The following is a 40825-nucleotide window of genomic DNA, read 5'->3' on the forward strand; positions in this document are numbered from 1 at the left end:
AGCAAAAGTCCGTTTAAACGGACTAAAATTATTGTTATTAGTCGGTTTAAACCGACTTGAGCTATTAGCCCGAAAATTTATTTTCGGGCGGATGTTCGGCTTTTGCAAGAGGTCTATTGTATCGACTGACAATGCGATTGTTACGGCTGACAATGCGATTGTATCGACTGACAATGCGATTGTATCGACTGACAATGCGATTGTTACGGCTGACAATGCGATTGTATCGACTGACAATGCGATTGTTACGGCTGACAATGCGATTGTTTTGACTGACAATGCGATTGTTAATGACTAATACTATTTCACTTTAATAATGATACAAATACGCCAGTAGGGCATGGCAATGTCCATAGGTGTCAACTTAACGTGAAACCCAAGTCATAACGTGATATTGAGTTCATTCACTTACCATCACGATCCGCATTACCCCACCCCGGCTTTGCTGACGCAAAACCTCCCCTCCCCGATGCTTTGGGGAGGGGATTGAGGGGTGGGGTAGAACGGTTGTGGGACATAGGTTTGAGCTTAAGTTGACACCAATGGGCAATGTCATGCCCCTACGAGAAATCTATATGTATCAGGATTTTCGTGAATTGGTATAATGACCAACGAACAATGAACAATGACCAATGACCAATGACTACTTAATCAAATCAATGATCGCTTTCACCAATGCATCTGGATCTACTGGTTTAGAAATATGCATTTGAAATCCTGCTGCTAGTGCTTGCTGCTGATTCATTTCGCCTGCATAAGCTGTCAGAGCGATCGCTGGTACTAATCCTCCTTGTTGAGGCGATCGCTTTCTTACTTCACGCATCAGCATATAACCGTCTGTCTTTGGCATTCCAATATCGCTAATTAAAACATCTGGTACCGACTCAGACAGCGCTTCTAATGCTTCCTGTGCTGAAGATACGGCAGTTACTTCTACACCGTAGTCTTGCAAAATAAAGCTAACTAAGTCGCGGATATCTGGTTCATCGTCCACGACCAAAATGTGAGTATCCCAAAGGAGCGAGGATTCAGGCTCACAATCTAAAGACTCATTCTCTTCACGCGTCACCTGTTCACTTCTGACTAAAAGCGGTAGCTCAACAGTGAAAGTGCTACCCAATCCTTCTCCAGGACTTTCGGCTTGAACATTTCCCCCATGCATCTCTACAACCTTACGCACGATCGCTAATCCTAAACCTAATCCACCAAATGCCCGCGTAATTGTGCTATCAGCTTGGCGAAAGTAATCGAACACATAAGGCAAAAACTCTGGGCTAATTCCCTTACCTGTATCGCTGACCTGAATTTGAGCTTGGTTACCAACTTCCATGAGTCGAATTTCTACCCGTCCGCCTGCTGGTGTAAATTTTACCGCATTGGAAAGTAGATTCCATACAACTTGTTGAAGCCGATTTGCGTCGCCCATCACTTGTCCCAAAGTGGGATCAAATATCGTTTGAATTTGAATTGACTTAGCTTGGGCTGCGAGTTGTACTGTCTCTAGTGCTGCTTCAATTACCATTACCAAGTTTACTGGACAGATATTTAAGTTTAATTTTCCTCGGAGGATGCGAGACACATCCAACAAATCTTCAATTAGCTGGGTTTGTAACTTGACGTTGCGTTCAATGGTTTCTAAGGCGTGGTTGGTAGTTTTTTCATCAAAATTACGAGTCCGCAGCAATTTCGACCACCCCAGAACGGAGTTAAGTGGGGTTCGCAGTTCATGGGAGAGAACCGCCAGAAATTCATCTTTGATTTTGTTGGCGATTTCTGCTTCTTTGCGTGCTTTCATTTCTCGTTCGAGGAGGCGATCGCGTTCTTTCTCAACTGATTTGCGATGGGTAATATCCAGTACAAAAGCAACACCATTATTTTTGGAGTCATTCAGCAAGGCTATCCCCAATACAATTGGTACTCGTTTCCCGTTGCGTTGGAGATACTCTTTCTCATAAATTCTGGAAACTCCAGTGGTTTGCACTTCCAAAAGGGCGCGATCGTCTAAATCTTTATATTCAATAGGAGTAAGTTCTCTCCAATTAATTCTACCCAAAGTGGCAAACTCATCACGGGTGTAGCCAGCTAGCTGGAGAAAGGCATCATTGGCATCAAGAATAAAGCCATCCACATTCCAAAAAGCGACCCCGATCAGGTTGGATTCAAACAAACGCCGAAATCTGGCTTCACTTTCGCGTAGTGTTTTTTCTGCCCGTTTGTGTTCGGTAATGTCACGAAAAACTGTAATTACGCCTTCAATCTTTTGGTTAGAATTCCGTAATGCTGTGAGGATGTATTCATAATAATGCACCCCATCAGCAGTAACATATTTACACTCATCCTTAATTGGCTGCCCAGTTTTGATCACAGCTTTTCGTTGATTATCTACCTGTTCTACAAGGTCTGCGGGTAAATCCAGGTCTTGCAAAGTTTTTCCGACAATATCCTGGGGCTTTAAGCCTAGTATAGTAGCTGCATCATGACTGACATACTGATAGCAACCTCTGCGATTAAAGATGTAAATGTGATCGACTGAGGCAGTGAGGATGGCATTTAAAATATTTGCCTGTTCTTGCACTTGGGTTGTGAGTTCACGAGTATTTTCTTCTGCTTGCTTGCAGACAGTAGTTTCCATACAAACGCCGATCATTCGCACCGCTTGTCCATGATCGTCATAGATAAATTTTCCCTTGGCAGAAATCCAATGTACACTTTTATCTGAGCGAACTATACGAAATTCATCGTTGTAGTCAGTTTTTTGTTTTAAAGCGTGGGCGATCCCTTGCATTACAGATTGCCTGTCTTCAGGATAAACGCACTTCTGAAACGTTTCGTAAGGGCCGTCAAAACTACCTGGAAGCACACCAAAAAGCAATTCATAGTTTTCAGACCAGATGACTTGATTAGTAACAATATTCCAATCCCACAAGCCCATCTGGGAAACCTCTAGCGCTAATCTAAGCCGTTCTTCACTCTCTCTTAGGGAGGCTTCTACCTGCTGTCGTTCTGCAATTTCTTGTTGGAGTTGCTCTAAAGTTACTGCTACATCTGTTGGCACATTCAAGGCTGTAGATGTCCCCTGTTCAAAATGCCGCTTGATATCATATTCAACAGCTTGAATATGGGGATATTCTAGTGCAAGTGCCAATTTTTTTTCTAGCTCTATTACTTGCCCCTCAAGCGCTGCTTGCCTTTGCTGATAAAATATTTCTGATTGCTCTAACTCAGCTACACGCTGCTGCAGAGTTGCTAATTCATCAGTGACTTGAAAGTTAGTTTTATCAACATTTGGCATCTTGCACACCGCTTATTACTAAACAATACCGATTTGAAGAGTAGGCATCCCCTAGCTTTAACAGCATGGATTTTTAAGCTAAAAAATGTAATCCGTCAAAAGGCGCATAAGTTTTAGCCAAAAGACATCCTTTGAGATTAAGAGCTATGTCTGACTAAAAGACACTTTGCATCCAATAATAAATTATCTCTTCAAACGCATAAAACCTGCACCAATAAATAATGCCACAACCTGTCCCCAGAAGACAACACCCGATTGGTTTACGCCAACAGGAGGAATATTTAAACTGCCGATGCCATAAAATAATTGTTGCACAAACCACCAAAATAGATAGAAAAAAGCTGGAAGTTCGATGGGAATATACAAGATTATTAGCGGTAGAATTGTGTCAATTTTAGCTTTAGGAAACTTTATAATATATGCTCCTAAAACAGCTGCGATCGCGCCATTGCCCCCAATCAATGGTACTGTCAAACTCGGTTCCGCGACAATTTGCACACAAGAAGCGATCGCGCCAGCAGCCAGATACAATCCTAGATAGCGTCTATGTCCCAGAATATTTTCGACAGTCTTACCAAAAACCCATAAAAATAACAGATTTCCCAATATTTGACTAAAACTGCCATGTAAGAATATTGCAACAAGTAGTGAAAATGTCCGCCAAATTACAATTATCCAAGCAGCATTGTTGTAAAATAATGCATTTGTAATTGCCCCACTAATTTGGGCTGGAATCACACCCCAACTATTAACAAAATCACCTAATCCACCACTAAATTCTAGTTGAAGCTCCCATAAAAATACGGCAACATTAATACCAATCAACCAGTAATTAATAATTGGCTTAGTCCGACAACGAATATTATCACTAATAGGAATCATACTAATTCGTAATTCGTAATTCGTAATTCATAATTAAGAAACACCAAATATTCCTATCTGCTCCCTGCCCCCTGCCCCCTGCCCCCTGCCCCCTGCCCCCTGCCTCCCCCTATCCCCCTTAACGTGTGGCAAGATTGAAATCAGATCGCATCGCACTTAACTAGGCAAACGAGATGCTAGGAAACACACTTGTAGGAAGATACCAGATTATTAGTAACTTGGGAGGTGGGGGTTTTGGTGAAACTTTTGTGGCAAGTGATACCCAATTACCCGGTTCACCTGCATGTGTCGTTAAGAAACTTAAACCCCAGGCAAGTGATCCCGTCACTTTGGAAACAGCTAGGCGTTTATTTGATACAGAAGCACAAGTTCTGTATAAATTAGGAACTCACGATCGCATTCCCCAACTTTTAGCTTACTTTGAGGAGAACGCCGAATTTTATCTCGTACAAGAGTTGATCGAAGGACATGACTTGAGTCTAGAATTAATCCCAGGTAAAACCTGGAGTCAAGAGCAAGTAATTTCACTTTTACAAGAACTTTTGACAATCTTAGAATTTGTCCATCAACAGAATGTAATTCACCGTGATGTTAATCCGCGAAATATCCTCAGACGCCACCCAGATGGCAAATTAATCTTAATTGATTTTGGTGCAGTTAAACAAATTACTACCCAGGTGATTCTTCCCGAAGGCTCAATTAAAGGTACTGTTGCTATAGGTACGCCTGGATATATTCCTGGAGAACAAGCTCATGGTACACCAAAATTAAGCAGTGATATCTATGCTACAGGAATAATTGCTATTCAAGCTCTGACTGGATTATCACCAGAGGAAATAGTAAAAGATGCCGATACTAATGAAATTATCTGGCATAATAAAGCCACAGTAACGCCAGAATTCGCTCAATTCTTAGATAAGATGGTGTGCTACGACTTTCGGCAACGCTATGCTTCGGCAACGGTAGCATTACAAGCGCTGAAAGAGTTAACACAACCACCCGCCCAGACAATTGCATTAACTCCTATTTATCCACCAAAAAATATAAACAAACCTCAACCGAAAAAAGGTATATTGGGTAAAATTTTACTAGCAATATTTTTAATTGGGGTTAGCGGAGTAGCATCAATATTTATTTTAAATAACATTAATTCAAATAACGCCATAGAATTATCCAAGCAAGGAAATACCCTTTTTGATTTGCAACGCTATCAAGACGCATTAGAAGTATATCAAAAAGCCGTTAATATTAGACCAGATTATGCTCAAGGCTGGAATGGTCAAGGTAAAACGCTGTCTAAACTAAAAAAATACAAAGATGCGCTAGCGGCGTATGATAGAGCAATTCAAATTCAGCCAGATTATTTTGAAGCTTGGAGTGGGCGAGGCTTTGTATTGGGAAATTTACAGCGATATCAAGAAGCGATCGCCTCTTTTGACAAAGCCTTACAATTAAATAATGAAAGCTCGGAAGTCTGGAATGCTAAGGGTGAAGCTTTCAGTAACTTAAATCAATATGACCAAGCAATTAAATCTTATGAAAAAGCGATTGAGTTGAAACCAGATAATTACGAAGCTTGGTATAAAAAAGGATTAGCCTTACAAACTTCTCAGCGATACGAAGAAGCGATCGCAGCTTATGAAAAAGTCGTGGGTTTAAAACCAGACTACGAGCCAGCCTGGTATAATTGGGGAAATTCCTTAGTCAATTTGCGACGCTACCGAGACGCATTTACAGCTTATGATAAAGCTGTGCAATATAAGCCAAATTATTATCAAGCTTGGTTTTCGAGAGGTAATGTACTGCTCAATTTACAACGTTATCCAGAAGCGATTGAATCTTTTAATCAAGTAATCAAATATAATCCCAGTAATTATCAAGCATGGTATAATTTGGGTTGGTCGCTGCATCAAACCCAACGCTATGAAGAAGCAATAAAAGCTTATAAAAAAGCAGCAACACTTAAGCAAAAAGACTATAAACTCTGGTATAATTTAGGGAATTCGCAATACATTTTGCAAAAATACGAAGATGCGATCGCGTCTTATAATAAGGCAGTTCGTTATAAACCAGACCATTCCGAAAGCTGGTATAGCAGAGGCAATGCGCTATTAAATTTGAAACAGTTTAAAGATGCGATCGCGTCTTACGATCAAGCAATAAAATACAAGCCTAATTACCAACAAGCAATAGACGGACGCAATCAAGCCCAAATTCAACTACAAGGCGAAATATCAAAGCCTAAACCTGTAATTGTGCCAGTTCTCCCATTTCCTAATGCTACTAATTCACCGCAAACCACACCCTAGTGGTCTATCAAGTCAACAATGCTTAAGTAAACCAAGTTTTAGTAATCTTTCTCTCTTTCTCTCTGTGTTGCGCCAGTTGCTACAAGTCTCTTAACCGCAAGGGCGCACTGGCTTCTCTGTGCCTCTGCGGTTCCTTATTTAATCCAAGCATTGTTAGCTTGACACAGTACTAGTACATTAACAATTCGGAATTCCGAATTGTTAACAACACTCCTTATAGCCAATAATTGGAATTTTAGTTGATTTTAAAGAATATTTTGAAATAAAAACTTATAGTACACGGCGTTAGTATAAGTTTCTTAATTATTTTATCAAAAGCTGTGAGCATCGGTAGTTTCTTGGGCAATCTAAAGATAACCTAGAATTTCTTCTTACCGAACTATGCCATTAAGGAGCTAACCCTTGATCCGAGCAAACTCCAGCCTATCAGCATCTAACAGAGAAAGTCATCCCTCACGAAATTTACTAATTCGATTTATTCTTGGCGGCACTACCCTTGTAGTCAGTATTTCTGCTTATTTTAGCTATCAAGCCGCTAGAAATATGATGCTCAAAGATTTGAGACAGAGCGCTTTTTTAGAGGTACAGAGAGGGGGTGCTGAAATTGAGGAGTGGTTACACGTTCGCCAAGTGGAGGTACAAACCCTGGCGAATACTTCAACTGTACGTTCCTTAAACTGGTCTGTGGCAGAACCTTATTTAAAGGCAGAAGTCAAGCGGATCAATGAATTTTTCTTGTTCCAAATAGCTACCCCGGATGGTTCATATTCCAATACAAAAGTTGGTCGAGCAAATAAAAATATTCAAGATCGAGACTACTTTCAAAAAGCAATTGCGGGAAAGAAGAATATTTCCGATCCCTTCATTAGCCGTTCTACAGGAATTTCTTTAATTGCGATCTCCACCCCGATTTGGTCAAATTCTACTATCAGTAGTTCACCGATAGGGACTTTCCACGGCAATGTGAGAGTCGATCACATTGCAGAGGTTGTCAACTCCCTGTACTACGGTGCGAATAGCTATGCTTTTGCCCTCAATTCCCAAGGACAAGCGATCGTCCATCCTAACTCGGCGTTAATGTCAACTTTAGAAAAACCTGCACCCAGCCTGCTGAAAATTGGCGATCGCAATTTAAATGCGATCGCGCAGCAGATGGTAAACAAACAACAGGGAATTGAGTTAATGGAAATTGACGGCACTAAAAAGTATGTAGCTTATCTGCCGTTGCAAGCCGCTAATTGGTCTGTAGCTTTAGTGATTCCCCGCGAAAATATTGAATCTCGATTGCAATTCCTCGATTTGATCGCCTTAATTGTTGGTGGATTGACAGTCACCATGATCACCGTCTTGTGGCAGGTGCAAGCATTTGAACAAGCTGAACTAAAAAAGTCTAAAACTGCGGCTGATACAGCCAACCATGCTAAAAGCGAATTTTTAGCCAACATGAGTCATGAACTGCGAACGCCCCTGAATGGCATTCTCGGTTGTGCCCAAATTTTACTGCGTTCCCCAGCTTTACCTAATCAAGAGCAATACCACGTCAATATTATTGAACAATGCGGCTCTCATTTACTGACATTAATTAATGACATTTTGGATCTCTCCAAAATTGAAGCAAAAAAGCTAGAACTGCATCCAGATGATGTGCATTTCCCCTCCTTTCTCCAAGGAATTGTCGAAATATGCCAGATTCGGGCAAAACAAAAAGGCATTTTGTTTGTCTATAAACCCGCGATCAACTTGCCTACAGGGGTTCATGTTGATGTCAAAAGATTACGTCAGGTGTTATTAAATCTGTTGGGAAATGCCATCAAATTTACAGATGAAGGTCAGGTTACTTTCAATATTGAAGTAATCGATCAACCTCCCAGCGATCAGCAAACAATGAAACATCGCCTTCGCTGTACTGTAGAAGATACGGGAATTGGTATAACTCCCGCAGAATTGAGCAAAATTTTCTTGCCATTTGAACAAGTGGGTGATAAAAAGCGCCAAGCTGAAGGCACTGGGCTGGGTTTAGCGATTACTCGGCAGTTAGTACAGATGATGGGTAGCGATATCCATGTTAAGAGTCAGATCGGTCAGGGGAGTAGCTTCTGGTTTGAGTTGGAGATTCCCGAAGCAACTGACTGGGTAAAATCTGCGATCGCAGCATCAGAGAAACAAATCATTGGCTTTGAGGGTAGCCCCTACACGATCCTGATGGTTGACGATCGCTGGGAGAATCGCACAGTAATTACAAACTTACTGCAACCACTGGGTTTTAATGTAGTTGAAGCCAGCAACGGTAAAGAAGGTTTAGAAATAGCGATCGCCCTCAAGCCAGACTTAATCATCACAGATTTGCTGATGCCAGAAATGGATGGGTTTGAATTAATTGAACATCTGCGTCACACTCCAGAAATTAAGGATGTATTGATTATCGTTTCTTCCGCTAGTGTCTTTGAAGCCGACAAACATCGCAGTCTGCAAGCTGGAGGCAACGCCTTCTTGACCAAACCTATACAGGTAGATGAATTATTGCATCAACTAGAACAATATTTAAATTTGGTATGGATTTACAAGCAATCTCAGCCGGATGGAGAAAAAGCCAAAGAAGCAACGACAGCAAATAGCCAATCTGCTCAATTAACTCCTCCTTCCCCTCAAGTCTTGCAGAAACTAGTCACCTTAGCCAGTAAAGGTAACTTCAATGCCATTCTCAAGTTGGCCGATCAGCTCGAGGAAACAGACACAACCTTCGCGCCATTTGCTAACGAAATAAGGCAACTAGCAAGGCAATTTGATGAAGATTTAATCCTCAATTTCTTGATTCAATATGCAATGGAAACAGTATGAAAACTACTATTGGAGATCAAAAAAATTCTCTCAATTACCCTCCTTCCAGGGGAATTGTTTTAGTCGTTGACGATAACCCTGCCAATTTACAAGTTTTATCCAGCTTTTTGGATCAGTCTAGCTTTGAAGTTTGGGCCGCACGCAGTGGTGAGAAAGCCCTTCAGCGATTAGAAAATGATGATTTACCTGATTTAATCTTGCTGGATGTAATGATGCCCGGTATAGATGGTTTTGAAACCTGTAAACAGCTAAAAAGCAATCCTCGTGTCCAAGATATTCCGGTCATTTTTATGACAGCCCTCTCAGGAACTGCTGATAAAATCAAAGGTTTGCAATTGGGAGCCGTAGACTACATTACCAAACCTTTTCAGCATGAAGAAGTCTTAGTACGGATCGAAAATCATCTAAAGCTGAGAAAGTTGACGAAAACCTTAATCGCTAAAAACGCCGAATTAGAACAGACTCAAACTCAACTGATTCAAACAGAAAAGGTAGCAGCTTTAGGTCAAATCACAGCAGGAATTGCTCATGAAGTTAATAATCCCATCAATTTTATAGCTGGCAACTTAAATTTTGTTGAACAGTATGTACACGAGGTAGTTAGTTTACTGTATCTCTATCAAAAACATCTGCCCGATCCACCAGAGGAAATTAAAACCGCAATTAAAAAAAGCGATCTAAACTTTTTGTTAAATGATTTATCTAAAATTATTCAATCCATGCAAGTTGGTACAGATCGCGTTACAGAAATTGTGTCATATTTAAACAATTTTTCCCGACACAGAGAAGCTGGGAAAAAACTAGCTAACTTGCATGAAGGGTTAGAAAGTACATTACTCATTCTCGGACATCGGTTTAAATATAATGCTCATCAACCAACCATCCAATTAGTCAAAGAATATGGAAGCTTGCCACTTATTGAGTGTTTTGCTGGTGAAATTAATCAGGTTTTTATGAATTTAATTTGTAATGCGATCGATGCAATTGAAGAAAAATATAAAAATAAGGATATTGAGACAATTTCTCAAAATCCTGGAGTTATTAAAATTCAAACTGAGGCGATTGGAGAGCAAGTTATTTTAAGAATTGCAGACAATGGCTCAGGTATAAACAACGCAGATAAAACAAAAATATTCGATGCTTTTTATACAACAAAATCTGTTGGTAAAGGGACAGGTCTAGGTCTATCTATTGCTTACCAAATTGTGGTGAATAATCATCACGGCAAGCTCACATACCATTCCAAGCCAGGTGAAGGCATAGAGTTTATCATTGAACTACCCATCCGATAAATGAGAATTTGCAAACCAAATAAAAGAAACATGTAGGGGCACAATATATTGTGCCCCTACTTGCATTTTAAAATTGTTAGATGTCAGTACAGTTCAGTTAAGCCCCAAATCCAATGCAAGAGACGTTGCAATTGCTAGTCTCTACATACCTAAAATCAATACCAAAATCCTTAACCCAAGCGTATTGTGTTATATGTAACCAGTCTCTGAATCAAAAAATTGTTGTGATTAGCGAATATTCACCTCTTGCAGGTAATTTACTCCTTGCAGATATTCAATGTTAGTCACTGAGTTTTTAGAGACAAATGAATTTTTTATTTTTGCAGAAGCTACCTTTTGATTGCCAGCCAGCAGGCGTTGTTTTTGAGTATACTCATTCAATTTGACTTGAGCTTGAGCATAAACTAGAGTATCGTTAGGAATATTTCGGAGAAATTTTACAGCCTGATTAAAATCACCAACAAATGCTTGTTTATAGGCTTTCTGTAAAAAGTAAGCTGCTCTGATCTGCCGCTTTCGATTGTACTCAGCCAACTTGTCTTGAACTAAAGCACCCGCACGACTTTCTTTAGGAATTTGCCGCAGATATTGTAATGCAGCAGAAAAATCTTTTGTCTCAGCACTTTCGTAAGCTTTTGCTAATAAATCTTGCGTCTGTGCTTCAATGTTGACGGATGCTTGCTGAACTAGTTTATCTGTTTTAGATTGCCAATATAAAATATTTGGAATTTTAGCAACAGCATCAAGAACATCTGACCATCGGCTATCATGGAAAGCTGTTTGAGCTATTTGGTATTGTTGTGCAGCTACTTGCCATTGCTCTTGCCATTCTTCAATAGTGGCTTGCGCTTCTGGATAAATATTGCTGTGGGAGGGAATTGATTTAACAAGTGCGATCGCTTCTTCTAAATCTCCTGCTTGATATTGTTGTGTGGCTTTAGATAAAGTTTCTGTTTCTGAGTATGCAGGCGCAGCATTAATTAAAGAATATACACCAAGTCCCATCACTAAAGAATTAGCCGCCAGTCCTACTTTCATTCCTGTTAATAACGGAGATGAATTTCCAGATGTAGGATTATCATTTTCAATCGCCGCTTCTATAGGAAATTCATCATCTGCTTCTAATATTTCTGGTGGCTGTTCCCATATTATTTGTTTGAGTACCCGCAGCACCTCACTGGCAGACTGAAAGCGGTCTTGGTAATTGTAGCGGATCATTTGGCTGAGAACAGCAGCTAGATAATCGTTAACTGGCGTGTTTTCAGAACGCCAAACAATTTCATTAGTATAAGGATCAGCTTTTAATTTTAGTGGTTCTAAGCCAGTTAAAGCCTGGATGGCAATCATACCCAAAGCATAAATATCACTGTTTGGCTGTGTTTCTCCAATAAATTGCTCTGGTGGTATATAACCCAATGAAGTAACAGGAATTCTATGAATGGGCAATTCCGCACCTATGCCAAAATCGATAGACTGGATTGAGCCAAAGTCAATCAAAACTAACTGGCGTTCGGCATCATTATTACGTCTAATCAAGTTTTCCGGTTTGATGTCGCAATGGATCACGCCTTGAGAGTGAACAAATTCCAGAATACCTAAGACATCTATCAGGAATTCTACAACTTCCATTTCACTCCACAGACACCCCCATTCTTGATCGATAGGCAATTCCGCAGCTAACGCATGTCCTTCAATCCACTCTTGGACTAAATAAAATCGCTCGTTTTCTTCAAAGCAGGCGATAAATTCAGGAATTTGGTGATGGCTTCCCAAAAGCTTGAGGGTTTGGGTTTCAGCCTGAAACAGTAACCTCAGCATCTCCAAGTAGTCAGATTCGGAACTATTAACTTTAATCTGCTTAACAACGCATTTGGGATTGTCTGGATAATCTACGTCTACAGCTATGTATGTTTGTCCAAATACCCCTGCACCCAGGCTTTGGATAATTTGGTAACGCCCTTGTAGTAATTTACCGATTATGTGGTAGGTCATGACCTGGTTACTTAGTAAGTTCTTTTATTTACTTTTTCTGCCATTCCCACCTGTTTCCGGAATACTTTAGAAATAAATGACTAAATTTTTGATACTGGAATATAAGTTTAATTTTTAAGTATTTTTGCGTAATGAAATATAATTTTTTATTAAAATTCGTATCTTTTATTTCATTGACTATTTTCGATGAAATTCAAGCAAAAATGTCTAATGTGCAACCTGAGTTACCCTTGAGTTATGAGCAAATAAGTTTAAATTTTGATTTTGGGATTGAGGACTACTTATGTTCAACTACAATCCGCTAGACTGTCTACCTTCATCCGTAGAATTACCAGATTCTGATGATACACCTGTGGATAACGAACTGCAAATATTAGTTCCTAATTTATTATTAGCTACTTTAGCCTTAATCTGGCAAAACCGTGATGATTGGTTTTTCGGCATCAACATGGGAATTTATTATACACCCAGTAACCCTGCCATTGTTCCAGATGGATTTCTCAGCTTGGGTGTAGAACGTTTTGTTGGAGAAAATGGACGTTCTAGTTATGTTCTTTGGGAAGAAGATGGAATTGTGCCAATTTTAGCTTTAGAGGTTGTTTCTCAAACTTACAACGGTGAATACGAACAAAAGAAAATAGATTATGCCAACTTAGGTATTTTGTATTATGTAATTTATGCTCCAACACGTTTGCGACGAAAGCGACAACGTTTAGAAGTTTATCGTTTAGTCGAGGGTAAATATATTTTACAACCAGGAGATAAACTCTGGATGCCTGAAATTGGTTTAGGTATTGGAATTGAAAGAGGAACCTATCAAGGAAAAACACGGGAATGGCTATATTGGTATGACGAAAATAGTAGTAGGTATTTAACGCCAGAAGAACAATTGCAAAATCTTTTAGCTAAATTACAACAGCAAAAAATTGACCCTAACACACTTTGAATATGCGTTCTAAAAACTTGCTTTTTGATGCATTCTTTTTTTACCTTGAATTTTTACCGCCTAACAACAGTAAGCACGTTTGTTTTTGAATTTTAAATTAACTATTAGCTTCTTCATCGTGTTCAACTACTTCAACCTTATCTTGTAACGGCTTCACCACCCGCGCGATCGCTTCTTGAATAAAAGCCTTAATAAACTCATCTCTGCGATTAATTTGAAACTGTCGCTGCACAACTTCTGTCATTCCACCATCACCCCAATCTTGGTCATGACGAAAATATTCGATAAAACTTTTACCAGCAATCCGCGTTAAATAAGCTGCTGTCACGCCTTGAATTGCTCTACCAATAATAAAGGTAGCAACATTGAGTTGCAAAGCTGTAGATAATAATTGAATTGCTCCTTTAACAATGCCCAAACTAGCGATCGTTTTCGCTAAAGAAAGGGCTAACTCTCGTCCCCGTTCCATATTCAATTCACAGCCGTACACTCTGCCAATTTCCACGACCATTTGAGCATTAACAGCTGCTGTTGCCAGCAAATCTACCACTGGTATCGGCGTGACTGATACTACACCAGCACCAATCCACTGAAAGCGTTCTACGATTTTGTCAGCTTGACGGCGACGCTGGCCATCGATGAGTTTTCGCGCCTCGTCTCCCAATCGCAGAGATTGCAAAAGAATATTATCTGCCACCAAATCTTCACCCTCAGCCCGTAAAACAGCAGCCGTGCGCCGCAGTAAAGGAACAATATCGGGTTCCGGCTGGAAGGTTTCGCCAGTTTCTAATTGTGCAGGTTGGGGATTAGCAGCGATCGCCACCACATCATTAGTAGCAATAAATCCCCGTACCCGTTGACGCAACCTTGCAAGGATGGATTCTTTATCTTCATCTGTATATAAATCAGTTTTGTTGAGAACTAGAAGCGATCGCTTCCCAATTTCTGCTAATCCCCGCAACGGCTCATATTCTGAGCGCCGTAAGTCATTATCTACCACAAACAGCAGTAAATCGGCTTCTGTCGCCAGTTCTCGCGCCATTTGTTCCCGTTCCGTTCCCGCCACCCCCGCTTCTAAAATTCCTGGCGTATCCGTAATTAAAATCTTGCGTTCTAATCCCTTCAACCGCAGACAATAAGTTTCTCCCACCTGGGTTGTACCCATCGGTGCATCCACTTGACCGACCATGCGTCCCATAATCGCATTAACTAGAGAAGTTTTGCCAGCACTCCCCGTACCAAATACCACTACTTGAATTTCACCCCGTGCTAAGTTCGCTTCAATCTCTCGTGATTTACTTAATAAAGCTTGGCGTGTTACTTCATCTTGAATTTGCGCTACCTGTTGGCGCACAGCCTGGAGAGTTGTAGAAGCAGCATCAGATTTGCCAGCAGGAATTTGCGCCGCAGTTACTCGCTTCGGGTTGCGGCGCGATCGCTTTTCCCCAGATTGAATCACCAATACATAATAGACAAAAGCAGCAACCAATGCTCCAATGAGGACAATCAGCAGCAACAGCAGCAAATTGCCTAGCAACGGCGAATAGGACAATTGCCAATAGAGGCGCGATAGGGAATCAATTAGCCATAGAGCTAGTCCCAAAATGACAATCAGACCAACAATCAGCGTTACTATGCGTGACAGAGGCATGGCTGGGAAATATTAGTGGATATTCAGTAGGCAGATGCTTCTGATTTTAATAGTTTCAGTATTTTTTACCAGAGTAGTCAGAAGCAGCTTTTGATTCAACCAAGAACGCTCATCTGCTTGACTAACAAAATTTTAAATCTCGTACTGCGTTTCTAGCCCGCCTCGGAATAAATTCCGAGTTTCATAGCTGAAGTCCACGCTTAGTGGACTTATATAAACATTAGACCTCTTGCATAAATCAAAAATAAAGAACCCCACCCCGCATTTGCTCACGCAAACGCTCCCCTCCCCGCTTGCGGGGAGGGGTTAGGGGTGGGGTGTGTTAGGGACTTTTGCAAGAGGTCTATTCTTTATAATCGTTGACGGTTGACGGTTATCGGTCATCAGTCAACCGTCAACAGTCATCAGGTAAATGTACAAGTTAAATGCGTAACAGCTTACTACTTCTTACTCAGCACTGTTTCGGTGAGCGTGGTAGTTTCAGTCTAACAAAAATGTGAGTAGAGAGATACTTCTAATCTTCATAGTTTCAGTATTTTTGACCAGGGTAGAAAAAGCCATTTTTGATAAACTGAGAGCGCATTTTGTATCAAATTGTGTTCCACTTGCGGCTGGATTTCTTGTTTTTGATGAAAAACCGCCTACTAAAAACATTCAACAGCGAGTTATGCCATGACTGCGACACCTAAATTAAGATACTTTAACTGGGTTCAACAAAAATTCCACCAGCTTAGTATTCGGCAAAAAATTTTTTGTGGGTACGGATTGGCTTTGGGAGTTGCAGTTTTGGGAACAACGGTGGGGTTGATAATAGGCGATCGCTACTTGCAACAAGCTAGACAACAGATGATCTTGGCAGATGAAGAGGGAAGCTTGTTAAGTAGTTTGCAAGGCGAAGTGTTGGAAATACAGATCCACCAGCAAGAAATAGTGCCTTTTTTGCAGCAGTCACAAGCGTTGCAAAAGAAAATTTCTGATTTCAAAACCGATCTGGCGCAAGCGGAAACGTTGCTTTCTCAAACACAAGAATTTAGTCAAACCAGTTCGCAAGAGGATTTACAAGCTCTGCTCACAAAGCATAACAGCACGATAACCGGATATTTTGAACAACTCAGGTTGCTGATTCGGCAAATTTTGCCATTAACTTCACAGCCAGAGGGAGCTATAAAAGCACAGCAATTAATCTCGAAATTCAGTCAAAGCCAGGATGCTTTAAAGTTTTATCAATTTGCCCATGAGTTAACTGACTTTGCCAAAACAGTTCAAGAACGCCAAGAGCAAGCTGATGTAGCCCAAGAAAAGGCTGCACTCATGCAAGCTCAGATTATTATTGGTAGTATGCTGCTGTCAGTGGCGATCGCTGCCATTCTGGCTTTCTACACAAGTAAAATCATCGCCCATCCCATTAACGCGGTGACGAAGATTGCCCAAAGAGTTACGCAAGAAGGCAATTTTGATTTGCAAGCGCCTGTCACCACAGAAGATGAAGTTGGGGCCTTAACTAGCTCCCTTAACCAGCTTATCCAACAGGTGAAGCACCTTTTAGAAGAACAACTTGCCGAAGCCCAAGTCCGACTAATTCAAAGTGAGAAAATGTCTAGTTTAGGAAGGATGCTGGCTGGTGTCGCTCACGAAATTAATAATCCGATAAATTTCATTTCTGGCAACCTCGTACACGCGAAAACCTATACTGACGACCTCTTATCGCTACTACAAACATACATTGCCGAAGTTCCTCATCCTTCCACTACTCTGCAAACTTTAACAGAAGAAATTGATTTGGAGTTTCTGGAAGTAGATTTGCCAAAACTCTTCAACTCTATGAAAGTTGGTGCTGACCGCACACGAGAAATTGTCCGAAGTTTGAAAGATTTTTCTCGTTTAGATGACAGGGAAGCGCAGTTAGTAGAGCTACATGCTTGTATAGATAGTACACTATTGATTCTGAACAATCGCCTGAAAAATGGTATTAACCTTGTTCGCAACTATGGAGAAATTCCACTGATTCCAGGCTACACAGGTTTACTTTATCAGGTATTTATGAATATTCTTAGCAATGCCATTGATGCTCTAGAACAAAAATCGGCTGAGAATCCCGAATTTATGCCTGAAATTACCATTATTACAGAATGCTGGGGGAATGATTTGGTGATAGTGCGAATTGCAGACAATGGCTCTGGTATTTCGCCAGAAAATCAGAAAAAGATATTTGATACATTTTTCACAACCAAACCACGAGGGATTGGTACTGGTTTGGGGCTAGCGATTGCACATCAGATTGTGGTAGAAAAACATCAGGGTAAAATTACTTGCCAATCTGAGTTAAATCGAGGTACAGAGTTTGTGTTGGCTCTACCCACCGCAGGTATCGCATAACCGATTTATCATCCTTAAGCTAGTAGCTTTTGAAATTTTATTCGTTCATTATAAAGCTCGCGTGTTCTAATTTTTTAGTGGACTTACGCCAGTTTTGGCAAGCTTTTTCAGAACAAAGAGAGAAAACTTATGGGACTTTTCGATCAAATTCTTGGTGCCGTTGCTAATCCCAATCAACAGGGCAGCTTAGGTCAATTGGGAAGTATTGTTAACACTGTACAACAACTGAGCGATCGCACTGGCACAGACCCGTCTACCATCCAATCAGTTTTGTCAATTGTCGGTAGTCAAGTGCGTTCTGCTTTACAACAAAAGCAAGCCACAGATGGTAATGAAGCCGCACAAAGTCTAGTTAATCAATATGCTGGGACTTCACCTAATCCCCAAGCCGTCAATTCGCTGTTTTCTCCTCAGATACAACAACAGGTAGCTCAGGTTGCTGCCGGGCGTACTGGATTGGATGCTGGTATGGTTCAACAATTGCTGCCTTTAGCAGTACCTTTAGTACTGAATTTTTTGCAATCAGGTGCCAATGCTCAAAATCCCCAAGCTGGCGGGAATTCTGTACTGAATTCTTTCTTGGATGCTGACGGCGATGGTGATGTCGATATCGCAGATGCCATCCAAATGGCTAGTCGATATATGCAAAGGTAACACTTCTTAACCCCCACTCCCCACTCCCCGCTCCTAACTCCTAACTCCTAACTCCTAACTCCCAACTCTCTACTCCCCACTCCCCACTCCCCACTCCCCACACCCCATTCCCTTAGACATGGGCAATTAGCCACTTGCTAGATATTTAGCTAAGACATAGGCTGAGAAGATGAGAAATTTGCAAATATAAATCAGACAGTCTATGTCTAAATTTTTTGACTGTATTACTGAGGAACAGCAAGGCTTTATTGCAGCCCAACACCTTTTCTTTGTTGGCTCTGCACCCTTGAGTTCTACGGGCCATGTTAACCTCTCTCCTAAAGGTTTAGGCTGCTTTCGCGTCCTCTCTCCCAACCGAGTAGGTTATTTAGACCTTACAGGCAGTGGTAACGAAACATCAGCCCATTTGGAAGAAAATGGGCGGATAACCTTCATGTTTTGCGCCTTTGAGGAACCCGCGTGTATATTACGTCTTTACGGTCAAGGAAAGACGATTTTACCGAATTCTCCAGATTGGGACTCTTTGTACTCTTTGTTTGTGCCCATGCCTGGAACTCGTCAAATTATCGTCGCCGACATTGAAAAAGTACAGACTTCCTGTGGTTTTGGCGTACCACTCTATGAATATCAAGGTGAGCGCCAGACTTTAGTAAACTGGGCTAGTAAAAAAGGCGAAGAGGGAGTTCGAGAATATCAACAGCAGAAAAATCTCGTCAGCATTGACGGTTTAGCCACACCACTGAGTAAATTATCTTAAATTTTACAAAAGCGGACTTTGGGGCATGAGTTATGGATTATTCTATTCGTCCACTCAGACAGCAAGATGAGCCTTTTCTTTGGCAAATGCTTTACGAAGCAGCCCATCTGGTAGAAGAAGGTAATTTGACAGTGCAGGATGCGATAAATAATCCTGATTTGGCAAAATATGTTAAAGATTGGGGACGTAAAGATGATAGCGGCTTTGTCGCTATTCTGGAAAGTAGTAATCAAGCAGTAGGAGCAGCATGGCTGCGTCTATTGACAGGTGAAAATAAAGGATATGGCTATGTTGATGATCAAACTCCTGAACTGGCAATAGCAATTCTTCCTCAACATAGAAATAAAGGCATAGGAACGCAGTTACTCACACATTTGTTAGCGGCAGCTAAAACATCTTATCCATCAATATCACTTAGTACCAGATCGACAAATCCAGCCGTGGGTTTATATAAACGATTTGGCTGGGAAGTTCTTGCTCAAAGTGAGACAATCAACCGAGTTGGTGGCATCTCTTTCAAGATGAAAATTAATTTTTAAGCTCAAAGTTCGTCGCTTGTAGGGAGTGTCAATAAGAGAGCCGCCAAAGCGATCGCAGCTTGCAAGCGGCTTTTTCGTGTAACATCACAATAGTTGTGAAATCCTATCTTCATTTGGAATTTTGCTTTTATAAGCCTTTAGGATCGGTGTCACCACCAATTATTACTTGGAACAAGTTTCCTAGTAAAGAGAAAAATGCCGAAACGAACACTATCAGCATTAGACTAGCAAGGGCAGCAAAAGGAGAGATGATGAATAAGAGTAAGAGTGCAAGCATCAAAATCGTTAGTAATGTCTTATTCATCTTTTTCACCTTTCATAGTTGCTACTCTCAAGCTAACCAGCTAAGTCATGAACTTGACCACAGTCAATAGAAGGAATTATTCTTAGTTCTCTGGTAAGATTTTGCAACCAAATTGAGTACCAAAGTTTAAAAATTTATTTTTCTCCATCAATAAAATGATTTGCTCTGTACCAAAAATTACGAATTACGAATTACGAATTAGTAATTATTCAATCACCTGCCCTCTGTTAGACTTAACCTGTCCGCGCTTAGTTTTGTAGTCAAGGCGCTTTCTTTGAGAACTGCGAGTTGGTTTGGTGGGTTTGCGTTTTATCGTCACTACAACTGCGCTTTGAATGAGTTCTTGAAGTCGTTTCAAAGCTGACTCCCGATTGTTCTCTTGGCTTCGGTGTTCTTGCGCTTTGATTACAACAACTCCGTCCTGGGTGATACGTCGATCATTCAGCTTTAAAAGCTGTTCTTTATAATAATCGGGTAATGATGAAGCCGCAATATCGAAGCGCAAGTGAATCGCAGTGGAAACCTTATTCACATTTTGGCCTCCTGCTCCTTGCGAACGAATTGCACTAATTTCAATCTCACTCTGTGGGATAATAACTTTGTTGGAAATTTGCAGCATTACTCACAAGGTAAAAGAGGAACTTTTCAAGTTAGGATAAAAATCCTTTACTCAGTTTCTTCGGGAGAATCTATTACTACGTCTTGGTCTTTATTGTTGTCCAAATTCACCTCTAAAGTCTTTCCTTCTATTGTCACTTTATCACCTGGTACTAGTCGCCGCCCTCGTCGGGTTTCTAGCATACCGTTGACTTGGACATCACCACCTTGAATCATCAGCTTGGCTTGTCCTCCACTTGGCACTATACCCATCAACTTTAAATATTGATTTAACTTAATTGTGTTGTCTCTGATTTTTTTCATACTAAATAAAACTGCATCATCTTAATTGTATCGTGGCGTTATCAAGGCAAAGGTGAATCTATTGCGCCACATAATCACCTAAGTACAGTATTTCATTAATTCGTTGCGAATTAAATTTGCCAATGCGTTGCCTGACAATGCCAATGCGTCGCCTGACAATGCCAATGCGTTGCCTAACAATGCCAATGTGTTGCCTGACAATGCCAATGTATCGCCTGACAATGCCAATGCGTTGCCTGACAATGCCAATGCGTTGCCCTGTATTTAAAAATGCTAGTGCTTAGGAACGCGGATTTAATTAAGTACAAAACCTCACCCCCAACCCCTCTCCTTGGTAAGGAGAGGGGAGACTTTGACGAAAGTCAAAGGCGGGGTGAGGTTAAAAACCATATTTAATTCATATTCCTTAGGTAAACTTTTAGAACGAAAATCAACGTTTGGGCTGATTTTACTAATTGGCTGTTGTGCAATACTTTTCGGATAAGCCTAACAATCTTCCTTTTGGTCTGAAAAAAGCTTAAAGGATAAGGGATAAAGGTAAGTTTAAACCCTTTGCCTTTCCTGCTTAACCGAAAAGTATTAGGCTATGGCGATCGCTATGACAAAAAGCTGTGATGCCAGTTTATTATCTATAATGTTGATCGACAAAATTTTCAGATATAGGTGAACAAACTAGTCTGGAAGGTTATTTTAGTATGTTCAGGGGACTGGATCTATGATTAAGCTCGGTTTATTGGTACAGTCCCAGAATAACTATTTGGGTATCGGAAAAGTTACGGAAATATCTGATGCCAATGCAAACGTTGAGTATTTCTGCTCTATAGGGCAACGTCTTCAAAAAACTTTACCTTTAAATTCGCTCTCTCCGGTCAGGCTTGAACCTCAGGCTCGATGCTATATTAAGTCCCAAGCGCAGGATAAATGGATAGTTGGCAGAGTTTTCATCTGGGATGAAGATACAGAAATGTATCAAATTGATTTACCAGATAAGAAAACTGCGATCGCTACTGAAGAAGACATTTACGTTCGTTGTAATCTACCAAACACAGACCCCATCGAAACTCTAGCGATGAAGGGTCACGAAACACCCTACTTTCACGACAAAAGATTGGCTTTCGTCAAATCCTTGATTAAGCAACGCGCTGTCAGTCGCGGGATGACAGGACTGATTTCAGCAAATATCAATCTTTATCCTCACCAAGTTGAAGTTGTGCGGCGGGTACTGGAAGACCCAATTCAACGCTACTTGCTAGCAGACGAGGTGGGACTGGGAAAAACCATCGAAGCGGGTGCGATTCTGCGTCAATTCCTCCTGGATGAACCGAAAAAAGGTGCGGTGGTGATAGTTCCGCAATATTTGCTCAAACAATGGCAAACTGAGTTAGAAAACAAGTTTTACATTTCCCATTTTCCTAAACGGGTAGCGGTGCTGGCGGTTGAAGATATCCATAAAATCAACCTGAAAGCGAAGATAGGCTGCTTAATTTTAGATGAAGCCCATCATATCGCAGCAATGGCAACCTCTAAGGATGCGGCAGTACGGCAGCGTTTTCAGACTTGCAAAGAACTTGCTCATAAAAGCGATCGCTTACTTTTATTATCTGCCACTCCTGTTCTCAATCATGAGCAAGATTTTCTGGCTATGTTGCACTTGCTCGACCCAACAACCTATAAAATTGGTGATTTAGCGGGTTTTCGCGCCAAAGTTGCAAGCCGTCAGCAAGTTGGCAAAGTTCTGCTTTCTTTTAAAGAAGATGCGAAACCTCTTGTCCTCAAAAGCAACTTGCAGCAACTACGCAACCTCTTTGCTGAAGATGAGTATTTACTGAAGCTGGCGGATGATTTAGAAAATTTACCAGCAAATTCTACCGAGCAAGAGCAAATCCTGCAAGCGATTCGTGTCCACGTCAGCGATACCTATCGACTACACCGCCGAATGCTTCGCAACCGTCGCGCTGCGGTGGAAGATGTGATATTTGACCGCAATTTTACGCCGAAAGAAGAGTATGATTTAGACGAGCGATCGCTTGATATCCACGAACTACTCAATCAATGGCGTAGTGTTGCTCCTGGTGAAAAGCAATATCAGCGAATTTTTCTGTTGTTATTCTTAGCTGCTGGTACTTGGTTAGGCATTTTAGAGCAGGTAATTACCGCCCGGTTAACTGGTAAACCTCATGCTAAACTCATCCACGAGTTTAAAGAAGATGATATTCACCTATTAACTACAACCCTCAAATTCTCAGGGGAAGAAGAGATTCTGCAATCCTTCCTAAAAATTATTCGTCAACCTCAAGAGGACGGACAACGGACAGAAAATTTGAAAACAGTGCTGGTGAATCAGCTAGGTACATACTTCAAAATTCCCGCAAACGTTCGGAAGAATCAAAACGAATTCATCACGAGGATACAGCAGAGAATCAAGAGACCAATTGCTGGTGATATTCTGCCCAAATTTATTGTATTTACCAGTTTTGTGCAAACTTGTGGCGAAATTGTCCGGTATTTATCTGATAGCTTTGGTGCAGAGACAGTAGCTACTCATCAATTTGGAGAATCACCAGACAAGGTTGAGGAAGGCTTAAATAGGTTCAAGAATAACCCAAACTGCTTTATTTTAGTATGCGATCGCTCTGGAGAAGAAGGACGTAACCTCCAGTTTGCCGATTGGTTAATTCATTTTGACCTTCCTTGGTCGCCTAATCAATTAGAACAGAGAATTGGCAGACTTGACCGCATTGGCAGCAAAATTGGAGTCCAATCTAGTGCCTTGATTGGCCCCTATTTGTCAGATAGCCCTCACAATGCTTGGTATAAAGTATTTAAAGATGGGTTTGGTATATTCCAACAATCAATTGCCAGTCTCCAGTTTTATGTAGATGAGAAACTTGCAGAATTAGAAACAGTTTTGTTTCAATCAAGTGCTGCTGGATTGTTAGAGATGATTCCGCCAATTCAAGAGCAAATTGAAGCTGAAATAGCAAAAATTAGCGAACAGAATGCTCTAGATGAAATTGACGCTAACGATGAAATTGCCACCGAGTATTTTCAAGATTTAGATAATTACGATGCAAGTCATTTAGAAATTAAACGAGCAATTGAAGGCTGGATTTGTGACGCGCTGGGATTCAGAGGACTCAATAACCCCGACTCATCAGAGATGCGACGTTATCAACCGACAACGCGGACATTGGTTCCCATAAATGACTTAAAAAACCGTTTTGCTGAGAGTTCTCTAGACCAATTTGGTACTTATAATCGCAGGGTAGCAAACCAAAATGCTGGTATTAAACTCTTTAGGGTTGGGGAAGGATTTATTGAAGCACTCTGGAACTATATAAACTGGGATGACCGAGGTGAAGCCTTTGCGATGTGGCGCACTGATGCATCTTGGGACTCTAAAGAAGGAAAGGAGTGGTTCGGTTTCCAATGCAATTATGTAGTCGAGGCAAATTTAAAAATTGCCAAACAAGTTTTACTAGATAACAAACTAGATAATTCTCAATTCAAAAACTTGCAGCGACGTGTCGATGCTCTATTTCCGCCAATTATAGAAACTATCTATGTTGATGGTCGCAAGGAGCCAATACGCACTGTTGAAGATAGAGCAATCTTAAGTATTTTGCAACGTCCATATAAAGATAAAAACAGTAATCAAGGACGAGATTACAATCTAGCAAAAGAGCGCTTAGGAATTATTGACGATTTTGTTGACCCTAGTAAATGGCAAAATTTCTGTTATCAAGTGCGTAATACTTCTTCGGAGTTACTCTCTAATCGTCCCGATTTTATTGACTTATGCCAAAGTTGTGCTAAGGTCGCCGAAAAGAAATTAGCCAATAGAGTAGAACAATTACGGCTGCGTCTGAATCAGCAAAGTTGGGATAATGCATTAGCTGAAGAATTGAAGATAGAAACTGCTTTAAATGCAGCTATTCTAGAGGGAATTAGTCAGCCCCAAATTAGGCTTGATTCTGTCGGTTTTATTATTGTATCAGGGCGATCGCTTGTGCAATTTGAGTGATATTATGTGCGGTTAAATAGCCTTAGTCACTAAAAACCCCACTCCATTTAAGGGGTGGGGTTTTTTGTAACTTCCAAATAAGAGTTAATATCATAAGAGAGGACTTTAACCTCATCGCTAAAATTTGCCAAATCCCATAATGTGATAAGCAAGACAAGCAGTATCAAAGTAGTTGGGGTAATTGAGATCCTTAGAATGGCTATGGATTGGATCGGAGTCATTTCCTGTGTTTATTGGTGCAGCAGTGTAGTTATTATCGACTGTTTTAGTGCTGGCAATTCCGGGTACAATATTTGCAAAATTTATTAAGTTTGTAGCTTTCATAAAGTTCTCCTCAACTAGAGCTTGGTACAATTAGTATTTAGTAATACAGTTTTCTTATTTATAAGCCGAAACCTTCTGCACTTTAATCGCCTAATAGGTAGATTTAGTCTTCATCCATTTGGATGAGCTAGTTGACTCCAAAGTTGTAAAATCGAGAGTAAGTAAAAGGTTGAGTCAGTAAAAACTGAGAAATCATCGACGAGTGCGCTACTAAAATCCTTTGCTGATAAGCACTTTTTAGTCGATCCAATGGGTACTGATATTTTGCCGCTTGTGATTCTGAAACGAAGTGATTATAGTGAAAGTCAAAAATGAAACGTTCAAATCGCCTTGCTTGGATAGGAGCGATCGCACTCGCTGCGATCGTTTTACTTAGTTTGTTTGCGGCTCCCAATAATACTAAACTTAACACTGGCTCTACTTATAACCGCGCCTCCGATGGCTATGGTGCTTGGTATGCTTTTATGCAACAGCAGGGAATTTCTATCAAACGCTGGCAAAAGCCTTTTAGTGATATTCAGCCAGATAACAACCCAGTTACCCTCCTACAGGTAAGCGGCGATCCAAGGGAGACGACACTGGATAGTCAAAAACGCGAATGGGTAGAAAAAGGAAATACTTTGGTAATTTTGGGTGCGGGGGCGCGGGTTACAGAAGCGGAGTTTAGCACTATGCAAAAATCTCCCCAAGGTGATATTAAAATTGATACACGTAGACGATATAAAAAAACTAACTCCCAGCAAGTTGATTTAGGCGATCGCTTTGGTGCTGTTGTCTGGGAAGAAAATTACAAAAAGGGAAAGGTGATTTTTTCTACCACTCCTTATTTAGCCGCCAACGCCTACCAAGATTATTTAAGTAATTTCAAGTATTTAGCCAATTTGGTTACTGAAAAAAGTAATACAATATTTGTTGATGAATACATCCACGGCTATAAAGATGCCGATGTCAGGAAGAAAGAAAGCGAAGGAGATTTATCTAGTTTTTTTGCTAAAACTCCCGTATTTCCAATATTGCTGCAAGTAGGTATTCTGCTATTAGTGTTAATCTGGGCGCAGAATCGCCGCTTTGGCAAGCCAGTAGCTTTAGATACACCAGTTGTAGATAACAGCGAGGCATACATCCAAGCTTTAGCGGGAGTGTTGCAGAAAGCTGATACCACCGACTTTGTTGTAGAGATGGTGGGTAAACAAGAACAACTACAACTCCAAAAAGCCTTGGGATTAGGGCAAGTACCTTTAGAACACCAAGCCTTGATCAACTTCTGGATACAAAAAACAGGCGCAAGTGCAGCAGAACTAGATGCAGTTTTAAAGCTACAATCTCGCAAACAACCCATCAGTGAACGAGAACTGTTAAGCTGGTTGGGGAAATGGCGAAACATTAGATTAATTCGTAATTCGTAATTCGTAATTCGTAATTAATTTTTGTAATGGAGACTTAGCGCAAAATTGGAGCGGAGGTTTCCTCCGCTCTGGATTTTACAAGACAGACTCTGCCACAAAACTTACCACATTTTTCCAAACAGGAGCTTCTTGACTTAAACCCCCAGAACTAGTTAAAAAATAATTTTCTAGAAATGTGCAATACCAATTTCCAAAATCAAGCTACAGATACAAGCATATGGAAACCCATATCTAATCTGACTTTCTTAATTACGAATTACGAATTACGAATTACGAATTAATCTTATGAACAAAACCCATCCTATCTTAATTCGCCTTGGTCAAGGTCTTAATCAAGTAATTGTCGGACAATCAAGCCTAATACAACAACTTTTAGTAGCACTGCTTGCGGGTGGACACGTAATTTTGGAAGGAGTACCGGGGACTGGTAAAACTCTCCTAGTAAAAGTGTTGGCGCAGTTAATCCAAGGGGATTTTCGCCGGATTCAACTAACACCAGATGTTTTACCTTCAGATATTACTGGTACAAATATTTTTGACTTGAATAGCCGCAATTTCACTTTAAAAAAAGGGCCAATATTTACCGAAGTGCTGCTAGCAGACGAAATCAACCGAACTCCTCCCAAGACACAAGCGGCGCTACTGGAAGCGATGGAAGAGATGCAGGTAACATTGGATGGTGAAAGTTTGCCCTTACCAGATTTATTTTGGGTGATTGCAACCCAAAATCCCCTAGAATTTGAGGGGACTTATCCCTTACCAGAGGCGCAGTTGGACAGATTTTTATTTAAACTGGTGGTAGATTACCCAGATCAAGCTGCCGAAAAGCAAATGTTGCTGAATCGTCAGGCGGGTTTTGCAGCACGGCGTTTGGATATTAGCCGATTGAAACCAATCGCAACAGTAGCCGACATTTTGCAAGCACGACAAGCAGTCAAAGAGGTTAAAGTATCAGAAGCGATCGTTGATTATTTGTTGGCGTTGGTGAGAATATCGCGTCAATATCCTGATTTAACTTTGGGTGCATCCCCTCGCGCCGCCGGTGCTTGGTTGCAGACATCTCAAGCATTAGCGTGGTTGGCTGGAAGAGATTTTGTAACGCCAGATGATGTTAAAGCAGTTGCATCGCCACTGCTACGTCATCGCCTCATTTTGAAACCAGAAGCAATGCTGGATGGTTTACAAATGGATGCGGTAATTGCGTCGGTAATTAATCAAGTACCAGTTCCAAGGTGAAAAAATTCTTTGTCAGGCGATACAAGTAAAGTTAAATCGGCGGTTAGAAACCGCTTCTATACAGGCAAAACTCGCCTTTGCGGGTTTAAAAACCTTAATTTTCTCTTATCTGTTTGTGTAGCCGCAAATTTTATTCGCTGGGGCTTAAGTTCACTGGCAACCTGCCATACCTTGCATGAGATAATGCGATCGCGCTCTTTGATTACATCGAAATAACAGAATTAATAAAAGGAGTAAAGCAATGATTTAGAATCAACTTATAGGTAAACTGATATTAGTATGATTGACCACGACCGTTTATTTAAAGAACTGATTGGAACATTTTTTATAGAATTTTTAGAATTATTTTTTCCCCAGGTAACTGCTTATCTAGAACCTGACTCGTTGAAATTATTGGACAAAGAAGTATTTACCGATGTCACTGCTGGCGAACAATACGAAGCTGATTTAGTAGTACAAGTAAGATTTCGAGAACAAAAAAGTTTTTTCCTCGTGCATATCGAAAATCAGTCATATCCACAAGCTGATTTTGGACGGAGAATGTTTCGTTACTTTGCGCGATTGTTTGAAAAATATGCTTTACCTGTATATCCAATTGTAGTTTTTTCCTATGACCAAATAATTACTAATTCGTAATTCGTAATTCGTAATTCGTAATTAAAGGTACAAGCCCCTAACTAAAGTTTATGGAGACAAATAAATTTATTCCTCAATTAGGCCCCCGACTTCAGTCGTGGGGTAATAATTACGAATTACGAATTATAAATTACGAATTATTTTGACGCTCCCCGCACACCCCAAAAAAATATTTACCGGATGGAATTTCCAGATAAAAATGTTCTGGAATTTAACTATGGAGTGGTTCAACTCAATCAATTAAACTGGCGCGATTTTTTACAGCAAGAAAACCCCGTTGCCAGTGCGCTGATGGCTAAAATGAACATAGCACCCTCAGAACGTCCCAGAGTTAAGGCTGAATGCTTGCGTTTGTTAGCGACTTTACGACTCGATCCAGCCCGAATGAAAATGATTGGTGGGTTTGTTGACACTTATCTCAAATTAAATGCAGCAGAAGAAGAGATTTTTCAAACTGAGATTGCTAAATTTGAAGTAGCCAAACAAGAGGTAGTTATGGAAATTGTTACTAGTTGGGAATTAAAAGGAATACAAAAGGGAAAGCTGGAAATAATTATGCGCCAGATAAATCGGAAAGTTGGTGCGGTTACACCTGAATTAGAAGAACGGATTCGCCAATTATCGACTACACAATTAGAAGATTTAGCAGAAGCTTTGTTAGATTTTAGCAATGCAAGTGATTTGGTGGCTTGGTTAAATGGGCTGGAGGAGTAAAAATTAATATATATTATTCATAATTTTTGTAGAGACTTGAGGAACATCGTGTCTCTACATTTTTTGTCACAGCCGATCGCAAAATCAAAGAGAATATTATCAGGCGATCGCACTACCTCCCCATCTGTCCATCGCCCACCACTCTATTGCTGATATTTTCTAATCAACTCTAAAGCTTGTTGATACAACTCTGTATTTTCTTGTTGCCGAAATAGTTCAGCTGCTTTTTGCAAGTCTACAATCCCTCCTTGGTTGTCTCCTAATTGGTAGCGGGCATTACCTTGGTTGTAGTAGGCTTTGGCATAGTTGGGATCAATCTTGAGAGCAAGGTTGTAATCAGCGATCGCTCCTTGGTTGTCTCCCAAATCGGAGTGGGCTATTCCTCGGTTTCCGTAGGCTTCGGCTAAGTTAGGATTAATCTTGAGAGCAGCGTTGTAATCAGCGATCGCTCCTTGCTTGTTTCCTAAATCGAAGCGGGTATAACCCCGATTGAGATAAGCTTCCCTACGAATATTCTTAACCGAGCAATATTGCACGCTGTCCTAACCCACATCCCTCTCCTTACCAAGGAGAGGGACAGGTTTTGCGTAGCATAACCAGGGTGAGGTTTTCTTGAGCTATTCGATAATCTAAAATCTGTTGACTGCGTTAACCCACCCAACGATTTTTAAGGCTCAGGTTGGATATTATTCAAAAAAGTATCAAAATCAACATAAATTTCCGTATTATCATAGGACTTACGCACTGTACAAATTAACCATAATGTGATTTACGGTATTTAGTCGTTTTAGGCGTTTGGCATAAAGAAAGATTTATTCGCAACATGAGCATTAGTTAAAACTGTATATATTGAGTCTTGTTTTCGCAAAAGAATCCCAGAACCCAAGAATTCTTTTGACATCACTTTTACAGTCATACCTTGAGCGAGTAAGCGTAACTTTTCTGTTGATGTTTGCGGTTGCGATAGTCCCAATCTTAAAGTCTGTGATAAAGGCAGTTTGCAACTAGCGATCGCACATCTACCACGATTGCTAAAATATAATGCCGATGCATATATCGCCAATGATAAACAACCAACACAGGTAACTAATTTCAATCTGCCCTTACTCATCCGACCTGCAAGCTAGTATCCAAAGTTTTGCTCTCATCACTAAATCTTATTGCCAGAATCAATAAATCTACAAACTAAACTTACAGGATTTCGCAATCATACCCAGAAATATATAGCTATTTTCGGGTAAATAGACCACTCTGTAAGGGCACAGCAATTCTGTGCCCCTACCATTTTGTATTTTTTAATTGGAAGTCCTTTATGCAGCCCCACACTTTAGGCATTTGGAAAGTAGGCCAAAAGGAAGCTCAAACTAACTGCGTCCACAAGTTATAAAGTATGTGTAGATAAGACAGCAAATATGTTGAGGAAAAAATCTCTATGACAAGCTACCAAGAAACCATACCTAGTAACGAATCCATTAATGAGCTAATCGCCGAGACGGCAAGCATTAACCATGTGGAGGTAATTGAAAATGTCATCGATTCTTTGGAACAAGATGACAGTGCGATGGTTAGCCACACTCCAGAGGGTGGTTATCTCTGGAAGTTTAAGTATGGAAGTGTGGAAGTATTTGTCCAACTCAACGGGACAACCGATGAAGACACCATCACGGTTTGGTCTACGGTGCTAAATTTACCTGCCAAAGATGAACCTAAGTTGATGCGGTATCTTTTGGAGTTAAACTGTTCTAGTACCTTTGAAGCGCGTTTCGGTATTATTGAAAACCGAGTGGTTGTGATCTCAACACGCACCTTAGCTGAGTTATCTCCTGGCGAAGTATCTCGACTCATTACCATTGTGGCAACGATCGCTGATAATAACGATGAAGCTTTACAAACTGAATTTGGTGCAACTTAAGGAATTTTGGATTTTGGACTTTCCTGCGGAACGCTACGCGAACGGCTACGCTCAGTCGAACGATTTTAGGTCGCACCTTTGGTGCGCTTTCAGCGCAACTTGGATTTTAGATTGGGCAACTGCTGCATCGGATGCATAGTAATCAGGTTTGGCGACTAATTCCTTTGCTAGAGGCAGACGGGAATGTGCAGATGGCGATTGACCGATGGTTGCTAGAACAGCACTATTCGGGAAAGCACCCGCCAACTCTGCGCTTTTATACCTGGTCGCCACCTGCCATTTCTCTCGGCTATCATCAACGCCAATTCCCTGAACATTGGCAACATTTAACTTGGCAAGGGCAAAAACTGGATTTAGTGCGGCGTCCTACCGGTGGACGGGCTGTGTTACACCAAGGTGATTTAACTTACGCTGTAGTCACATCTGGACTTACGGGTAGTCGCCTCCAAGTGTACGAAAAAATTTGTGAGTTTTTGATTCAAGGGTGGCGATCGCTCGGCCTAGAATTACATTATGGTACGGCTGGGCGAGGTTACATCCACAACCCTAATTGTTTTGGTACTGCTACCAATGCAGATTTAGTTTTGCCAAATGGTGGCAAACTCATTGGTAGCGCTCAATTGCGACGTAGTGGGGCAATTTTGCAACATGGTTCCATCCGTTTGCAACCCGATGCTGAACTGTTCGATCAAGTATTTGGTGCAGAATCTTTTACGACTGTACAACTGTCTCAAAGTCTGAGTGTAGAAAAGATTATTGCAGCTTTAGTTGCCGCAGCTAGTAATTGTTTTGATATGCAAATAGAGTTGAAACCACTCTCGCAATTTGAGTGGGAGGAAATTTTGGCGAAACCGATTTCGGAGGCTGGTTCTCAGGTTATTTAATGGTAGGACTTACGCAAAAACCCTCTCAAACTCTCATTCCTCCGTGACGCGCCAGTTGCTAAAGAGCGGGAACGCGCTTGAGCGTAGCAAGATCCCCGTAGGGGTACAAGTCTCTTAACCGCAAGGGCGCACTGGCTTCTCTGCGCCGCGCCAGTTGCTTCAAGTCTCTTAACCGCAAGGGTGCACTGGCTTCTCTGTGGTAGCCGGACGGCTTGCCGATGCAGCGTCTACGTTTTCCGTTACTCGTGCGTAATTCCTAAATGGGATAGAAATACAACAGGATTTAAAAATGAGTACAAATTCAGTTCCTAAACAAATCATTGCAATGGGCGGTGGAGGCTTTTCAATGGAACCTGAAAACCTTCTGCTGGATCGATATATCTTGGGATTATGCAAAAAGAAAAGACCGAAGATTTGTTTTATCCCTACAGCAAGTGGTGATTCCGACAAATATATTGTTAAATTCTACTCAGCTTTTGTGCAGCTTCTATGTCAGCCATCTCATTTGTCCTTGTTCAACCCATTTACATCGGACTTTAGGTCTTTTGTTCTTGAGCAGGACATTATTTATGTAGGAGGTGGAAACACTAAAAACCTAATTGCTCTTTGGAAAGAGTGGGGACTTGACCATGTTTTAAGAGAAGGTTGGGAAAGTGGCGTTATTCTTTCTGGCTTAAGTGCAGGCTCTATTTGTTGGTTTGAAGAGGGGCTGACAGACTCTATTCCTGGGAACATGACTGTATTACAGTGCCTTGGCTTTCTAAAAGGTAGTAACTGTCCTCATTACGACGGTGAGCCAAGAAGAAAACCTGCTTACCATCAACTTTTATCAGAAGGACTTATTAGCTCTGGATATGCTGTAGACGATGGGGTTGCTCTCCATTTTGTTGGAGAGCAATTGGAAAAAGTTGTGAGTTCACGTCCGCAACCCAAAGCTTATTGTTTAGAAAGAGTAGATAAGACAGTTAAAGAAACGATTTTAGAACCTATATACTTGGGAAATAGCTAATAATTTTCAACGCGAAAATCCTGAGTAATTAGCGCAGTATCATCTTTAAGATACCCTGCTGTCACACAATCATCAATCAATTGCATGACAAACGGCCACAGTTCCGGCGCACCTGTTTCTACTACCGCTACCCGTTTCATCACCTGATCGCGCCTAATGCCATAAATACGCCAAGTCCCTCCCTGAGTTTGTTGATTGTGCAGCAAAGGCTGTATACGGTCTAGGGCTGCGGCAAACTTGGCGGTGGGTGTTTCCCCTGCTTCAAACTCATCCCAAAGTAAACGCAACTCCCTACCTTGATCTGCTGGCAAAAGTCCAAATAAGCGCAACGCGGCTTGTGCTTCTCGTTCTACCTTGCTGTCATTACCCTGCACATCGTAACAGAAGGTATCACCTGCATCAATTTCTACCAAATCGTGAATTAGCAGCATTTTGATGGCATGGAATATATCAACACCTTCCGGGGCATATTCTGCTAATACACTTGCCATCACCGCTAAATGCCAAGAATGTTCTGCACTATTTTCTCGGCGTGACCCATCAGTGAGGAGGGTTTGGCGCATCACCTGTTTCAATTGGTCAATCTCGATGATGAACTGAATTTGTTGAGTCAGCCGATTAATTTGCACCTAGATTTCTGATTGGAGGTGAGGTTGACTGGATTTTGGACTTTAGGTGATTATCTCAATAATTCTGGCGAATCTGCAAGGGATTTTTTCTACATACCAATTAAAAAGCGCCTGGGAGTGTTGCCGTGTTTCCACCCCAAACGCTTTTTATTTTTAACTTGCTCCTCACACAATTAGATAATATCACTGCTTCAATCAAAAGGCGAGTATATTGAGTGACACTTTCAAAACTGCACCTACAATCCAATTTTTATATTTCTATATATAAATTAAAAAATGCCTGGGAGTGTTGCCGTGTTTCCACCCCAGGCATTTTTTATTCTCAACTTGCTCCTCACACACAAATAAACATTATCACTACTTCTATCAAATGGCAAGTATTTTGAGTGACATTTTCAAAACTGCACAAGCAATCCAATTTCTGACAAATTAAAAAGCGCTTGGGAGTGTTGCCGTGTTTCCACCCCAGGCGCTTTTTACTTTTAACTTGCTCCTCACACACGACTAAAACATATCATTCATTCAATCAAAAACCAAGCATATTGTGTGACACTTTGTAAACTGCACACCGAATGAGCAATAATTTAGTGTAAAAAGTGACGTACCCCAGTTAAGACCATCACCAAACCCAGTTCGTTAGCAGCAATGATAGAATCTTTATCGCGTACACTTCCCCCTGGTTGGACAATGGCTGTAATTCCTGCTGCTGCTGCTGTTTTCACAGAATCATCGAAGGGGAAGAATCCATCGCTGGCGAGAATTGCACCTTTGGCTTTTTCTTGAGCTTGTTCTAGGGCAATTTTAACTGAGCCGACGCGGTTCATTTGACCAGCACCTACTCCTCGTGTAGTGCGATCGCTTGTCACAACAATGGCATTAGATTTAACATGTTTGCAAACTTTCCAAGCAAACAGCAATTCGGCTAATTCCTCGGGTGTGGGTTGACGTTCGGTAACAACTTGCCATTGACTGGTATCAGCAATCACATCATCGCTAGCTTGGACAAGGAAACCACCTGCGATCGCTTTCACTGTATCCTTAGGGCCACTGCTCAAATCAGCTAGAGTCAAAACCCGCACGTTGGATTTTTTGGCAAGGATTTCTTGAGCTTCTGCATCACAACTTGGTGCAACCACACATTCTAAAAATGTTTTAGTTAACTCGCTAGCTGTAGCTGCATCAATTGGGCGGTTGAGCGCGACAATCCCACCAAAAGCAGAAGTAGAATCAGCGTTGAAAGCTTTTTGGTAAGCTTCTGAAATAGTGCTTCCCAATGCCGTACCACAGGGATTTGTATGTTTGATAATTGTAGCTGCTGGGGTATCAGTAAATTCAGCAATAATTCGGCGTGCAGCTTCTAAATCAACCAAGTTATTGTAACTAAGTTCTTTGCCTTGCAGTTTTGTCGCAGATGTCCATCCTGTTGGAGTAGTACCAGTTTCATACCAGGTAGCAGGTTGATGGGGATTCTCGCCGTAACGCAGAGATTGTAATTGTGTGCCGCTAAGGGTGTGCTGTTGTGTTCCTGCCAGGTAAGATGTGATCGCTTGATCATAACTAGCAGTGTGCGAAAATCCTTTTAATGCCGCCTTTTGCCGAAACTCTAGGGATGCTTCGCCGTTATTTTGCCGTAATTCCTGTAAATACTCGTCATACTGGGCTGGATCGCATAATACAGCCAGATGGGCGAAGTTTTTCGATGATGCCCTTAACATAGCAGGGCCACCGATATCAATTTGTTCAACAGCTTCTGATAATGTTACCCCTGGTTTAGCGATCGTTTCCTCAAAAGGATATAGGTTCACCACCACTAAATCAATCGGGCGAATTTGGTTATTTTCTAAATCTGTAATATCTTGGGGAACATCTCGCCGCGCCAAAATCCCGCCATGAATTCGGGGATGTAGGGTTTTGACTCGACCACCTAAAATTTCTGGTGAACCTGTATAATCTGCAACCTTCGTAACAGGGAGTCCCGCATCTTTGAGTGCTTGGGCTGTTCCCCCACTGCTGATTAAATCAAAGTCGAATTCTTCAACCAAGCTACGGGCTAGGTCAATTAAACCAGTTTTGTTAGATACACTCAGCAGGGCTAGACGCGCCATTGATCAATTCCTTAAAATTAGGCTGGAAGTGAAGGATCTCAAGTTTTGCATAAGCTTCGGTTCACTTCAAGACCATGAGGAATAATATTGACTCGTGTAATTTATATGCTTACATCCCCCAGAGTCAGCACTGTCGAAAATGCTGGAAATAAGGACTAAGTAGGCTTAGTCTCTAATATTTGCGATCGCCTAAACTAAAAGTAAGCATCTTTTACCCACATAACACCTATGGTTCAGTCTTCTAATCAACGCCTAACCCTAGAAGAATTTCTCGCACTTCCCGAAGGAGATATTACATACGAGTTTGTGAACGGTGAAGCTGTACCCAAATATAAAGATAATGAAATGTCACCAAAATTTTTTCATGGCTCGACTACTGGTGCTTTATTTATACTATTGTCTGCATGGGCACAAGCAAAAGGTCGGGTTGTGATTGAATGGGCAATTAAACTAACACGAAATCAACAAGATTGGATGCCTGTGTCCGATCTGACCTATATTTCTCATAACCGTCTTTCCGCTGATTGGCTATTAGACGAAGCTTGTCCTGTCGCACCTGAATTAGTCATAGAAATCATTTCACCTGGTCAAACTTTTGGTGAAATTGCCGAAAAAGCGACTGATTATCTCAAAGGTGGCGTTTCTCGTGTTTGGGTGGTTGATACAAAAGCCAGAACTGTAACTGTATTTGCGCCATCTTCCTTGCCGATTACTTATCGATCTCATCAAATAATTACTGATGATTTGCTACCAGAATTGGAAATTACCCCTCACGCAATCTTTCAACAAGCTGGATTAAATCCCTAAAATTTCATTAAAAATCAGAAGAATCTAAGAGGATGTTTGAAAAGTCCTCAAGCGTGTGTTTGACTACCCTGGCTACCGAGAAACTGCTACGAGAGAATCAAAGTTTTGGGATTTGAGATCGCGCCACTGAGTCGCAAGCCAACCCTTTTCAAACAACCTCTATGATGTATCGCATTCTTTGGGCAACCAGCAAATGTCGGTAAATAATATGTCTGCTTGAAGAGATAGGATCTATGAAAAGAGTAGAATTTTAGGAGTAAACCTCTGTCTTTACAAGCTATCACCGTTAAGAGAGATTCTCAACCCCCCGCAGGCTTAATTGTCACTTTGCATGGTTGGGGTGCTAATGCTGAGGATGTAGCATCTTTATTACCCTTGCTCAACTTACCCGATTACCAATTTGTATTACCCAACGCACCTTATCCTTATCCCTATTCCCCAGTAGGGAGGGCATGGTATGACCTGCGGGTGGAGAATATGTATCAAGGATTGGCAGAAAGTCGGCAACTGCTAATAGATTTTTTGCAATCTTTAGAAAGTACCACTGGCGTACCTTTGTCACGCACCATTTTAAGTGGATTTTCTCAAGGCGGGGCAATGACTTTAGATGTCGGCTCAAAATTGCCCCTAGCAGGTTTAGCTGTCATGAGTGGGTATTTACATCCTGATGCAGTAACGGCAAATCAAAAAGGGATTCCGCCGACTTTAATCACTCACGGTAGATATGATGAAGTTGTGCCCCTGCAAGCTGCTTTGAAGGCACGAGAAACTCTCAAGTCTCTAACAGTGGCGGTAGAATACCACGAATTTGACATGGGGCATGAAATAAATCTACAAACGTTAGAGGTGCTACAAAATTTCGTTGTAAATACAATTGCTTAGTCAGGATTACGAATTTTTTATAAATTATGGTACAAATTCTGACAATTTTCACGAAAATAATGACTTCTAATGAGTAATATATATTGGGTGGCTGCGAAAGAGCGCAACTTAACCCATGCTGAAGGCGAGTGCTGCATAAGGGAGGGGCGAGCATTATGACAACTCTAAGCATTTCCAGGAAAGAAATTGCTGCCATGACTGTGGCAGAAGTAGAAGAACTGGCTACACGTCTGGAGCTAGATAATTATAGTAATGCTTTTGAGGGTTTAAATGATTGGCATTTATTGCGAGCGATCGCATTTCAGCGTCCAGAGTTAGTTGAACCCTATATCTACCTCTTAGACTTGGAACCTTACGATGAAGCGTAGTTGAGGTTAGGAGTTAGGAGTTAGGAGTTGGAAGAGACGCGATTAATCGCGTCTGTACAGGAGTTAGGAGTTGGAAATTAATATTTGTAACCACTTGCTCCTAAATTACTACTTACTCCTAACTTTTTACCATGACTAATCCAAAATTCAACAGGGTTTTAATTGCTGTAGGTGGCGGTATCGCCGCCTACAAAATCTGTGCTTTGGTTTCGACGCTGTTTAAAACTGGGGTGGAAGTTCGAGTCATCCTCACCCGTTCGGCGCAAGAATTTATCACGCCTCTGACAATAGCCACTCTATCTCGTCATCGGGCCTACACAGATGATGATTTTTGGCAAGCAACTCACTCTCGCCCGTTGCATATAGAGTTGGGTGAATGGGCAGATGTCATGGTAATTGCCCCCTTAACAGCTAATACATTAGCCAAGTTAGCCTATGGGATGGCGGATAATTTACTCACAAATACCGTGCTGGCTTCTACTTGTCCCGTGCTGTTAGCACCCGCAATGAATACGGATATGTGGGAACAGCTATCAGTGCAGCGAAATTGGCAACAGCTATTGATAGATAGCCGATATCATGGAATGAAGACAGCATCAGGATTATTAGCGTGCGATCGCATCGGTGCTGGTAGATTAGCAGAACCTCCAGAAATTTTGGCTCACATCCAATCGTTGTTACACACTCAAGGCAAACGAGATTTAGCAGGTAAACGAGTGTTAATTAGTGCTGGGGGAACGCGAGAGTTTCTTGACCCAGTGAGGTTTATTGGCAATCCTTCCACAGGTAAAATGGGATTAGCTTTAGCGCAAGCGGCACTTCACCGAGGCGCAAGTGTCACTCTAGTACATGGCCCAGCTAATTGGGATGTACCATTAGGAGTGCAAGCAATTTCTGTTATTAGTGCCAAGCAAATGCAGCAGGCCATGCTGGAATATTTACCCAACGCTGATGTAATTGTCATGTCAGCAGCCGTTGCAGATGTGAAGCCACGAGATTATAGTACAGAGAAATTACCCAAGCGATCGCTCCCCCAAGCCTTACCCCTGGAACCAGTACCCGATATAGTCGCCCAATTAGCAAAACTTAAACAGCCGCATCAAATATTAATTGGTTTTGGAGCACAAACTGGGGATATTGTCAAGCCAGCATTAGAAAAGTTACAGAATAAAAAACTAGATGCTATTGTTGCCAATCCCATCGATCAACCTGATAGTGGTTTTGGGAGTGATAATAATCAAGCAATATTTTTAGATAGCCAAGGACGGCAGGTAGCGATCGCACCTTGTTCTAAATTAGAAATGGCTCATCATTTATTTGATTTTGTCCTACTTTGACCAAGTTCCCTAGTACCGCGCCAAGACACAAAAATTTCTCTTTGCGTCTTGTTAGTGTATTGACATTTTAGATTACATCATTTAGTGTAAACAACAATTGATGTAAAAATTGTCTGATTACAGTTATGTATTTTGAGGACGTGCGTCAGTGGCAAGGAACTGCGGAGGCTCTAGCAAAGGAGCTAAAACGCCAGATTGAACAGCTTCAACTGTCTATAGAATCACCTGCGCTGCGTACCGTTCGCTCGTGGAGAACGAAACAACTTTTATCACAATCCAAAGGACAAGAATTTGGATTTCGGCAGATTTTGGAGGGATTGGCAACAATTTTACTATTAAAGAAAGTTGGACACTTGCAGCGATCGCTCAAGTTTTACCAACATTTACCGACCTTGCTTTAGAAACACAAATCATTGCAGAGGCTGCTGGTCAAGATGCTACATGGTCTCCTGCAATTAAAACAACTCCTTCGTCAGTACCTCTAGGAAATCGCCAAATAAATAATTTAGCAGAAGATGCTGTGATGTTATTGGCACAGGGAATTCTTCGCCAATATGACTGGGTTCTTTTAGGTCGAGATATTGTACGTCAACAAGACAATACCCTACCATCTGAACTCTATAAAGCAATGTGCAAGTTAGGCCGTCTATATATCGAAGAAGGTTTAACTGATAGTACTGCTTGCGTGCATACTGTTTTGGATCGCGCTCGATACCCTCTTGACTCTGAAAATTGGAATTTAGGGATTTTTCGCCAGTCAGATTTTCGTTTTTCTCAAGTTACTCTGATCGATCCTGATTTACGAGTGCCTACTTCTGATTGTGCAGAGGTCGCCAACTTGAGTGGAGCTTTTGGTGAAGACAATGTAATAGAACATCGCCTGTATAGCAATCTATGCCAAGCAACTGAACGACTAGGTAGTCGCGGCCAACATCAAGCCTACACTGCTTTACGAGAGTTGTTTGGTAGGTACTCACTAATAGGAGAGCGCCAGCTATTAGACTACTTGGTTGAGAATGATTTAACACCTTTACCAAGGGATGATGGTTGATACATTCTTCGACCCAGTACCGGAAGTGTGGTTAATTAATGGGCTAGCACATCGTTGTGCCTATTGTGGTACATTGATGCGATCGCATCCAAATAAAAAGCGTTTTCCAGAAGGGCGCTGTCCCATTCGCCAATGCAATAGCCGTAACTCACCAAAAGTTTCTGAGAAACTAGATCCAAACAAAGATTATTTACGGATTGCTAATCCTCAAATTCTTACCTACTGGACAGGCCCAGCAATTGACGAATTAAACATTTTTGATACAGCCCGGCAAAATGGTCTAGATGCCGAACTTTACCCAGAATCCGATCTATGCGATGTAGCGATTAATGAACGAGCAATTGGAATTGATGCCAAATCTTACACCAGTCCTGTGACTCTAGCCTTACGTCTTAACCGTAGTATTGGGGGGCTAATTCACTACCATCGTCGAATTCTGGCTGTTAGCGATCAGCTAATTGAGGATAACTTAAACTACCTTTCTACTGTGATTTGAACGATAATTTAGCCAAACGGTCACGAAATACTTCAAAAACACTTAGGACAAGATATACTTCATACTTGAGAAATGAGTTGTAAGAATGATAATCGTATAGTTAGGGGGAGACAAGGGTGAGCAAGGCTCACCCTTGTCTCATTAATAAAGAGAATGGGAAGAAGCTGCCGTAGGCAGCTTCTTCCCCCACCCGCATGATTATCATTCTTATGTCGTTGACTGTGATTCATGCCCAATAGTGTCTCGCTTGGG

The 40825-nt window shown here is 41.2% G+C and carries 34 protein-coding genes and 1 pseudogene; 21 read left to right on the forward strand and 14 right to left on the reverse strand.

The window, feature by feature from the left end; translation table 11 throughout:
• Positions 1–64 precede the first annotated feature (64 nt).
• From LC653_RS47270 to LC653_RS09150, 3 genes are all read right to left on the reverse strand, one after another.
• Positions 65–304, reverse strand: a complete 240-nt coding sequence (locus LC653_RS47270; RefSeq protein ID WP_372478140.1) for a hypothetical protein — start codon at positions 302–304, stop codon at positions 65–67.
• Positions 305–643: 339 nt separating this feature from the next.
• The gene (locus tag LC653_RS09145; RefSeq protein ID WP_229494188.1) at positions 644–3292 is read right to left on the reverse strand and encodes a PAS domain-containing hybrid sensor histidine kinase/response regulator; all 2649 of its coding nucleotides are present in this window, start codon (positions 3290–3292) and stop codon (positions 644–646) included.
• A 183-nt stretch (positions 3293–3475) separates the two neighbouring features.
• Positions 3476–4174, reverse strand: coding sequence for a rhomboid family intramembrane serine protease (locus LC653_RS09150; RefSeq protein ID WP_229494189.1), 699 nt, complete (start codon positions 4172–4174; stop codon positions 3476–3478).
• A gap of 173 nt (positions 4175–4347) precedes the next feature.
• Between LC653_RS09150 and LC653_RS09155 the strand changes: the two genes are divergently transcribed.
• The 3 genes from LC653_RS09155 to LC653_RS09165 all read left to right on the forward strand — a co-directional run bounded on the left by LC653_RS09155 (position 4348) and on the right by LC653_RS09165 (position 10613).
• On the forward strand, positions 4348–6483 hold the full coding sequence (locus tag LC653_RS09155) for a tetratricopeptide repeat protein (protein ID WP_229494190.1): 2136 nt from the start codon (positions 4348–4350) through the stop codon (positions 6481–6483).
• 402 nt (positions 6484–6885) lie between these two features.
• Positions 6886–9321 carry a hybrid sensor histidine kinase/response regulator gene (locus LC653_RS09160; RefSeq protein ID WP_233718140.1) on the forward strand — a complete coding sequence of 812 codons (2436 nt, stop codon included), beginning with the start codon at positions 6886–6888 and terminating at the stop codon, positions 9319–9321.
• Positions 9318–10613, forward strand: coding sequence for a hybrid sensor histidine kinase/response regulator (locus LC653_RS09165; RefSeq protein ID WP_229494191.1), 1296 nt, complete (start codon positions 9318–9320; stop codon positions 10611–10613). The genes LC653_RS09160 and LC653_RS09165 overlap by 4 nt, the downstream gene beginning before the upstream one ends.
• Before the next feature lie 228 nt (positions 10614–10841).
• Here LC653_RS09165 and LC653_RS09170 read toward each other — a convergent pair whose 3' ends face one another.
• Positions 10842–12605, reverse strand: a complete 1764-nt coding sequence (locus LC653_RS09170) for a serine/threonine-protein kinase (RefSeq protein WP_229494192.1) — start codon at positions 12603–12605, stop codon at positions 10842–10844.
• A gap of 283 nt (positions 12606–12888) precedes the next feature.
• Between LC653_RS09170 and LC653_RS09175 the strand changes: the two genes are divergently transcribed.
• Positions 12889–13551 carry a Uma2 family endonuclease gene (locus LC653_RS09175; protein ID WP_229494193.1) on the forward strand — a complete coding sequence of 221 codons (663 nt, stop codon included), beginning with the start codon at positions 12889–12891 and terminating at the stop codon, positions 13549–13551.
• Between the two features lie 97 nt (positions 13552–13648).
• Here LC653_RS09175 and LC653_RS09180 read toward each other — a convergent pair whose 3' ends face one another.
• A complete protein-coding gene (locus LC653_RS09180) occupies positions 13649–15202 on the reverse strand; it encodes a YcjF family protein (RefSeq protein WP_229494194.1) in 1554 nt (517 codons plus the stop codon).
• Positions 15203–15874: 672 nt separating this feature from the next.
• Between LC653_RS09180 and LC653_RS09185 the strand changes: the two genes are divergently transcribed.
• From LC653_RS09185 to LC653_RS09200, 4 genes are all read left to right on the forward strand, one after another.
• The gene (locus tag LC653_RS09185) at positions 15875–17578 is read left to right on the forward strand and encodes a sensor histidine kinase (protein ID WP_229494195.1); all 1704 of its coding nucleotides are present in this window, start codon (positions 15875–15877) and stop codon (positions 17576–17578) included.
• A 129-nt stretch (positions 17579–17707) separates the two neighbouring features.
• Positions 17708–18232, forward strand: coding sequence for a DUF937 domain-containing protein (locus tag LC653_RS09190; RefSeq protein ID WP_229494196.1), 525 nt, complete (start codon positions 17708–17710; stop codon positions 18230–18232).
• A 202-nt stretch (positions 18233–18434) separates the two neighbouring features.
• Positions 18435–18989, forward strand: coding sequence for a pyridoxamine 5'-phosphate oxidase family protein (locus LC653_RS09195; RefSeq protein WP_229494197.1), 555 nt, complete (start codon positions 18435–18437; stop codon positions 18987–18989).
• Positions 18990–19021: 32 nt separating this feature from the next.
• Positions 19022–19528: a GNAT family N-acetyltransferase gene (locus tag LC653_RS09200; protein WP_229494198.1), complete on the forward strand. Its 507-nt coding sequence runs from the start codon at positions 19022–19024 to the stop codon at positions 19526–19528.
• Positions 19529–19655: 127 nt separating this feature from the next.
• Here LC653_RS09200 and LC653_RS09205 read toward each other — a convergent pair whose 3' ends face one another.
• From LC653_RS09205 to LC653_RS09220, 4 genes are all read right to left on the reverse strand, one after another.
• Positions 19656–19832 (reverse strand): hypothetical protein, encoded by a 177-nt coding sequence (locus LC653_RS09205; protein ID WP_229494199.1) that lies wholly within the window; start codon positions 19830–19832, stop codon positions 19656–19658.
• 205 nt (positions 19833–20037) lie between these two features.
• Positions 20038–20451 carry an alternative ribosome rescue aminoacyl-tRNA hydrolase ArfB gene (gene arfB, locus LC653_RS09210; RefSeq protein ID WP_229494200.1) on the reverse strand — a complete coding sequence of 138 codons (414 nt, stop codon included), beginning with the start codon at positions 20449–20451 and terminating at the stop codon, positions 20038–20040.
• A gap of 47 nt (positions 20452–20498) precedes the next feature.
• A complete protein-coding gene (locus LC653_RS09215; RefSeq protein ID WP_229485351.1) occupies positions 20499–20753 on the reverse strand; it encodes an RNA-binding S4 domain-containing protein in 255 nt (84 codons plus the stop codon).
• A 78-nt stretch (positions 20754–20831) separates the two neighbouring features.
• Positions 20832–21002, reverse strand: a complete 171-nt coding sequence (locus LC653_RS09220) for a hypothetical protein (protein ID WP_229494201.1) — start codon at positions 21000–21002, stop codon at positions 20832–20834.
• A 466-nt stretch (positions 21003–21468) separates the two neighbouring features.
• Here LC653_RS09220 and dpdE point away from each other — a divergent pair, with 466 nt between their 5' ends.
• Complete coding sequence (gene dpdE / locus LC653_RS09225) at positions 21469–24777, forward strand: protein DpdE (RefSeq protein WP_229494202.1); 3309 nt, start codon at positions 21469–21471, stop codon at positions 24775–24777.
• A gap of 117 nt (positions 24778–24894) precedes the next feature.
• Here dpdE and LC653_RS09230 read toward each other — a convergent pair whose 3' ends face one another.
• On the reverse strand, positions 24895–25101 hold the full coding sequence (locus LC653_RS09230) for a hypothetical protein (protein ID WP_229494203.1): 207 nt from the start codon (positions 25099–25101) through the stop codon (positions 24895–24897).
• A 311-nt stretch (positions 25102–25412) separates the two neighbouring features.
• Here LC653_RS09230 and LC653_RS09235 point away from each other — a divergent pair, with 311 nt between their 5' ends.
• The 3 genes and pseudogenes from LC653_RS09235 (at position 25413) to LC653_RS47275 (ending at position 29093) form a co-directional block, all read left to right on the forward strand.
• Positions 25413–26507, forward strand: coding sequence for a DUF4350 domain-containing protein (locus LC653_RS09235; RefSeq protein WP_229494204.1), 1095 nt, complete (start codon positions 25413–25415; stop codon positions 26505–26507).
• Positions 26508–26792: 285 nt separating this feature from the next.
• Positions 26793–27743, forward strand: coding sequence for an AAA family ATPase (locus LC653_RS09240; RefSeq protein ID WP_229494205.1), 951 nt, complete (start codon positions 26793–26795; stop codon positions 27741–27743).
• 279 nt (positions 27744–28022) lie between these two features.
• Positions 28023–29093, forward strand: a pseudogene (locus LC653_RS47275) (Rpn family recombination-promoting nuclease/putative transposase).
• Between the two features lie 143 nt (positions 29094–29236).
• On the opposite strand, the gene LC653_RS46160 reads toward LC653_RS47275, so the two are convergent.
• Together LC653_RS46160 and LC653_RS47280 are read right to left on the reverse strand one after the other, a co-directional pair.
• On the reverse strand, positions 29237–29629 hold the full coding sequence (locus LC653_RS46160) for a tetratricopeptide repeat protein (protein WP_229494206.1): 393 nt from the start codon (positions 29627–29629) through the stop codon (positions 29237–29239).
• A 251-nt stretch (positions 29630–29880) separates the two neighbouring features.
• A complete protein-coding gene (locus LC653_RS47280) occupies positions 29881–30204 on the reverse strand; it encodes a hypothetical protein (RefSeq protein WP_372478139.1) in 324 nt (107 codons plus the stop codon).
• Positions 30205–30525: 321 nt separating this feature from the next.
• Between LC653_RS47280 and LC653_RS09265 the strand changes: the two genes are divergently transcribed.
• The 3 genes from LC653_RS09265 (at position 30526) to LC653_RS09275 (ending at position 32898) form a co-directional block, all read left to right on the forward strand.
• Positions 30526–31005 (forward strand): YbjN domain-containing protein, encoded by a 480-nt coding sequence (locus tag LC653_RS09265; protein WP_229485358.1) that lies wholly within the window; start codon positions 30526–30528, stop codon positions 31003–31005.
• 131 nt (positions 31006–31136) lie between these two features.
• Entirely contained in the window at positions 31137–31889 is a 753-nt protein-coding gene (locus LC653_RS09270) for a lipoate--protein ligase family protein (RefSeq protein WP_229494207.1), read from the forward strand.
• 289 nt (positions 31890–32178) lie between these two features.
• Entirely contained in the window at positions 32179–32898 is a 720-nt protein-coding gene (locus LC653_RS09275; RefSeq protein WP_229494208.1) for a Type 1 glutamine amidotransferase-like domain-containing protein, read from the forward strand.
• Here LC653_RS09275 and LC653_RS09280 read toward each other — a convergent pair.
• Positions 32895–33527, reverse strand: coding sequence for an HD domain-containing protein (locus tag LC653_RS09280; protein ID WP_229494209.1), 633 nt, complete (start codon positions 33525–33527; stop codon positions 32895–32897). The two genes, LC653_RS09275 and LC653_RS09280, sit on opposite strands and share 4 nt — an antisense overlap.
• A gap of 584 nt (positions 33528–34111) precedes the next feature.
• Positions 34112–35632, reverse strand: a complete 1521-nt coding sequence (purH, locus tag LC653_RS09285) for a bifunctional phosphoribosylaminoimidazolecarboxamide formyltransferase/IMP cyclohydrolase (RefSeq protein ID WP_229494210.1) — start codon at positions 35630–35632, stop codon at positions 34112–34114.
• 228 nt (positions 35633–35860) lie between these two features.
• Between purH and LC653_RS09290 the strand changes: the two genes are divergently transcribed.
• From LC653_RS09290 to LC653_RS09315, 6 genes are all read left to right on the forward strand, one after another.
• Positions 35861–36439 carry a Uma2 family endonuclease gene (locus LC653_RS09290; protein ID WP_229494211.1) on the forward strand — a complete coding sequence of 193 codons (579 nt, stop codon included), beginning with the start codon at positions 35861–35863 and terminating at the stop codon, positions 36437–36439.
• A gap of 279 nt (positions 36440–36718) precedes the next feature.
• Positions 36719–37321: an alpha/beta hydrolase gene (locus LC653_RS09295; protein ID WP_229494220.1), complete on the forward strand. Its 603-nt coding sequence runs from the start codon at positions 36719–36721 to the stop codon at positions 37319–37321.
• A 155-nt stretch (positions 37322–37476) separates the two neighbouring features.
• Positions 37477–37689: a protein IsiD gene (gene isiD, locus LC653_RS09300; RefSeq protein ID WP_100897932.1), complete on the forward strand. Its 213-nt coding sequence runs from the start codon at positions 37477–37479 to the stop codon at positions 37687–37689.
• Between the two features lie 131 nt (positions 37690–37820).
• A complete protein-coding gene (gene coaBC, locus LC653_RS09305; protein WP_229494212.1) occupies positions 37821–39026 on the forward strand; it encodes a bifunctional phosphopantothenoylcysteine decarboxylase/phosphopantothenate--cysteine ligase CoaBC in 1206 nt (401 codons plus the stop codon).
• A 247-nt stretch (positions 39027–39273) separates the two neighbouring features.
• On the forward strand, positions 39274–40077 hold the full coding sequence (locus LC653_RS09310; protein WP_229494213.1) for a hypothetical protein: 804 nt from the start codon (positions 39274–39276) through the stop codon (positions 40075–40077).
• Positions 40067–40573, forward strand: a complete 507-nt coding sequence (locus LC653_RS09315) for a restriction endonuclease-related protein (RefSeq protein WP_229494214.1) — start codon at positions 40067–40069, stop codon at positions 40571–40573. Before LC653_RS09310 ends, LC653_RS09315 begins: the two co-directional genes overlap by 11 nt.
• Positions 40574–40825: the final 252 nt, after the last annotated feature.

It is taken from the genome of Nostoc mirabile CHAB5784, from assembly GCF_020829645.1.
In the GTDB taxonomy this organism is placed as follows: domain Bacteria; phylum Cyanobacteriota; class Cyanobacteriia; order Cyanobacteriales; family Nostocaceae; genus Nostoc; species Nostoc mirabile.

What these genes read in the sequence shown, in the direction of transcription:
- LC653_RS09145 (WP_229494188.1), bottom strand. Translation starts at nt 3,292, where the DNA reads ATGCCAAATGTTGATAAAACTAACTTTCAAGTCACTGATGAATTAGCA.
- LC653_RS09150 (WP_229494189.1), bottom strand. Translation starts at nt 4,174, where the DNA reads ATGATTCCTATTAGTGATAATATTCGTTGTCGGACTAAGCCAATTATT.
- LC653_RS09155 (WP_229494190.1), top strand. Translation starts at nt 4,348, where the DNA reads ATGCTAGGAAACACACTTGTAGGAAGATACCAGATTATTAGTAACTTG.
- LC653_RS09165 (WP_229494191.1), top strand. Translation starts at nt 9,318, where the DNA reads ATGAAAACTACTATTGGAGATCAAAAAAATTCTCTCAATTACCCTCCT.
- LC653_RS09170 (WP_229494192.1), bottom strand. Translation starts at nt 12,605, where the DNA reads ATGACCTACCACATAATCGGTAAATTACTACAAGGGCGTTACCAAATT.
- LC653_RS09175 (WP_229494193.1), top strand. Translation starts at nt 12,889, where the DNA reads ATGTTCAACTACAATCCGCTAGACTGTCTACCTTCATCCGTAGAATTA.
- LC653_RS09180 (WP_229494194.1), bottom strand. Translation starts at nt 15,202, where the DNA reads ATGCCTCTGTCACGCATAGTAACGCTGATTGTTGGTCTGATTGTCATT.
- LC653_RS09185 (WP_229494195.1), top strand. Translation starts at nt 15,875, where the DNA reads ATGACTGCGACACCTAAATTAAGATACTTTAACTGGGTTCAACAAAAA.
- LC653_RS09190 (WP_229494196.1), top strand. Translation starts at nt 17,708, where the DNA reads ATGGGACTTTTCGATCAAATTCTTGGTGCCGTTGCTAATCCCAATCAA.
- LC653_RS09195 (WP_229494197.1), top strand. Translation starts at nt 18,435, where the DNA reads ATGTCTAAATTTTTTGACTGTATTACTGAGGAACAGCAAGGCTTTATT.
- LC653_RS09200 (WP_229494198.1), top strand. Translation starts at nt 19,022, where the DNA reads ATGGATTATTCTATTCGTCCACTCAGACAGCAAGATGAGCCTTTTCTT.
- LC653_RS09205 (WP_229494199.1), bottom strand. Translation starts at nt 19,832, where the DNA reads ATGAATAAGACATTACTAACGATTTTGATGCTTGCACTCTTACTCTTA.
- arfB (WP_229494200.1), bottom strand. Translation starts at nt 20,451, where the DNA reads ATGCTGCAAATTTCCAACAAAGTTATTATCCCACAGAGTGAGATTGAA.
- LC653_RS09215 (WP_229485351.1), bottom strand. Translation starts at nt 20,753, where the DNA reads ATGAAAAAAATCAGAGACAACACAATTAAGTTAAATCAATATTTAAAG.
- dpdE (WP_229494202.1), top strand. Translation starts at nt 21,469, where the DNA reads ATGATTAAGCTCGGTTTATTGGTACAGTCCCAGAATAACTATTTGGGT.
- LC653_RS09230 (WP_229494203.1), bottom strand. Translation starts at nt 25,101, where the DNA reads ATGAAAGCTACAAACTTAATAAATTTTGCAAATATTGTACCCGGAATT.
- LC653_RS09235 (WP_229494204.1), top strand. Translation starts at nt 25,413, where the DNA reads ATGAAACGTTCAAATCGCCTTGCTTGGATAGGAGCGATCGCACTCGCT.
- LC653_RS09240 (WP_229494205.1), top strand. Translation starts at nt 26,793, where the DNA reads ATGAACAAAACCCATCCTATCTTAATTCGCCTTGGTCAAGGTCTTAAT.
- LC653_RS47280 (WP_372478139.1), bottom strand. Translation starts at nt 30,204, where the DNA reads ATGAGTAAGGGCAGATTGAAATTAGTTACCTGTGTTGGTTGTTTATCA.
- LC653_RS09265 (WP_229485358.1), top strand. Translation starts at nt 30,526, where the DNA reads ATGACAAGCTACCAAGAAACCATACCTAGTAACGAATCCATTAATGAG.
- LC653_RS09270 (WP_229494207.1), top strand. Translation starts at nt 31,137, where the DNA reads ATGCATAGTAATCAGGTTTGGCGACTAATTCCTTTGCTAGAGGCAGAC.
- LC653_RS09275 (WP_229494208.1), top strand. Translation starts at nt 32,179, where the DNA reads ATGAGTACAAATTCAGTTCCTAAACAAATCATTGCAATGGGCGGTGGA.
- purH (WP_229494210.1), bottom strand. Translation starts at nt 35,632, where the DNA reads ATGGCGCGTCTAGCCCTGCTGAGTGTATCTAACAAAACTGGTTTAATT.
- LC653_RS09290 (WP_229494211.1), top strand. Translation starts at nt 35,861, where the DNA reads ATGGTTCAGTCTTCTAATCAACGCCTAACCCTAGAAGAATTTCTCGCA.
- isiD (WP_100897932.1), top strand. Translation starts at nt 37,477, where the DNA reads ATGACAACTCTAAGCATTTCCAGGAAAGAAATTGCTGCCATGACTGTG.
- coaBC (WP_229494212.1), top strand. Translation starts at nt 37,821, where the DNA reads ATGACTAATCCAAAATTCAACAGGGTTTTAATTGCTGTAGGTGGCGGT.
- LC653_RS09315 (WP_229494214.1), top strand. Translation starts at nt 40,067, where the DNA reads ATGATGGTTGATACATTCTTCGACCCAGTACCGGAAGTGTGGTTAATT.